The organism is Pseudoalteromonas sp. DY56-GL79, assembly GCF_041414765.1.
Lineage (GTDB): Bacteria > Pseudomonadota > Gammaproteobacteria > Enterobacterales > Alteromonadaceae > Pseudoalteromonas > Pseudoalteromonas piscicida.
This window is the reverse complement of record NZ_JANHZS010000008.1, coordinates 115344-173014: the sequence shown is the minus strand read 5'-3', so window position 1 is coordinate 173014 and position 57671 is coordinate 115344. Positions and strand designations below refer to the sequence as shown.

38 protein-coding genes (2 of these 38 cut by a window edge) are annotated in these 57671 nt (G+C 43.7%); 16 read left to right on the top strand and 22 right to left on the bottom strand.

What is annotated here, in order from left to right; genetic code table 11:
• Window positions 1–127, top strand: partial view of a hypothetical protein gene (locus NO992_RS07795; protein WP_017218234.1) — the end only. It extends 671 nt beyond the left edge of the window; 127 of the gene's 798 nt are visible here — the last part of the coding sequence; the start codon falls outside the window, past its left edge; it ends in the stop codon at window positions 125–127.
• Between the two features lie 152 nt (window positions 128–279).
• On the opposite strand, the gene NO992_RS07790 is transcribed toward NO992_RS07795, so the two are convergent.
• From NO992_RS07790 to nudB, 16 genes are all read right to left on the bottom strand, one after another.
• Complete coding sequence (locus NO992_RS07790; protein ID WP_017218233.1) at window positions 280–1416, bottom strand: hypothetical protein; 1137 nt, start codon at window positions 1414–1416, stop codon at window positions 280–282.
• A gap of 122 nt (window positions 1417–1538) precedes the next feature.
• Window positions 1539–3047, bottom strand: a complete 1509-nt coding sequence (locus tag NO992_RS07785; RefSeq protein ID WP_045963290.1) for a hypothetical protein — start codon at window positions 3045–3047, stop codon at window positions 1539–1541.
• 11 nt (window positions 3048–3058) lie between these two features.
• On the bottom strand, window positions 3059–3898 hold the full coding sequence (locus tag NO992_RS07780; protein ID WP_010377893.1) for a GEVED domain-containing protein: 840 nt from the start codon (window positions 3896–3898) through the stop codon (window positions 3059–3061).
• An 11-nt stretch (window positions 3899–3909) separates the two neighbouring features.
• Entirely contained in the window at window positions 3910–5157 is a 1248-nt protein-coding gene (locus NO992_RS07775; RefSeq protein WP_010377895.1) for a hypothetical protein, read from the bottom strand.
• 56 nt (window positions 5158–5213) lie between these two features.
• Window positions 5214–7160, bottom strand: a complete 1947-nt coding sequence (locus NO992_RS07770) for a Hint domain-containing protein (RefSeq protein WP_371375850.1) — start codon at window positions 7158–7160, stop codon at window positions 5214–5216.
• Between the two features lie 10 nt (window positions 7161–7170).
• Window positions 7171–10848 (bottom strand): PKD domain-containing protein, encoded by a 3678-nt coding sequence (locus tag NO992_RS07765; RefSeq protein ID WP_371375846.1) that lies wholly within the window; start codon window positions 10846–10848, stop codon window positions 7171–7173.
• A gap of 506 nt (window positions 10849–11354) precedes the next feature.
• Complete coding sequence (locus tag NO992_RS07760) at window positions 11355–11891, bottom strand: hypothetical protein (RefSeq protein ID WP_010377903.1); 537 nt, start codon at window positions 11889–11891, stop codon at window positions 11355–11357.
• 506 nt (window positions 11892–12397) lie between these two features.
• Complete coding sequence (locus NO992_RS07755; protein ID WP_010377904.1) at window positions 12398–13633, bottom strand: ABC transporter permease; 1236 nt, start codon at window positions 13631–13633, stop codon at window positions 12398–12400.
• Window positions 13633–14823 (bottom strand): efflux RND transporter periplasmic adaptor subunit, encoded by a 1191-nt coding sequence (locus NO992_RS07750; protein WP_371375843.1) that lies wholly within the window; start codon window positions 14821–14823, stop codon window positions 13633–13635. Before NO992_RS07750 ends, NO992_RS07755 begins: the two co-directional genes overlap by 1 nt.
• A complete protein-coding gene (locus NO992_RS07745) occupies window positions 14820–15974 on the bottom strand; it encodes an efflux RND transporter periplasmic adaptor subunit (protein ID WP_371375840.1) in 1155 nt (384 codons plus the stop codon). The genes NO992_RS07750 and NO992_RS07745 overlap by 4 nt, the downstream gene beginning before the upstream one ends.
• Window positions 15964–16914: an HlyD family secretion protein gene (locus NO992_RS07740; RefSeq protein ID WP_371375837.1), complete on the bottom strand. Its 951-nt coding sequence runs from the start codon at window positions 16912–16914 to the stop codon at window positions 15964–15966. Before NO992_RS07740 ends, NO992_RS07745 begins: the two co-directional genes overlap by 11 nt.
• Window positions 16896–17582: an ABC transporter ATP-binding protein gene (locus tag NO992_RS07735; protein ID WP_010377912.1), complete on the bottom strand. Its 687-nt coding sequence runs from the start codon at window positions 17580–17582 to the stop codon at window positions 16896–16898. Before NO992_RS07735 ends, NO992_RS07740 begins: the two co-directional genes overlap by 19 nt.
• Before the next feature lie 227 nt (window positions 17583–17809).
• Window positions 17810–18262: an NfeD family protein gene (locus tag NO992_RS07730; RefSeq protein WP_017218224.1), complete on the bottom strand. Its 453-nt coding sequence runs from the start codon at window positions 18260–18262 to the stop codon at window positions 17810–17812.
• A 5-nt stretch (window positions 18263–18267) separates the two neighbouring features.
• Window positions 18268–19218, bottom strand: a complete 951-nt coding sequence (locus tag NO992_RS07725; protein ID WP_010377916.1) for an SPFH domain-containing protein — start codon at window positions 19216–19218, stop codon at window positions 18268–18270.
• Window positions 19219–19360: 142 nt separating this feature from the next.
• Window positions 19361–20482 (bottom strand): alanine racemase, encoded by a 1122-nt coding sequence (locus NO992_RS07720; RefSeq protein WP_371375832.1) that lies wholly within the window; start codon window positions 20480–20482, stop codon window positions 19361–19363.
• A gap of 7 nt (window positions 20483–20489) precedes the next feature.
• A complete protein-coding gene (nudB, locus tag NO992_RS07715; RefSeq protein ID WP_017218220.1) occupies window positions 20490–20930 on the bottom strand; it encodes a dihydroneopterin triphosphate diphosphatase in 441 nt (146 codons plus the stop codon).
• A 508-nt stretch (window positions 20931–21438) separates the two neighbouring features.
• Here nudB and NO992_RS07710 point away from each other — a divergent pair.
• Window positions 21439–23346, top strand: a complete 1908-nt coding sequence (locus tag NO992_RS07710; protein WP_371375829.1) for a M6 family metalloprotease domain-containing protein — start codon at window positions 21439–21441, stop codon at window positions 23344–23346.
• A 191-nt stretch (window positions 23347–23537) separates the two neighbouring features.
• The gene (locus NO992_RS07705) at window positions 23538–24836 is read left to right on the top strand and encodes a methyl-accepting chemotaxis protein (RefSeq protein WP_371375826.1); all 1299 of its coding nucleotides are present in this window, start codon (window positions 23538–23540) and stop codon (window positions 24834–24836) included.
• Window positions 24837–25514: 678 nt separating this feature from the next.
• Here the strand turns inward: NO992_RS07705 and NO992_RS07700 are convergent.
• Complete coding sequence (locus tag NO992_RS07700) at window positions 25515–27362, bottom strand: choice-of-anchor I family protein (RefSeq protein ID WP_371375823.1); 1848 nt, start codon at window positions 27360–27362, stop codon at window positions 25515–25517.
• A 318-nt stretch (window positions 27363–27680) separates the two neighbouring features.
• Between NO992_RS07700 and NO992_RS07695 the strand changes: the two genes are divergently transcribed.
• From NO992_RS07695 to NO992_RS07680, 4 genes are all read left to right on the top strand, one after another.
• Window positions 27681–29960, top strand: coding sequence for a CHRD domain-containing protein (locus NO992_RS07695; protein ID WP_371375821.1), 2280 nt, complete (start codon window positions 27681–27683; stop codon window positions 29958–29960).
• 446 nt (window positions 29961–30406) lie between these two features.
• Window positions 30407–31783 carry a glycerophosphodiester phosphodiesterase family protein gene (locus NO992_RS07690; protein ID WP_371375818.1) on the top strand — a complete coding sequence of 459 codons (1377 nt, stop codon included), beginning with the start codon at window positions 30407–30409 and terminating at the stop codon, window positions 31781–31783.
• 236 nt (window positions 31784–32019) lie between these two features.
• Window positions 32020–33765 carry a methyl-accepting chemotaxis protein gene (locus NO992_RS07685; RefSeq protein WP_010377936.1) on the top strand — a complete coding sequence of 582 codons (1746 nt, stop codon included), beginning with the start codon at window positions 32020–32022 and terminating at the stop codon, window positions 33763–33765.
• A gap of 385 nt (window positions 33766–34150) precedes the next feature.
• Window positions 34151–36532, top strand: coding sequence for a TonB-dependent receptor domain-containing protein (locus NO992_RS07680; protein ID WP_371375815.1), 2382 nt, complete (start codon window positions 34151–34153; stop codon window positions 36530–36532).
• Window positions 36533–36892: 360 nt separating this feature from the next.
• On the opposite strand, the gene dgt is transcribed toward NO992_RS07680, so the two are convergent.
• Window positions 36893–38416, bottom strand: coding sequence for a dGTPase (gene dgt / locus NO992_RS07675; protein ID WP_371375812.1), 1524 nt, complete (start codon window positions 38414–38416; stop codon window positions 36893–36895).
• Between the two features lie 607 nt (window positions 38417–39023).
• Here dgt and NO992_RS07670 point away from each other — a divergent pair.
• The 6 genes from NO992_RS07670 (at window position 39024) to NO992_RS07645 (ending at window position 47030) form a co-directional block, all read left to right on the top strand.
• Window positions 39024–39626, top strand: a complete 603-nt coding sequence (locus tag NO992_RS07670) for a class I SAM-dependent methyltransferase (RefSeq protein WP_371375809.1) — start codon at window positions 39024–39026, stop codon at window positions 39624–39626.
• A 4-nt stretch (window positions 39627–39630) separates the two neighbouring features.
• Window positions 39631–42624 (top strand): DEAD/DEAH box helicase family protein, encoded by a 2994-nt coding sequence (locus NO992_RS07665; protein ID WP_371375806.1) that lies wholly within the window; start codon window positions 39631–39633, stop codon window positions 42622–42624.
• 189 nt (window positions 42625–42813) lie between these two features.
• The gene (locus tag NO992_RS07660; RefSeq protein WP_371375803.1) at window positions 42814–43584 is read left to right on the top strand and encodes a hypothetical protein; all 771 of its coding nucleotides are present in this window, start codon (window positions 42814–42816) and stop codon (window positions 43582–43584) included.
• A gap of 24 nt (window positions 43585–43608) precedes the next feature.
• Entirely contained in the window at window positions 43609–43983 is a 375-nt protein-coding gene (locus tag NO992_RS07655) for a hypothetical protein (protein WP_371375800.1), read from the top strand.
• Window positions 43984–44166: 183 nt separating this feature from the next.
• On the top strand, window positions 44167–45306 hold the full coding sequence (locus tag NO992_RS07650) for a DUF1570 domain-containing protein (RefSeq protein WP_371375797.1): 1140 nt from the start codon (window positions 44167–44169) through the stop codon (window positions 45304–45306).
• 482 nt (window positions 45307–45788) lie between these two features.
• A complete protein-coding gene (locus NO992_RS07645; protein WP_371375794.1) occupies window positions 45789–47030 on the top strand; it encodes a hypothetical protein in 1242 nt (413 codons plus the stop codon).
• An 88-nt stretch (window positions 47031–47118) separates the two neighbouring features.
• On the opposite strand, the gene NO992_RS07640 is transcribed toward NO992_RS07645, so the two are convergent.
• On the bottom strand, window positions 47119–48810 hold the full coding sequence (locus NO992_RS07640) for a hemolysin D (protein ID WP_371375791.1): 1692 nt from the start codon (window positions 48808–48810) through the stop codon (window positions 47119–47121).
• A 387-nt stretch (window positions 48811–49197) separates the two neighbouring features.
• Between NO992_RS07640 and lodA the strand changes: the two genes are divergently transcribed.
• Window positions 49198–51282, top strand: a complete 2085-nt coding sequence (gene lodA, locus NO992_RS07635; protein ID WP_010375342.1) for a CTQ-dependent lysine 6-oxidase LodA — start codon at window positions 49198–49200, stop codon at window positions 51280–51282.
• Between the two features lie 5 nt (window positions 51283–51287).
• Window positions 51288–52418, top strand: coding sequence for a lysine-epsilon-oxidase maturase LodB (lodB, locus tag NO992_RS07630; protein WP_371375788.1), 1131 nt, complete (start codon window positions 51288–51290; stop codon window positions 52416–52418).
• A 68-nt stretch (window positions 52419–52486) separates the two neighbouring features.
• Here the strand turns inward: lodB and NO992_RS07625 are convergent, their stop codons facing one another.
• Window positions 52487–52792 carry a hypothetical protein gene (locus NO992_RS07625; protein ID WP_371375785.1) on the bottom strand — a complete coding sequence of 102 codons (306 nt, stop codon included), beginning with the start codon at window positions 52790–52792 and terminating at the stop codon, window positions 52487–52489.
• Window positions 52793–52904: 112 nt separating this feature from the next.
• Here NO992_RS07625 and NO992_RS07620 point away from each other — a divergent pair, with 112 nt between their 5' ends.
• Window positions 52905–53786, top strand: a complete 882-nt coding sequence (locus tag NO992_RS07620) for a LysR substrate-binding domain-containing protein (RefSeq protein WP_371375782.1) — start codon at window positions 52905–52907, stop codon at window positions 53784–53786.
• Between the two features lie 159 nt (window positions 53787–53945).
• Here NO992_RS07620 and NO992_RS07615 read toward each other — a convergent pair whose 3' ends face one another.
• On the bottom strand, window positions 53946–55856 hold the full coding sequence (locus NO992_RS07615; protein WP_371375779.1) for an alpha/beta fold hydrolase: 1911 nt from the start codon (window positions 55854–55856) through the stop codon (window positions 53946–53948).
• A 170-nt stretch (window positions 55857–56026) separates the two neighbouring features.
• Window positions 56027–57671: the 3' portion of a catalase/peroxidase HPI gene (gene katG / locus NO992_RS07610; RefSeq protein ID WP_371375775.1), read on the bottom strand. It continues 542 nt past the right edge of the window; the window shows 1645 of its 2187 coding nt (coding positions 543–2187); its start codon lies beyond the right edge, outside the window; it ends in the stop codon at window positions 56027–56029.

Below are 57671 nucleotides of genomic sequence, written 5' to 3'. Positions count from 1 at the left end.
GGCCTACGCGCACGGGCCAAAAAATTTCGTCATGCGATATGAAGATCCGAGTGTGGTGGGTGCTGAACTCTTAGGCACTAATGCATGGATTGATTTTACGTCGGAGACGCCAACATTATTAGATTAAGAATACCTCAGCGGTTCCACAGCGCTTTTTGAGGTGACGCTTAATTGCGCCATAAAAGAAGCGAGGCTATATAGCCTCATTGGTTGGAGAATAGAGTGGTAAGGACAACGGGTTAAGGGCGTGTGCTAGCGCGCTCCTTTTCCTGAAGTCGCCTAGTCAACGTTTGCGATTGCGGATTCTATACGATTTTCACAAAGGGTAGTACCGGGCAGTGTCGCACAGTATTCGCCAGCTTGCTCGAGTCCGATGCGCTGCGTATTACGGGCGGAAATACGAGCTGTAAGCTGTTCGATTTCAAGCGGGTCTTCAGACACAGCTTTAAATGCACTCAACCTTTCTATTTCGTCATAAACTAAATCTTGATAACTTCTGAGTCTGGCAGACAGTGCAATATAGCGGTTAGATAGTGCGGTGTGACCAGCATAGGCGAGGTCATAATGGCCAGAGTCTTCATAGCTTTCGACTTCGTACTTTAAAACGTTTAAATGTTCGTCTTTAAGGTCGTCGACATACTCTCCACCGTCTAGTAAATAGCTAAATAAATTGTCGGCGTATGTAATACAGGGAGTTAGATTATCGGTTTTGCAGTGCATGGTGCCATTTTTACTGAGTCTAGCGAGTTCTGGCGTCATACCCCCATCGGTATTCACCTGAATCGTATAGACGGCATCTTTGGTTGCCTCTTGAAATACTTTGGTTTTAGTAAAAGTTTTACTGAAAAAAAGAAATTTCACTTTGATTTTGGTCTGAAACCATTCGTATTTTGTGCGATCTTTAAAATGGAGTTTGGCGGTAACATAGATACGAGAACCAAGTTTGATATTGTGGATGAAGCTGTCACCACAGCGGTTTCTTACCTGAGTCGGATCTGTACTGAGCAGCTCGACAAAAGCGGGTTTGGTGGTTCGATTTTCAAAGTTATAACTTCCTTTTTCATAGGTTAACTCGACCGCCGAGGCAGCTGAATTTCTATTTTTGGTTACTTTCCTGCGCATGGAAAATTTGGCTGAACCACCAAAAATAACTAAATTGATACCAGCCTTTACACTACCTGTAATGGTATTGATCATGGTGTCGGAGTCAAAATCGCCACGATAAGCCAAGTCGCCCATGCTACCACCCTGAAATTGCCACTGACCATCGAGGCACGATTCAAGCGGTATGCCTAATTCCTGTTCAAATCCCTGCCCGAGTTGTTCATGCTCAGTATTTAAAGAGTAATAGGTATGTGCATTTGCATAAAAGCTTAACAGGCCACAGAGCACTATTAATATGGTTCTTAAGTGCATACATAAATTCCTGTAGATGGTTTACTGTGGGAGAGGCGAAGAAGTAATAATTCAATGTGCGACTGTTTATTACTTGCCACGCCTCAATTGGACTAATTGAGTCTTAGCGTTTTTACTACTCACTAATTTTCAAAAGCGGTTCCATAGGTTGGTAGGGCTGATTTACATGGTAGCCAAACCATCACGCCCGCAGCTGGGTCATTTGCATCAACAAAGGAAGGCGCCCAGCCCAACTGTCTAAACCCAAGTGATACATGATTTTCTTCAACACCAAAGTTTGCTGTTGCTTCTCGGGCATTTTCACATTTGAAGTATTGCGTCATGTTATCAGCTGGTATATTCAGATCGGCAAGCGTGTAGTTTTGTATGCAGCCGACACCACTACCACTACAGGTATTTAGATAATCGTTCCACGCATCTGTACAAGCTGTACCATAAGGATTATCGCGACAAACTCGAGCATATTGCTCATAAATCCATGCATTGTTGTAAGCGGCTTCTTGTACGCCTTCTGCTTTTTGACGTTGTACATCCGTCATCCAACTAGCGTATTGCGCAAGTACACCACGCGCACGGTGTTCATGATTAACCGACTTTTTGAATTGATCTTCAAGCCATAAAGTACGGTAAGTGGTTTCAAAGCGAATATCTTTATTACCTGAATCTAAACGACGTACATCTTGTGAGCTGATCTCGTAAGGCGTTGCCTTGTAACGCACTACGTTGTAATCAGATAGCGCATTAAACTGATTACCAAAGTCGTTTTTCGCATAGTTCACCGCTTGCTCAAATAAAGTAAAGCAAGGCTCGTAGTTATCGAGTGAACAGGTGATAATATTGTTAGGGATTATGCTGAGAAGCTGTTTAGGATCACCGCCTTTTTGTAAAGCTCTGACGGTAATGCGCACACTTTTCTTAAGGTCTTCGTCGATATAATTAAGCTTACCATCGACGCTAATGCCAATATTACCAGCACCGTAACTTACCCCTAAGTAACCGCCAATTTCACTTTTGTGCTGCTCACTTAAGTATTCAATTTTCATGTTAATGAGTAGCTGTGCACCGTATTCAATCTCACTGATAAATCCATCGCCTGCCATGCTCATTAGTTTACTTTGATATTCATTCGCTAACGTATTACCTGACGGGGTCAAGGTGTAACCAATGTTGGCATCTGCTGGCATAAGTACACGCTTTTTCGGTGTTAATGATGCTTGGAAAGTATAAGTATTAGAAAACTCAGTCGAGGACATTTCTTTGGCTAAGTGGCCGCCAGCTTTGACACGAATGACCGGAAAGCCAACATCAACATCAACATTACCGTTGAGTTGACGGAGCACTTCGTCATAGCTGCCATTGTTTACTAGTTCAAATTGCACACGGGTATTGCCGAGAGTCTCAACAGTTTCCCCTGCGACAGTTTGAACATTCAAAAAGCGCTTTTGGTCGCTGTTATAAGCCGTACCTAGCACAATGTGGTCGTTCATCAATCCGGGAATTTCGCTTTGAAAGGTATTCACATTTTGTGCTTTTTGCATTAATTCCGCTTCGTTCACAAAATTGGAATCTGCGAATGCGAAAGGTGTAGTGCCGGCAATAAGTGCCGCGATAGTCTGTTTGTATAAGTTCATGTTGCCACCTATTACTTCACGTAAAGGAGGTAATCTTCTACCTCTCCAGAGTCTACTTCTTTACATGCGTCATTGCTGCCACCCAAGTAATCCATGGTAACGCGCATTTTCGTCATGCCCTTTTTGGCGCCCGTTGGCGGTGTAATTTCTACCTGAACTGCTTGTTCTGAGACACCTGCAAATAAGGTTTCTTTTGTATCGTTAAAATCACCATCTTGGTTCCAGTCAATAAACACATGCCAAGTTTCCGGATATGTTTCTGCACTACTAAATCCTGGGGTTAACGTTAACTGGTAGCTTCTATCGGCATATATTTTCGCAGTATCACCAACATAGTTACTGTAAAAGGTGTTGCTACTGGTGTTTTCAAGATTAGAAAACTTGACTGATTGGATAAACTCATAGGCACGTTCACGAGACTTAGTGGCGCAGTAGTTCGGCATTGCAGGTGTAACCATCACCGCGCTTATGCGATAATCTGATGGGATCTGCAAACAAGAAGTCGTTGGTGATTTACCCGCAAACCAGTTCTTTGGATTCGCATTGTCTTCATCTCCAAAGGTAAGGTATTTTGCATCAGTCCTGAGGGTACTATTTTTGTATAGCATTACTTTTTTAAGATTTGCTATTTTCTCATCATTTGGAATGGGAGTTGTGGGATCAAAGATATTATCAGAGACTTCAACCAACAACCCTGGGTAGCACTTTTCCAACCATTGAAAGCGTCCTAACGCTTGCTGTGGCGTAAGTACATCTCGAGATTCAAATAAAGTCGTATTTGCCTGCGCTGATGGTGCTACTGTCGCAGCGAATGAGGCAATTAATGTGCTGGTTAGCATGACTTTTAACATAGTCTTATTCCTTATAATTCTAGCCATTTACGGTCATACTGATGAACGCGGCCACGAGTCTGTAGCTCTCTATCGCGACAGTAATTACCAATTGGATTACGCTTACAATAATCAACGGCGTCTGCCAGAATAAATGAGTTAAAGAGCGCATTATCGCGAATGGTTTCTAATGCAGTTCGATGTGAGTTATTCAGCTCACTGGCGTAGTAATTGAGTAGGTTATCGGCACGACGATTGTCGAGAATTGCCTGTACCCAATCATCACTCATGTTTTTCAAAGCCAACTTAGTCAAGATGCTCTTGGCAGGATAGACATCATCAGGTACTAAGGGAGATAGGCTTGGTCCAGAGTCGGTATAACTTTGTGTTAAGACTCGACCAACGTTGTATTTATCTAATGTATCAAACTGAGTAACGTAGTTAGTTTTGATGTAATCGATACTGTTTTTAAACACATCAAAGCATGGTGTTGGGTTTTCCATCGTACAGTTGACGAGCTGATTGGGGATCACCTTCAATAGTTCAGTTGGATCACCACCAAGCTGTAGCGCAGAAACGGTAATTTTGATGTTACGCTTCACATTTTCGTCTACTTTTTGCAGTTTACCACTGACACTGACTTTACCCGCCCAGTCCACACCAAGCTGACCCCCCCATTTGACTTTGTCTTCGTCATTTTTATATTGGAACTTGAGGTTGATCATAACTTGAGAGCCGTACTCAATCGCTGATACAAACTCATTACCAATATTATTGAATTTATCTCCAGGGTTAGCATTGACCAAATCAAGCGCAGCTTGTGTAGGTTTAAACCCGGTTTGAGGATCCGCAACTAACAGCCGTTTTTTTGGTTTTAAGGAGAGAAATAGGGTGTAAGTGCCAGTGTAGTTATCTGCGGCGTTTTGTTTTGCGTAGCTTGCGCCAACGCCAACTTTTATGACTGGAACATCAAGTGCAGCGCCTAAATTACCATCTAGCATACTAGATAGTTGGCTATAGCTCATATCTACACCGACGACAAAATCCATTTCGGTATTGCCATAGGTTTCATCAACTCGGCCAAGCACACTTTGCAGTGCATAAAAACCTTCTTTTTCACTATGGTAAGCAGTACCGAGTGTCACTGAGTCTAAATCAGAGTTATTTGCTTGGGTAGTGAACTCTGGATTAGCAATTTGATCAGCAGTAGCTGAAAAACTGCAGGCAAAAAGTCCCATTACCCCCATGGCACGTGCCAATGGAGAATATATAAATTTCATGTTGAATTCCTTACTGAGAAGTATGGCCCCTCAATAGGAGAGGCCAGATGCAGCGATTAGTTCAGGCTGTTGATGTAGTCTGTTTTCCACTTTTCAGGAAGACGTTGGAGGATCTCTTCTTCTGACATGCGTACGTCCTGATCTTTGTAGTTAAACTCATCTTGTGTAGCAAGATCGCCTACCGCCATACCATTGGCAAACATGGCAAAGTTACGTGACTCAGCTAGTTTAGAATCTGCTGTTGGAGCAAGTTTTAGGTTATAAATCTTGTCGCGATACTTCTCTTTAGTCACGCTTGTTACCAGCACCGATCCATTCTCAGTTAAGATACGATCGCCAACTTTTAGCTCTTTCGCCCAAATAATTCCTTTATTTGAGGTCGAAATTGGGTGAGTCTCGGTAGTTAAGATATCAGAGCCATCTGCGCCTTTTACACGATACATCTTGATAGCTTCAATCCCAACCGACACATCAATAACTTGCATTGGTTCTTTAACTTGGGTATTCGAAGCAAGTGCGCCTAATACCAAATCGCCTTTCGCAATGTCTTCAATAGCAAGTTGTTTGCCATCGGCCATGGTGATCATTGTGCCTGTAGCTAGACAGCTATAACCTAACTTCATCATAGGTAATACTTCACTATAGAAGTTACCAAAACGCGTTGATGTTTCTGACGTTAGTGAAACTTGGAATGCAACGGCACCACCACGTCCTTTCTTAAAGTACGGATAACCTTTAACAGCAAAGGTCATATACCAGTTTGCTTCAGCGATGTTTGAGAACAGTTTGGCATTACCAAAACGGCCCTCTGAACGTGGAATATTCCAACGGATAATCGACTCTTGGTTTACTGTATCAACTTCAAACTCCAAGTAATCGGAAAATTGCTTAACCGCGTTTTCGAGCCCTTTATAGCTTTGCTTTGTCGCGCCGCCATAGATACCTTCTTGTAGATAGATATTCGTTGGTTCATCTATACCGTTTGGCAAATCGCCTACAGTTGGATAGATTTCAGTGATTTCGTGAGGAACACGTAACTCGCCGTTGAATGGGATATTTACATCGGTAATTTCATTCGGTTCACGGTATTGATCTGCTGCGTAATCACAGTCAGTGTGACTACGGTTTAAACAGATTTTAATAACCGCGTCGTTGTTTTTATCGATAGGCGCAGTCGCATTATATTTCGGACGTGTATCCAAAGATGAGCTGATCCCTACGTTAAGTGCAGAATCCTCACCTTTTGCAGCTGGTGCAGCAGAGCCATACAGCGCTTCAAAGTGCTCCCATGAGAATGGGTATTCAGTGTACTTCATCGTCGTACTGATAGTGCCATCTTCTTGCTCTAGTTCAACGTATGAACTTGCGTAAATGGTATCTAGGTTGGGAAAGTTTGCTTTCAATGACTTCAGGGAAATAGTCGAAGTTGCAAGTGTGTCTTTACCATCTAAGACATTAAATGTAGAGCCTAAAGGCGCAAGCTGATTACCATTTGCATCTTCTAACAACAAGTCGATGTAGGTCGCTTTTGTACCACCAAAGCGTGAGCTTTTTGCACGTACAATGAGATAAGGCTCGTTTGTATCAGACGAAATAGCTAAGTTCATATCCAAGAAGAAATGTGCTTCTTTAATGATATCCACTTCAGTTTCACTAACTGGCGGCACTTCAGAGGTGGTCATTTTCATCTTGGCTGATAAGTGCTGCCCTTTTGCTACATCTAGCGTTTTGTGTAGCTGTGGGAACTCGCTCTCAATACGGTTTGCTTTGATTAAGCGTGACTTAGCCAATTGATAGTGCTGCGGATTGGACATATCGAGTTTACGGATCCCGAATTGGTCTGGCTGAGTTACTGCGATCCCCTGGGTTGCAGCAGGTCCAGACTTCTGTTTCGACGCCGTGGTAGTTGGTTGTTCATTAACACTGTTGCTAGCAGCTACCGCATTGCTGACTGCTAACGCGATTGCAAGCGGCATGAGCACCTTTTTGTTTAGTTTTTTCATTTTATTTTCCTTAATTCTTATAGATTTCTACAAGGTAGTCTTCAATTTCTCCGCTCCCCGAGGTCGCGGCACTGCTATAGTCAGAGCAAGGATCGATACTATTCACTCTGCTAAATCCGTAATACTGTAAAATTCTCATTCGAGTCGTTGTGACAGGTTGTGACAGCTTATTGCTTGGAATGCTAAATTCACCCTCAACATAGCCTTTACCGTAGTCTTGGTTAGTTTGGTCAAAATCCATAACCAGCAACTCTGATTTGTTGTTTCTCCAATCACCATCGCCAAATTGACCGTCGCCGTTTAAATCTATCCAGATGTGGTAGTTTTCAGCGAAGGCTTCATTGCCTGCATAACCTGCCTCAATACGATAAGTATTATTCTGTGTGGTATAGAGCTTAATTGGATTGTTAGGATTAACGACACCAAGTTGCTGTGCATTGCTAAATGGACCATCTTGATTGAAAGTCACGTTACTGATGTGTTCATAATCGGTCAGACCTACAGCCGTGCAATATTCAACAGGTTGTGTTGATTTAAGCTCTAGCAGCATATTTTTGGTACCTGTAACTCGGCTTCCCCAATCATCCCAAATAGGTTTGTTGTAACTAATAGTTAGGCTTGCGCTAAAGTTACCTGCGGCTTGATAGGTGTGTTCGGTGTCTTGGCCAAAATTACCAGTTTGCGTAAGTGTTGAGCCATCTCCAAAGTTCCATTCCAATGTTACATCTGGGTATCTTGCAGCATTATCAGGTTTTGTGGTGGTATTACTAAAGCTGACCTTAAACGTACCGTCTGCTTGTTCGCTTACCGTGTAGCTCACTTCAGGAGTAAAGCTCGTTTCGCCAATTTTCACTGTTTCAGTGGTAGATTGTGTACCATCAGCATGATTAATTGTGAGTGTGATCGTGTACTCGCCATCGGCTTGATAGGTGTGCTGAGTGTCTCTTACTGAAGACGTGACACCATCTCCAAATTGCCACTGTATCGTGCTACCTTTAGGGGTAACACTCTGATTTGTATCTACATATACTGTGCTACCGGATTTACGAGGTGTGAATCTTGCCGTGATAGTGGTGTTAAACTGAACTTGTTTGTTCCAGCTTCCAATTACCTTGTTGAATCTGTCATATGCTTTTAGCTCAACCGCATAGTTGCCAGATTGCGCATATTGGTGAATAGGCGACTTTTCACTACTGGTTGTGCCATCGCCAAATTTCCAATGCCAACGTTTAACACGTGCATCGACAGTATTGTTTTCAAAGCTAATCTGATTGACACCTTGGCTTGTGCTGATCCTTAAATCAACAGGATCTGTGTTTTCAATGAGCTTCACTGTGTAGTCTTCAACTTCGCCCCAAGACATGTCGCCACACGCGGATTTCACTAGACCAAATGACACCATAGTTCGAAGGCGGTAGCTTTGGTTTAGCTCACCACTCAATGAGATCTCGCCAGTCAATTGCGTTTTACTGCTGCCAAAAAGTACGAGTTCTTCCGTCTTATGGAATAAGCCATCATTATCTTTGTCTAACCAGACATAAAAGTTCTTTGTCTTGTCTTGAGTATCTGGATGGGGTGCTGCGGTTAGCGTTACATTGAGTGCTTTACCATCCTTAACTTCGACTACATCATATGAGTAGTCGCTATAATTACTTGATGTAGAATCGTTTTTGTAGCTGTTCAACGAAACTGATGATAAGTAGTACTTGCTATGATTGATGCCTTGCGCGGGGCAATAGTCTTCAAAAACTTCAATAGGCAGCATAAAAGTATCAGACTGGCCAGAGGGGGCGATGGCGGTCAGTTCAACATTGTATTCGCCCGCAGTAGTATAGTTATGTGTGGGCTCAAAGGCGCTACTTTGTGCACTTCCATCACCAAAATTCCACTGCCATTGCCAGCCTTCGCTGCTACTAGCCGAAACTTGCTGGCCGTCACGACGGGTTAAGTTCTTAAAATCAAAAGCTAAGAATTGACGATCAAAGCCAAGTTCGCTCTCGAGTCCACGGTCTACCTTCAAACCTATACCGACTTGTGCAAATGCCTTACGTACGTGGTTTTGTAATTCAGTAGCTTGCCAGTGGCTACCATCTTGCTTTTTAACCCCATCTTGAGTCAGTTGATCAGTTACCGTGTGAGTTTGTCTCATTACACAATCAGCACCAGTAAGATAAGTACTATTGCTGGTCCAGCAGTTTTTATTTGCGTTAGCAAACAAGATAAAGGCGTACTTTGTATTCCACGGTGAGGTTTCGTTGTCTAGATCAGCAGTAGTGAGGTAATAAAAAGCTTTGTTAAATACGCCTGCGCCATGGTGAGAAGTGACTGAGTCGTCATAGTCCTCAACATGATCAATTGAATTTCCATCTAGCGTAGGAGTTTTGAAATAACGTAGTGCATCATCAAGGCGGAACGTTTCGTGATTACTTTTCCAATCATTCGTGCCAGAGTAGAAGAATTCAGCTGCTTCACCCGCCATATCAGAAAAGGCTTCATTGATGGCACGAGCTTGGCCTGTCAGCATTGATTTTGGCGTATTTGAGCCATACTCTTCGGTAAAACCGTGAGCGATTTCATGGGCAACTACATCCAAGGAAACCATAGGGTAGAAGAGGTAGTCACCATCACCAAAATAGACCTCGCCATTTTCATAAAATGCCTGATCCATGTTTAGTCCGTAATGGACATTTTGAATTATCTTTTTATTAAAGTAGGGTTTATGTCCAAGATACGCCTCGAACATCAAGCTTGCTGTTTGTCCATGATGATGAGCATCATTTAAGGCAGAGCGAGCGCCGTGATATTCTTTATAGTCATTGCGAGTTGAATCTGAGCAGTTATAGCTATAAGGCGTATTAACTTGGGCTGTACCGTGATTGTAGTTTCTGGTCTCAACGTTTTTTGCATCAAATAAGCAGTTGGTTTGCTGAGCATCAGTTTCCATGGCGACAACAAAGGTCTTTGGTGGGTAAGAAACATAATCAGCTTGTTGATAATCTGGACGTGAAACCTTGTCATTACCAGATGGTCCACTTCCGCCTTCATAAACAACGCGCTGCAATACATCAGATTGGCTGATAAGCTCGTTTGTTGTTAAATCTACAAAAGCAAGGATCCTTTGTGGCTTAAAAGGACCAGACTTAAAGTCGGTGAAAAAAGCAAGCTTGGCAGCATGTCGGGCTTTGCCCTGAGCATCTATATAAATTACTTCTTCTACTGATGAACGTCTAAAAATTCTAGGGCGTTCACTGTTAAACTGAGAAATGACTGAGTCTAAAGCTGCGCTAAGTTGTGCTTCAGAAACAGGAGTGAGCGTGGGTATATCTTTAGCGACGTTAACAATGAGATCACCATAAACTTGCTCAACAGTTCCGTTCTCGTCTGTCAGCACAACAAGGTCATGATTCCAGATTGGAATATTCTGGTATTTTTGAGTTATGGTATGGCTTTGCTTCGTTTGACCTACTTGGCTTTTATGAAACGTAAGCGTGTGACCTGCGTATTGCGCTGCAAATGTTTTCAGCGTGAGTAGATAGTTTTGATTAGAATCATCACCAAATGTGGATTGTTTTTGTTGTAAAGTTGGCGCAATTTTCTGCGTGTCATTGAATAAAGAGACGCGTTCAGCGCCGTGACAATACATACTTATCGCTGATGCTAAAACGCACAGAGACTTTAACCCTTGCATGTTAACTCCATAATTATTTTGAAGATTCCTTCCCACTAAAACGCAACTACTCAGTACATGAGATAAAAGAGCGAATGAGTGCGGCTGATTATTAGTGCTATTACTTTGAGCACAAACTCTAAGGTAATAAAGAATTTCAAATAAATAAATAACAAAAAATAAACAAAATAATAACTTTATGTTTTCGTTGGGAATTTAGGGGGAGGTTTTATTTTTGTTATTTTTATCTAACTAATTATTATTGTTGAATAAATCTAAATTTTTTTAGAGCTTATAAAAAACTAAGAGCAGCTCATACGCTAGGGGAGGTAGTCATCATTTTGTAATGTAAGGTAAATTTTAATGCTGGCAGATTTACTGTTCGTTCCTTTATTAGGAGCTTTTGCGCAATATTGATGAAATAAAATGAATAAGAAGCGTTGTTTGGGGTTGCTTGATTAAAGAGGAAATTGGTCTGGTAAAAAGTACCTAGCTGCTATACAAGTACTAGGTACTTTTTGTGATCTTTATTGAACGGTTACATTAATGTAGTTAGTAACAAAGGGCGATATCTCAATAGTTCCTGTCGCATAGACTTTTTTACCTACATCTTCACCTTTTATCTTTATATAGTATTGGCCAGCTGGAATAACAATGTCAGAGTAATGGCGTGTGCCAAAGTGAATAGTATCACCTTTGACCAACCAGCCCTCTGGTGAAACTTCGTATAGATAGCCTTCACACCTTATTTTTCCAATTCGCGGATGTTTGCATTCATTAAACTTAAGTCTGGTTTTACCACTTGGATTCTTTGCCGTTTTCACAAATGCCAATGAGCCATAGTCTCGAGCCGTTTTCGTTGCTTGATGAGGCCATACGTCTTCTTTTTCGACTGAATAATCGTTACTTGAGCCACTACCAGTTGCTGAAACGACGGTCCCTGAACTGCCAAAAATACCATTAATGGCGCCGTCTACACCGTCGTTAACTACACGATTGATATCATTACTTTTACATGCGGTAAGAGAGATAAGTGAAAGTGCGATAAGTGTTACTTTTTTCATTATTTGTCCTTGAAGTTCCATTCGCATCAGCATTTTTACTTAATGTTAGCTGCTTTCTTCAATGCTTAGTAAGTAACATATTCAAAGACTTACTAAGCTGTAAAACTAACACAAAGCAATACGAGCATTCTTTGCTCATACAATGCTTCCAGTTATTTTTGATTTAAATCGCATAAAAGTTTACCTTGTGGCGAAAAAAAGTCCAACAAAAAGCATGCTAGTTAACCTGAATTCGGGATAAGAAGTAAGTTAATCCACTAAAATCACTAAGTTCAAAAGCATAATATCACTCTAGCCAGGAGTTATTTCTTAATACAAGGCAAATTTGTGCGTCAATAGCTGGCCTATTGCAAGCAAATTTAACGCAGTAGTAAGGGATAACGGCTGCTAGAGAACAAGTTGTTATCCCGAGTTCTGGTTAGTTAATGACTCTAGTCATTGAACAGCATGCGAAAAAGTATATTAGATTTGAAATACAAAGAAGGCGTTAGTGCCTCTTTTATTGGTTAGTCACTTTGCAGCGCTTCGATTGGGTCTAGCTTTGAAGCCTTAATGGCTGGATATACCCCAAATGTTAAACCGACTAAAGCACAAATACTAAAAGATAGGAAAATAGCACTTAGAGACCAAGACACCGCCCAATTTGAGTAAAATGCAATTATCTCTGAAAGTAAAATACCAAACACCACACCGAGTAGTCCGCCTAATATCGAGATGGTAAAGCTCTCTGTAATAAACTGGACTTGAATATTTTTCCGAGTGGCGCCTATTGCGCGTAATAAGCCAATTTCTTTGGTTCGTTCAAGTACGGTTGCGAGCATGATATTCATAATACCAATACCACCAACAAGGAGCGATATACCAGCAACGCAAGACATGACCATATTAAAAATAGCCTGTGTTTGTTTTTGCTGAGCAAGCAAAGCTGCGGGAATGGTTAGCCTATAGTCATCAATATCGCTATGGCGATTGGTTAATATGTTAGTGATAGCTTGAGATGCCAAAATTGGACTCTGAGATTTGTCGATGGCAAGTTTTAGTTCGGTAACCTCTGGCTCAAGTAGTCCTTTATTAAAGCGATGGATGGCGGTTGTTAGCGGAACAAAAATACGGCTTTGTTCACCACCTAGAGCAACGCCTTGAAACTCCTTTTTGTTCAGGTGCGGTGCTTGCAAAATGCCAACAACCTCAAACCATAAATGGTTAATTTTTACTTGTTGCCCAACAGCGCTCCCGAGGGGAAAGAGGGTTTTTGCGGTATTTGCGCCGAGTAATGCAACCTGCCTATATTCCTTGCTATCTTCAGTATTTAGTAGGCGACCAGCCGCGAGTTCATAATGCGCTAGGCTAAAATAGTTTGCTGTTACGCCTGCGGCTTCGCCTTCAAAGCTGCCGAATTCGCTAAATATCTGGTAGGTATCCACCAGTCGCTCAGCCGAAAAGTCGGTCACAAATGGCAGGGCGTCGACAATCACTTGGCCGTCTAATAGATTAAGACCTTGCGAGTGTTTTCGTTGTTCTTTTAGGTCATTCTCTTCAATGTCTTTGGCGCTGACAATAACATTATTGATCCCCATAGAATCGATCATTTTGAGCGCTTCGCGTTCTGCACCTTCACCGATGTTTAACATAGCAATAACGGCACCCACACCAAAAATCATCCCGAGCAAGGTCAATAGTGTTCTGAGCTTATGTTGCTTTAATTGCACAATGGCGTCGGTAAATAAATCTAAATATTTCATTACAGTTCCTTATTCGCGACGAGTGCAATTTGTTGCTTGGGAGACAAGCCTGCCAATACTTCAGTATGGCTTAGGTTGCTTTGGCCTAATTCCACTTTTACGCGTTTAAACTGGCTACCGTCTTTAACTTGAACAAAAAATGCGTTGTTATCATTGATCACGCTATGTTTAGGCACGAGTAACGCTTGTTTATTTTCTTGGACAAATACCGTAGCGAGTACTTTGTTGCCCGGCTTGAAATGGGCTGGAGTCTCATCAAGGCTCGCAATGATCTCATAGTATTTTTGTGGATCTCCACGACGAATAGATTGTGGGTAAGGTGATACTTTTGTGATTTTACCATCAAAGCGCTCATCGCTATTGGAGAGCAGGGTAAACTCAACCTTTTGGCCAATCGCAAGGCCAAGCGCTTCTTTTTCATGAACGAAAAGCTTAGCTTGCAGGGATGAAATATCTGGTAACCCCCCGATCTTTTGCCCAGGCCATAGCGCTTGGCCTGATTTGGGTTTTTCGCCACGCCAATCGGCACTGAGGGTAAGTAAGCCATCGTGTGGCGCGATGACTTCAAGACCTTCTAAGTTTGCGTTGTACATCGCAATTTTGCTTTCATGCTGTTTTGATTGCAGTTTTAACAGTTCCATTTCTCCAAGAGCTGAAGATGAAAACTGCTCTGTCTGCCAGCCAAAATAAGCCTCTTTTGCATTGAGATACTCAACATTTTGCATCTGATCTAAAATGTCGAGTTTTGAGCGGATCCGTTCATCGTCAACTGAAAAGGTTTCGGCAAAGTGTTTCTCTTCACTGACGATAACCTTGTCGCTGTCCAAATGGGACTTTCTCGTGGTTAAATCACTATCGGTGACTGTGATATCTTGTGCGACTTTGCCTTTGTCGAATTCACTAAAGCGTTTTCGTCTTTCTAATTGGCTGCCATCGAATCGTGCAATAACATCGCCTTTTTTCACCTGAGTGTACTCAGGCATGATCCATGCGAGCGTCTGAGCCCCTCTTGCTGAGGTTGGGGCGGATATGACAGTTTCACTTGCGGCTTGTAATTCTCCCTCTGCATCCACAGTAATCGAAAATGGCTTTGACTCTACGGTATATAGGAGTTGCGCTGGCTGCTCAGGTGCTTCTTGGCAGCCAAGTAACCATAGTGAGACAATAACTGCGAGTAATGTTTTTCTCATAGCTTTACCTCCACGCCTTGACTAATTCCAGAAGAAATCACGGCAAGTGTCGGTGTGGTATAAGAGACGGTGACTTCTTTCTCTCCGCTGTTTGTGTTTACAAGCACTTTACCCGCACTTTGTTTTAAGGCGCTCAATGGCACAGTTAAAGCGTTATCAAGTTGTGCTGTCATTATTTCTACACGAGCGCTCAAGCCTGGCCGCAGCTTTTCGGGATCGACTTTGTCCAGCTCAATAATAGCATCAACAATGCGGCTTTTATCTTGATGCGACTTTTCTCTAAAAGCTTTTCCTATTTCAACGAGTGTTCCGCCGATAACATAACCGTCGGCGCTGTCTATGGTAACTTTGACCTTTTGCCCCAATGTAATCCGTCCAAAATCGGCTTCTTTAATTTGTGCTTTTACTTGCATTTGCTCAATAACTGATAGCTCAACAACAGGTTGACCAAATTGCATGGACTCGCCAACACTGGGCTTTTCACCTTCCCAGTTTGCTCGATATGCAACTAACCCATCCATTGGCGCTTTTACTTGTAAACGCTCTATATCACGTTTTAGCTCTTTTACTTCAGCATCCGTTCGTGCAACCTTGCTTCTTGCCATTTGGATACTCAGCTCTTTGTTGTTTAGGTGAAAGGCGAGTTTACTGCGGGCAAGCTCTAAATCATTGGTTGCAATGATGAAATCGATTTGCGCCTTTTTTCGGTCGTTGTCTGAGCGTGAGTTATCTATGATCTCTGCGCGGCGTTTTGCCTTATCGAAGTTCATTTGCGCTTCAGCGAGTGCGAGTTTGTATTCTTCTTCTTGCTTCTCGACTTGAGCTTGTTTATTTTCTAGCTCTTTTTGCGCTTGACTTAGCTTCGAATTATATTCCATCAAGCGATCTCTAACGGTTTGATCGTCAAATGAAACAACAATTTGGCCTTTTTGAACCGTGGTATTTTCAGGCATTAACTGTTTTATTTTGTATTGCCACATACGCTTGATTGAAGGAGGGGCTATCAACGCTCGGCTTTTTGATTCCAATTCACCATTCGCTTCTACTGTGATAGTGATTGGCTGTGCCTTAACGATATGTATATCGCTGGGGGCCTGACTGCAGCCTAGTAAATAGAGTGGAATGATGACTGCCAGTAACTTAACTTTCATTTTTCTCTCCTGGCAAAGTTATGCTTCCGCTCATGCCCGGTAGTAGTGGCAAATCGGTGTTGAATGTGAACTTAGCTCGGTAATACATGCCTTGGCCCCAGTCTTGGCGCTTTTCTGGTTGTGTTGATAGCTCAGTGAGCGTACTAGGCGTTGATGAGGAGCGAAAGGCGTCAAATTTTAAATCGGCAGTTTGACCCTCCTTAATACCAATAGCATCTACTTCATGGATCCATGCTTCTAAATACAGACCTGCTGTAGAAGGGATTTCTGCTACTTTCCAACCCGGTTGTACTGTTGCACCAGCAAACAACTTGTTGCCATTCCAAGGGTGATCCGTATACAGAATTGGGCCGCTGTTACTAGCCGTTAGACTCATTTTTTCCAGTTGTTCTTGGTTGTGCGTGAGACTCGCTTCTAACCGCCTTATCTCCAGTTGCTGTTTCCGAGTATTTGCTTTTGCTTCAGTCTCAGCCTTGCTTAAACTGATTTCAGCTTTATGGTTTTCGATAATCGCTTTTTCTAATGTCAGCTGGTGTTGCTCGTAGTCGTAGGTGCTGATATTGGCTTTTGGCACGCTTGCATCTATTTTGGCTCTTTCGACGAGCAAAATGGTTTTTTTCAACTGAAACTGAGCTTCGAGTATCTTTTGGGCGCCGTCTTGCTCAATTCGTTTGTACTCATCTTTTGCAGCATCGAGCGCCACTTTATCTTGGTCGATTGAGGTCGCGATAGAGCCGGAATCATAGACGACGACGATGTCACCCTCATTAGCAACTTCACCCTCGGGCAGCATCCATTGAATTTGAATTTTCCACGAGTCGCTCATTGGTGCATGAAAGACCTGAGTTTCACCTGCTTTAATAAGACCCGAGACGATAATTGGTTTGGCAAAAGCCTGCAAAGAGGTGAGTAGGGCGATGCTTATAATATAGCTGCGCATTGGCTATCCTCCACTTTCTCACCATCTTTCATTCTGATGATACGCTCGGCATATGCTGCAATATCGTCTTCATGCGTTACCATTACGATGGTGTGGCCTTGTTGGTGTAGCTGACATAGTAATTCCATGATCTCATGCGAGGTTTTACTATCTAAGTTACCAGTTGGTTCATCGGCAAAAATGACTTTTGGCTCATTAATGAGTGCCCGTGCAATGGCAACACGTTGGCGTTGTCCGCCAGACATTTCGAAGGGTTTGTGATGTGCTCTGCTATCAAGACCTACTTTTTTTAGCATGGCAAGTCCGCGACTTTTTGCCTCTGATGGAGAAGTCTCGGTATACCTTAGCGGTAAGATGACATTTTCCAGCGCGGTCAGGCGAGTAAGTAGGTGGAATGTTTGAAAGATAAAGCCAATTTTTTGATTTCTAATTTGTGATAAGGCCTCATCTTCAACGGCCTGAATTTCTTGATTAGCAAGATAGTAAGAGCCGGAGGTTGGAGAGTCTAAGCAGCCAAGTATATTCATTAATGTAGACTTTCCAGAGCCAGAAGACCCCATTACTGCGACAAATTCACCTTCCATTACTTCTAGAGAAACTGATTTTAGTGCATGCACTTGTGTCTCTCCGCTTCCGTATACTCGGCTTAAGTTTTCGACCCGAATCATTGTAGATTATAATCCCTTGTTTTTTATTATATTTTATTTTTGGTTTAGAGGTGTTTAACCTTGTACCTAAATTTGAGTGTAACTGTTGTGCAGGATAGAGTAAACCGAGAAGGTATTAGACGAAAAGCGAATAAGGTAAAAAGTTGTTTCTGAATACTGAGGATTACTGAAAGTGCCTAACAAAATTGGCTGCTAGGCACTTTGTTCGCAAGGTTATACCAATTTGCTTAATTAGGCTCTACCCAAAACGCTCCAACCTCTTTTTTAACCACTTTGACTTGTGTTCCTGCTGTAATAGGTTGTTTACTTTTTAGTTGCCACGCAATACCAGAATAGGTATGAAAAATACGACTATCTGCATTCAAATCCTTTTCTAGCGTAAAGGTAAGCTCAGCAAAATCACTGGTTACTTCTTTATTGTCGGTGACGTCTTGCATGCGTCTTAGTGGCTTCCATAAAAACACAGCCAGTAATGTCGTGACTAACGCATTAAACCAAAGTGCGGTCAGCCAAGTTTGGTCGAGCATACCTGCGTACATTAGGCCGCCGCTGATCACCAGCGACAAACCTAAAAAAAACAGTACAAAGGTCGCAAAACCAAGCACCGCAACCTCAACAATTAGGCAAGCAATTCCTAGTACTACTAAGGTTTGTGCTAAATGCTCAAGTAAAAAGGCCATAGGCGTTACCCTTGCTTTTTATTTAATGTATTAATAATAGACATGCCTTGTGCCACAAGCGAACTTGCATCTGTGCCATTGTCTGGTAGTAATACCACAGAAGATTCTTTGGCTATTGCTTCTTTTGCTGCAATGGCTTTTGTTGCTAAGTCAAGCTGAATAGCTTTTTGACCTTCTTCGGTATTTGCAGCTTCACCGACTTTACGAAGGGCTTCGGCTTGTGCGTCTGCAACGGCAATAATCGCTTTCGCTTCACCTTCAGCTCTTAGGATCTGCTCTGCTTTTTCGGCTTCAGCTGCAAGCACTTGTGCTTGCTTTTTACCTTCCGCGACATTGATTGCGGCTTGACGGTCACCCTCCGACTCTAATATTTGAGCTCGTTTCACACGCTCAGCCTTCATTTGTGCTTCCATTGCTTCCATTACTGAGTTTGGTGGCACAATGTCTTTAATCTCGTAGCGCAGTACTTGAATGCCCCACGGATCAGAAGCTGAGTTGATCGCAGCGACGATGTTGGTATTAAGTAAATCTCGCTCTTCAAAGGTCTTATCCAACTCCATTTTTCCCAGTTCGCTACGCATGGTGGTTTGCGCGAGCTGAGTTACCGCGAAGATATAATCGTCAACACCGTAAGTCGCTTTATACGGATCTAAAACTCTAAAATAAAGTACACCATCAACAATCAATGAAATATTGTCTTTGGTTATGGCTGACTGAGATGGCACATCAACGGCTTGCTCCTTTAAGCTTCTATCGGAGGCTACGCGGTCGATAAATGGCAGAATAAAGTTAAGGCCAGCTTCTTTAGTGGACTGATATTTACCGAAGCGTTCAATAATCCACGCACGGTTCTGCGGGACAAATTTGATACTCCCTTTTAGTACCACAATAACGAAAATCAATAAAAACGCTTGAATGGTAAAAAGGTAATCAAAAATAAGTGTGACTGGATCCATGTTAGCTCTCCTACTACATAAGAATTGTTCGCATCAAATGCATGTTCCCAATATAGATGAATGATTTGTGAATTACCATTGGTAAATTTACTTTATGCTTGAGAGTGTCGGGTTTGTATTGTTGAAGGCTGTAAGGTAAAAACTACCACCCCCCAAATCTTGGCCAAAACTCGATGTCATCATGACTTAACACATGATAGCCCGAGTGCTGAGCGGCTGTTGCACATGCATGATTTGGTAAAATACGTAGTAGGTCACCATGTTTCATGTCTGGTAAGGTAAAGCCCGGTTCACATTCAATAACGCCATGTTCTTGATTTGCTGAGGTTACTTTGAGGCCAGGCAGCAAATTACCCGCTTGGTCACAGACGAGGCCATAGCCGCAATCAAACGCTTGACTCGCGGTACCTCTGTCTCTTGAAAGCGCCATCCAGCCTGCATCTATAAAGAGCTTATTTTCACTACGTTTGATACCAGTGACACGCGTTAGCACGCTTAGTGCAATATCTTCGATGTCACATATGCCGACACCAGCCATCACAAGGTCGAAGAATGTATAGACCCCAGCTCGCACTTCAGTGATCCCATCGAGGTTTTGCGTTGACAGTGCCGTTGGGGTAGAGCCAATACTCAGCACTGTTGTGGTGATCCCAGCCTCTTCCAGCATGGATGCAGCAGTCACAACGGCTAAGCGCTCTTTCTCAGCAAACTGTATTAGTTGCTCAGCTGTGCTACACGCGTATGAGCCACCGGCATGCGTTAGTAAACCCCGATATAAACCACTGCTTTCCAGTATGGTTGCGATGGTCACGATTTCTTTGTTTTTAGGGTGCAGTCCTGCGCGATGTCCGTCGCAGTCTATTTCTATCAAGCAAGGAATCGTGCACTCATTTTCCGAGCAAAATTGAGAGACAAGCATGGCTTGTTCCATACTGTCTAGCAGTATGGTTAGATTGACACCTTGGTTGATTAGGGCAAGAACGCGTTGTAGCTTATCTTCTGTGATCCCTACCGCATAGGTGATATTGGTGTAACCTTGTGCTGCAAATGTTTCTGCCTCTTTTAGAGTGGAAACCGTACATCCCGTTTGTTTGTCGGCCAAAATATAGCTAGCGGCCGCAATGGATTTTACCGTTTTTAAATGTGGGCGAAGGGCCACATTAAAAGCATCAAGATGCTTTTCCATACGCGAAAGGTTATGTAAAAAAGCAATTTTATCAACAACTAAACATGGTGTTTGTAAAGATCCTAATGTCGTAAACATAGCTCAATCATACTCCTATGAGTTCTATTTCCTGTCGATTGCTTGGGGACCAGACGCGTTCACAAGCGTGTGTTTTGTTAAGCCAAATAAAGTCTGTATGTTCATCATCAGCAAGTACCACACTGATCCCTGACGGTACTTGGATACTAAAAACATGTTCAGTGTTTATGGTAACACCCGGCTCATACCGATGGCGCCACTGCGGTCTTATAGTGTATTGATTCGTTTTATTATGCGAGTGGATGGTGATCCCAAGCGCCGCGGCGTCAATACCGGTCTCTTCTTTTAACTCTCGATACGCGGTAGTGATTGGAGTTTCACCGAGCTCTACTCCCCCAGTGACTGATTGCCAAAAGTGTTTATCGTCTGCTCTTTGCAATAGCAAAAACTCATTATGCTCGTTGTATATTACGACCAATACCGAAACGGGTTTACGTAGTGCCGACATGGATTACATCAAATCAGGAACATGTGCTTTGAGTTTAACCAGTTGAGTTGCACTCGGCAATTGGTATAAAGCGTAGATGGCGAATTTTGGACAAAAAAAAGCAGGCCATCTGGCCTGCATAAAAACTCCAATAGCAACAAGCTGTGCCAAGGAAATCCCAATAATGCCAACATCCCAGTCGGCAAGCTCTACTTCTCGGGAGTTCAATTGTGACTTTAGGCACGCCTAGATACGCAGGTAAAAAGGTGCAGCCCCAAAGGAACGAGACTAATGCTAATGTAATGTTTAGTACTTGTAAACTAAAAATTGAAAAAAATAGTTTAAACGGATTTTTTTTGCTCACTGTGAAATATAAAGCTTCTAAAATGATGGAATTACAACCGGTGTAACTATTTGTTATTTATCTGGTTGATAAGTTTTGTACCTTTAATGGTCTGGTGGTTGTTGCAATTTTGTATCCATTCTGTATGTTAATGAGTTGTACAACATGTAACCTAGGAAAGGAAAAATGAAATTAACATCAGCAATTATCGCAACGTCATTATTGGCAACCAGTGTCGCAGTAAACGCGGCTATACCTTATAAAAATGAACAGTATCAATTTACTCAACCAAGTGGTGAGGTGATCACTCTTATTCTTAATGGTAATACGTACTTTGCACAGCAGCGTACCCCTGACGGCGATCTTGTGGTGTATGATGCCTCGCTCAAAGGCATGGCTTACGCACAGGTGTCAGTCGATGGGGAGCAGCTTATATCAACAGGTAAGCTTGTGACCAAACGCAGTAAGCGGGGCATGCAACGTCACTCAGTAGATGCTATGCAGCAAGGGTTATCCTCTACTGCTATTGCAAAAAAGGTAAAAGCAGCGCAGCAGGTAATGCTGGGTCAAAACCAAACACCAGTCGACTTGATACATACGCATCAGTTTGAGCGTAGTGATAATGCAATGGCGTTGAATGCTGAGATCAGCGGTCAAGTAAAAGGGTTAACTATCATCATTGATTTCCCTGATGAGCGCGGCACTATCACAAAAGCGCAAGTTGAGCGTTTTTTAAATGACCAAAATTACACTGAATTTGGTAACGCGCAGTCAGTAAGAGGGTATTTTTCGTCGGTCTCTGGAGGCAAGCTTGATTATACCAATACAGTAACGGCTTATTACACCGCAAAGAAAAACAAAGCGTATTATGCGGATAGCGCATTAAGCTCAACAGTACGCTCGCAAGAACTCATAAAAGAAGCGCTAAATTGGCTTGAATTTCAACAGGGATTTGATTTTAGTTCGCTTACTACAAATAGTAGTGGGCAGATCCGTGGGTTAAATATTTTTTATGCTGGCAACTCTGATAGTGCATGGTCTAAAGGTCTGTGGCCACATATGGCAAGACTCAGTCCTCGTTTTTGTGCTGACAGCGTGTGTACCGATCGCTATCAAATCACTGATATGGGAAATAGCCTTGCAATTGGCACCTTTGTACATGAGTCTGGTCACTTAATCACAAATTGGCCTGATCTTTATGATTATGACGGAAGCTCAGAGGGCTCAGTCGCAAGTTTTGGCGTTATGGGGTTTGGCGCGATTGGTGCTTCCAACCGTTTTAAGCCGACGCCACCTGTCGCACACTTCAGGGCCATAGCTGGTTGGGATACGGTAACTGAACTTAATCCAGCCGTAAATGCCAATGCCCCAACGGGAAGGCTCAGTCATATTTCGGGCGCTAATAGCTCATATAAATGGACCAACCCAAGCAATACAAATGAAGCATTTTACATTGAGGCTATTCATCAATCGGGACAAAACTCAGAGCAACTCGATTCAGGTTTGGCTATTTGGCACGTTGATTCTGCTGGCAATAACTCGAATGAATGGTATCCATATATCCAAATGGAGCATGGTGATGCCAAACGAGATCCTGAAAATGGTCGCAACCGTGGGGATAATGGCGATTTATTTGATGTGGCAGGAGAGTTTAGTGCCACACTGCCGAATGCGTTGAGTAGCAAAGGGACGAATGCCCTATGGTGGAATGGAAGCGACTCAGGTTTGTCCATCAGCAATATTTCTGATCCCGCTGCAGAGATCCAATTTACCGTAAGCGGTAGTACAACCCCACCACCAGCGGGAGATGTTTACACAGGATACTTAGCAGCCAAGCAACAAGCCATACAACCTGACGGCAGTTGGTTTCAGTACAGCGGTGGCACAATAGCACTTACTTTAGAGGGACCAGCGAACGCAGACTTCGACTTGAAACTCGAAGCTTGGCAAGGTGGTACATGGCAACAAGTTGCTATTTCGGAGACGCCAACCTCACAAGAGTCAATTAACTATACGGCAAATTCAGGTTATTACCGCATTTTGGTTTACTCATATAGCGGTGCGGGTGACTACCGTCTAACGTTACAGAAGTAGTTATCCAAAGCACTGGTTAGTCAATATAATTGATATAATGCCAAGTCGCGTTGCTTGTGTGGTAGGCGCGCGGCTTGTTTTGGTGCGTATGTTAGAACGCCAAACTCCACTTTCTTATCTATAATTCATACTTTATTACCAAAACTATGATAATAATGCAGTCATGCATATTGTTTGTTACGGAATAGCTTATGAACTTTTTTCGAAAGCCAAATCAAGAAGTTGAAAATTTGACCGCTGAACTCAACCGTGCGCGGGCATTACTTTCTGCGATTGATGAAGCGGTCGCAAAAATTGAATTTACACCCGATGGTCAAATAGCAGCAGTCAATCGACATTTTCTTGCTGTTGTGGGTTACACCGAGGCTGAAGTGATAGGACAGCACCATCGTATTTTTTGCCACAAGGACTACGTAAATTCTTCGGAATATCGAAGTTTCTGGGCAAGCCTTCAACGTGGCCAAGCTCAGTTTGGTAATTTTGAGCGCTTTACCAAAAAAGGTGACGTGGTTTGGCTTGACGCTACCTATTTTCCGGTTGAAGAAAATGGCAAAGTCACCCGTATTGTTAAAATTGCGAATGACATCACAGCAGAAAAACTCACCATAACGGCACAAGAAGCGATAGCTAACGCACTCAATAAATCCATGGCAACCATAGAGTTTACACCTGAGGGCGTTATTTTAGATGCGAATCCAAATTTCACCGCAACTGTGGGCTATAAACTCAGTGAGATTAAAGGTCAGCATCATCGAATTTTCTGTGACGATAGCTTTTATAAAGAGCAGCCACATTTTTGGCAAGAGCTGGCAAAAGGCCAGCATAAAAGTGGTCGCTTTCATCGCTTAGGTAAACATGGCGAAGATATTTGGATTGAAGCAACGTATAACCCTATTTTTGATGAACATGGCAAAGTCGTTAAAGTGATAAAGTTTGCAACAAATATCACGGCGCGGGTGCAAAAAGCGCATCGAGTCGCACAAGCTGCCGAAGTTGCGCAGGTGACATCTGAGCAAACCGAGCAAATAGCGGCCCGTGCGAGTTTGCTGTTGCAAGAGTCTGTTAGTACCTCAGGGCTTATTTCTAATCAAGTGCAAAGTGCAATGGCCGCAATAGCGCAGCTTAATGAACAGTCAAAAGGGATTTCGGCAATTGTGTCTACCATCAGCGCGATTGCGGAGCAGACCAATTTGTTAGCTCTTAATGCAGCGATAGAAGCCGCCAGAGCGGGCGAGCAAGGAAGAGGGTTTGCGGTGGTAGCCGATGAAGTAAGAAGCTTAGCAGCACGTACTTCGCAGTCGACTAACGAAATCAATGATGTGGTCAATCAGAACGAAGTGTTAACTAAAGAAGCCACCGCACTGATGAATACAGTGTCTGAAAGCACTGAGCTTGGTCTTGCACAAATCGATGAGGTGAATAAAGTGATGAATGAAATAAAGCAAGGCGCAGAAAACCTCACAAATACGGTTAAAGGATTGTCAGAATAACCTAAAGATCGCCGCGTAAAGCGGCTCCCACCAAGAGCTTGAATGTGGTGTAGGAGTGGGTTCACCCCGCGCTCTTTTCTCTACTGATCGCCGCGTAAAGCGGCTCCCACCAAGAGCTTGAATGTGGTGTAGGAGCGGGTTCACCCCGCGAGCTTTTCCCCCATAATCGCGCGTAAAGCACCCCCCACCAAGAGCTTGAATGTGGTGTAGGAGCGGGTTCACCCCGCGAGCTTTTCCCTAATAATCGGCTCGTAAAGCACCTCTCACCGAGGGCTCGAATGTGGTGTAGGAGCGGATTCACCCCGCGATCATTTCATCAAAATCGCCGCATAAAGCGGCTCCCACCCAGAGCTTGAATATGGTGTAAGAGCGGATTCACCCCGCGATCATTTCATCAAAATCGCCGCGTCAAGCACCTCCCACCAAGAGCCTGAATATGTTGTGGGAGCGGGTTCGCCCTGCGAGCTTTTCCCCAATAACCGCCGCATAAAGTGACTCCCACCAAAGGCTTGAATATGGTGTAGGAGCGGGTTCACCCCGCGATCTTTTCCCCATTAATCGCCGAGTAAAGTGGCTCACACCAAGGGCTTGAATATGGTGTAGGAGCGGGTTCACCCCGCGATCTTTTCATCAAGATCGGCGCATAGAGCGCCTCCCACAGCGACTAATGTGAATGCTTTATTTTTCAGCGATTTGCCATACCGCAACTGAACCGGAAATTTCATTACCGATCACCAATAAGGCTTCGCCAGTTGCACTTTTGTCGGCAGGAATAAATGCCATGCCCTCTGGGGCTAAGTCGCCACTGATTTCGGCATCTTCAACTAATCCGCGGTTGTAAAAATAATCTTCAAACTTAACATCGTAAGGGTTGGTGATATCGTAAACCATGATACTACCCATACGCTCTAAGCCAACGAATGCAAAAGTGCGTTCACCAATTTGACCTAGCGCTAGTGCTTCCGGCTCTGGGCCTTTTGCATCGGAGCGCGTATCGCCTTCATTGGTGTCTTCATCATTGTTAAATTGTGCGCCATGCACGGAGGCTGTGATCCGCTCGATTTGATCGCCTGAGTCGAACACCACAAGGCCGTTGCTATCCCAAATAGTGAATGAACGTGCACCATAGGTGTACAGCGCTTCATATTGACCGTCATTATTTTCATCGCCTTTCACCGTTGTAACTTTAAGGCGACCAATGTCGTCATCGTCATTATTGAGATAAGCAAAGTTGCTTGCTAAGGTAAGATCTTCGGCACGGCTCTCATCAATGTACGCTAAACAACCATCGTCTTTATCGTAATCTAGGCCACCTTTCGCGGTACAGTCGGCTTCATCCGCAGCATCAAAAAAGTATTCTCTACCATCACCTTCATTGGCAGAGACAATAAAGTTCGCGCCTTTCCACGTGTAGCTAGAGATAGTGTCTGGCTGATACATGCCGTAAAGACCGGGATACTTTTTAAAATTGATCTTTTTATCTTTATCCGAGGCATCCATGGTGTAATTAGACCAGTCTTTGAATCCCAAACCGACTAAATTAAGGCTATTGTCACTGAGATCTACGATAGCGAGTGCGTTGTTTTCTTGGATTGAAACATAGGCGAAGCGGTTGTCTTTAGAGATGGTGACATATTCCGGTTCCAAATCCATCGCAACTGTCGTATTAATAAGTTTGCCATTGATAGTGCGACCAGTTGGATTGGCGAAGACAATGCCTTGTGCTTCTAGCTCTGCTTGCTTGGTGTTAAATGCGCTAAAGTCTAATTGTGTTGCTGTATTTGCAACTACGCCATTTTTAATGTTGATAATGCTGATGCTACCTTCAGGATCAACGCTGTAGTCACCTGCGGGTTCCCCTTCATTTGCGACCACGACTTTGCTGCCATCATGAGTAAAGGTAACCATATCAGGTAGTGCACCCGCCGTTACATTTTTAACAAAGGCCGGAGTTGCACCTGAGATATCATAAAAAGCGATTTGTCCTGCATCACCCGTCGTCTTGGCAGCCATTGCAACCGCCAATAGTTGGTTGTTTTCGTCAACTGCAATACTGTTTGCGTCGCCGGGGGTATTGTCGTTTAAGTTGATTGTCATGGCTGATGTTAAATTTGTAGCGGTAATAACACCTTCATTATTTTTGACCAGAGCGGCCGTATCAAAGCTGGTTGCTGGAATAACTTCAACCACAGCGGCACTGCCTGAACTATTAATGGCATATATCCATTTTTTGGACGCTTGGTAAGCGACAATTTCAGCGGCGCCTTCAGGGCTTTCTGCATTAAGCACTGCGCGTCCTACAAGACTTATTTCAAGCATGCTATTGGCGTTAGTGCCATTGGTTCCGTCTTGTCCGTTTGCTCCATCTTGGCCGTCAGAGCCATTTGTACCATTTTCTCCATCGTTACCATCTTGTCCGGCAACGCCTTGTTGCCCTTGCGAACCCGTGGCGCCATCGTCACCATCAAGTGAACAGCCAGTGAGAAGAGAAAGCAAAGAGAGCGCGATAAGTGAGTGCTTAAACATAAAATATCCTGATTATTATTGTTAAAGCTGCTACTTAATCACAAAAAGATGACTCTTATATGGCAATGAGGTTTCACAATTATTGTGAGAAATTCATTGATATCACTGAGCTGGATGTAATGCCATTCAAGCGTTAGTACCATCGATATCAAAGGATGATTAGGCAAAAGTTGGTATTGCGGCTGGTGCAATTAGGTACAGACAAAAAATATACAATAATTTTGCAAATTTGATGAACTTTTATTCAAACCTGTTCGTAAGGGTTAGCTATGGGTGACAAAAGTCATTCTTTTTAACCGAGTCTACAGGATGAGTATAATGAAAAAGTTTATAGTAAGTGCCTGCCTCATGCTTCTTATGGCATGTAGCGATAACGACGATAACGATACGGTTACACCTCCGCCACCGCCGCCAGTCCAAGAGTTTTCAGCGACTAAGACCTTTGAATTGATGTTATCAGGAAAGCAAGAAGTACCGATGAATACGTCAATGCAAACCGCTTTTGCAACAGTTGAGCTTGATGAAAATCTGATGCAATTTAGAGCAACACTCGACTACAGCAATGTCGAAGGTTTTAGTGCTGCACATATTCACGATGGCGATTTAGGTGCGAATGGCGATGTGGCATTCGCCTTTGAAGCATCGGATGACAATAAGGTGAGTATTCCAATCACAGATCTGTCTGAGGATCTAATTGAGGATATGCTGGACGGTGATTGGTATATTAATCTACACACCGAAGCCTTTCCAAGCGGCGAGTTACGCGCTCAGATTGTGCCTGACACGGTAAGCGTGATCACGTTCAAATTAGATGGCTCACAACAGGTGCCAATGAATGAAAGTAGTGCTATGGGGTATGGTTATGCGTCATACGACAGCACCGATGGCGAGCTCTACCTTCGCGCGGTCACTATGGGCGTTGATGATGCCACTGCTGCACATATTCACACTGGCCGCATTGGCATGAACGGCGATGTACTTGTGGTGTTAGAGCAGGACGACGAAGTAATGACAGACTGGGTAACGCCTGATGACACGATGATAGACGAAGCGACGTTGAATGTTTTGCTCTCGGGCGGACACTACGTCAATGTACACACGCCAGAGATGCCAAACGGTGAGATCCGCGGCCAAATCCTGACGGACAATTACACAGTTGCGACATTTGACTTATCCGGCAAACAGGAAGTGCCAGCAGTAGCAACAATGGCGTCAGGGGACGGCTATGCATTGGTTAACACAAACGATTATGAAGTTGAACTTCGTGTAGTGACAATGGGTGTTGAGGATGCAACGGCGGCACATATTCATACTGGCCGGATCGGCATGAATGGCGATGTTTTAGTTGGCCTTGAGCAAAGCACCGATGATATGAATGTATGGATGACGCCAGACAACACCATGATCAATGCTGAGATTTTTGCAGTGCTCGCATCGGGTGGTCACTATGTTAACGTCCATACTCCTAGCAATCCCAGTGGTGAACTACGTGGCCAAATTCTTACCAGCAATTATGCGCTCGCTACATTTGCGCTATCAGGACAGCAAGAGGTTCCTGCAGTATCGACCATGGCGTCAGGGGACGGCTATGCACTGGTTAACACAAACGACTATGAAGTTGAACTTCGCATTGTGACAATGGGTGTTGAAGATGCAACGGCGGCACATATTCATACCGGTCGGATCGGCATGAATGGTGATGTTTTAGTCGGCCTTGAGCAAAGCACCGATGATATGAATGTGTGGATGACCCCAGACAACACCATGATCAATGCTGAGATTTTTGCGGTGCTCGCATCAGGTGGTCACTATGTTAACGTCCATACTCCTAGCAATCCCAGTGGTGAGCTACGTGGCCAAATTCTTACCAGCAATTATGCGCTCGCTACATTTGCGCTATCAGGACAGCAAGAGGTTCCTGCGGTATCGACCATGGCGTCAGGGGACGGCTACGCACTGGTTAACACAAACGATTATGAAGTTGAACTTCGTGTAGTGACAATGGGTGTTGAAGATGCAACGGCGGCACATATTCATACCGGCCGGATCGGCATGAATGGTGATGTTTTAGTGGGCCTTGAGCAAAGCACCGATGATATGAATGTATGGATGACGCCAGACAACACCATGATCAATGCTGAGATTTTTGCAGTGCTCGCATCGGGTGGTCACTATGTGAATGTGCATACACCAGCAAATGCGAGTGGTGAACTACGTGGCCAGATCCTCACTGACAACTACACTTTGGTAGCGTTTCCATTGAGTGGCGAGCAAGAAGTCCCAGCCGTTACAACCACAGCGACTGGTAGTGGATATGCTTTGGTAAATCGAAACGGCTTCGACCTTGAATTACAAGTCCTTACCTCAGGTGTTGCCGATGCAACGGCTGCACATATACATACTGGTATTGCTGGTGAAAACGGCCCTGTTTTACTAACGTTAATGCAAGATGGTAGTGATGCCAATCGCTGGATGGCTCCGGCCAATGCAGCATTGACAGCGGAAATATTTGCGATTCTGGCTGGCGGTGGTCACTACGTGAATGTGCATACACCAGCAAATCCAAGTGGTGAGTTAAGAGGCCAAATAGTTAATTAACCTGAGGTTTGGATAAGGAATGTTCCAACTCATTGTTTCTAAAGAACAGCTTAGTTTTTTCCTTCTCTAGCCAGAGAGTTTTAGGGAAAACACCGCTTCCGCGTCCTGCTCTCGCTAAGGTACCTACATCCTGTAGGCAAGGCGAATTTACGCACCAATAGCTGGCTATTGGAAGTGAATTCAACGCAGTTAGCGCTAAAACTGGCTGCTAGAAAGGCATTAATTATCCGCAGCTCAGGTTAATTAATCGCTTAGGTAATTATCTCGCATCTAAGAGTCTGTTAACTGCAGGCTCTTTTTCTTTATATTCAAATTACACAACCATTATCCAGTCAGGGGAGTTATATTTAGTTAAAAATATGTAACTAAAAAATCATGATTTGTTCCCGTAATCGTAATACAAAGCGTCTAGCGTAAGCCTTCTTTAAAATAATAATGGTATTACAATGAATAAGATAAGCGTTTGTTCTGCGATCGTAGCTGCATTATTACTGAGTGCATGTGATGATGATTCTGTGGAGGTTGTGCAGGTTGAAAAGCCGGTGATCACAACGGAGACTGAAATAAAAGTCGTTGAAGTTCCGGTAATTGTGGAAGTGCCAGCAGGTAGCGCAAGTGCCATGCAAGTGGGCACACGGCCTGATTTCTTGATTCAAGATATGGAAGACAGTGCACTCAAAACTAAGCTTGAGCAGTGTGCTAACGGACCTTTTTATAAAACAGACTTTTCAATTGGACACCGTGGTGCGCCAATGCAGTTTCCTGAACACACCAAAGAATCTTATATTGCGGCAGCTAAAATGGGTGCTGGGATTTTAGAGTGTGACGTCGCTTTTACCAAAGACAAAGAGCTGGTTTGTCGCCATTCACAATGTGATTTACACACTACAACAAATATTTTAGCAACGGATTTAGGCCAAAAATGTACAACACCATTTGTGCCAGGCGATCCTGAAAATGGAATTGCAGCCCAAGCTATGTGTTGTACCAGCGACATTACTTTGGCTGAGTTTAAGACATTAAAAGGTAAAATGGATGCCGCGAACTCAATGGCTACAACTGTAGCGGAATATATGGATGGCACGGCAAATTGGCGCACCGATTTATATTCGAGCCGTGGCACTTTAATGACCCATGCCCAGAGTATTGAGTTATTTAAAAGTTTAGGCGTGAAAATGACGCCAGAGCTGAAGACTCCCTCTGTCGCCATGCCTTTTGACGGTTTTACACAAGAAGCCTACGCACAAAAAATGATCGACGAATATAAAGCCGCAAATGTAGATCCAAAAAATGTCTGGGCGCAGTCATTTAATCGTGACGATGTCGTCTATTGGATAAAAGAAAATCCAGAGTTTGGTGCACAGGCAGTGTATTTGGACGACAGGTACGAAGCGCAAGTAGCTGACAATGAAACCATGGTATCAGCAGAGCAAATCGTGCATAACCCTGAGTTAATGTCGCCAACAATGGAGGAGCTTGCAGCGGATGGTGTTAACATTATCGCACCGCCTCTTTGGATGTTATTAACCGAAGAAGGGGGGGAAATCGTACCTTCACCTTATGCCAAAGCTGCAAAAGCAGCAGGGCTTGGGATCATCACTTGGACATTAGAGCGCTCTGGTCACTTAGCCAGCGGTGGTGGTTGGTACTATCAAAGCATCAACGGCAGTCTGTCTGGTGCGGCGATGATAGATAATGATGGCGATACCTTTAAAGTGCTAGATGTATTGGCCAAAGAGGTTGGCGTAATCGGCGTATTCTCTGATTGGCCAGCAACGACCACTTACTATGCAAGCTGCATGGGTATGCCTGCCAGTATTTAAGCGGTGTTAATTGTGGTAGGAGCGGATTTACTCCGCGATCTTGTCTTTAATGATCGCCGCATAAAGCGGCTCCTACCACGAGTTTGAGTATATGGTAGGAGCGGGTTCACCCCGCGATCTTTTGATTTGGTTTTCACTGTTATTATGTCAACTCCGTTTGTTCCTAATTCTATGCTAGAAGAATCTCACCCTCTGCACTAGTCTTTATTGTGAACGCTTTAATAAAGGCTAGAATCATGAAGTTAAACTCTATCCGTATCCTCATGACCACTATCTTTGGTGGCATTATTGTTTTTGTCGTCATCGTTACATTATTGGTTGTTAACATGTACAACGCTTTGCTTGATTTTGAACAAATGGCGGACAACCGTTATAAGGCCTATCAACTGGCCGATGAATTAAGACAAAGCTCCGATGATTTAACGCGATTGGGAAGAACCTATGCGGTAACTGGGAACGATAAATACGAAAAGATGTATATGGATGTATTAGCAATTCGTAATGGTGAAAAGCCAAGACCTGAAGGTTACCATAAAATTTATTGGGATCTGGTGCTTAACTATGGTGAGAAACCTAAACCAGACGGTCAGCGAGAAGTATTACTCGATGCCATGAAAGCGGCGGGCTTTAGCCAAAAGGAGCTCAACTATTTAAGTGAGGCGCAAGCCAATTCCGATGGCCTCGTCGCATTAGAAGTCGAAGCCATGAATGCCGTAAAAGGTAAGTTTAAAGATAGTTCAGGTAATTACACCATCCAAGGCGAGCCTGATTTGAACAAAGCGGTTAAGCTTACTCACAGTGATGATTATCATCGCTATAAAGCCAACATCATGAAACCAGTTGAATCGTTTTTTACGGAACTTGAAAGTCGTACCAAACAAAATGTTGTGCAAGCTCACAGTGCTGTAGAGTCTTATGTTTTGTGGGCGATGGTGATGTTAGTCATAACCGTATGTTTTAGTTTATTCGGTGTGTATTTAGTTCGTCGTCGTATCGTGAAACCGATAGAGTTACTTGGTAGAACTTTTGAAGAGATAGGCAGTTCAAACGATCTTAGAAAAACGGTAGACGAAAGCGGCGCAACTGAGATTAAAGCGGTGGCCAATATCGTAAACCGTATGCTCAATAGCTTTAAAAATACAGTCACGAATATCGGCTCAGCGGGTGGCGCGATGTCACAATCTTCCAAAGAAGTGGCGCACTTTATTCGCAGTAATAAGGAGATAAGCGAAGAACAAAATGCCCGTCTTGAAACCATCGCTACGGCTGCGGAAGAAATGACCGCAACACTCAATGAGGTCACGTCCAGTACCGTGAGTACCGCAGATTATGCAAATCAGGTTGAACTTGAAGCACAGCGGGGGATGGAAGTGATGTCGCAAACCAGCCAGCAATTTAGTGATTTGTCAGTGCGCTTTGACGAAACCGCGAATATTATCTCTGAATTGACTGAGCAAAGTGATCAAGTGTCAAATGTAGTGAGCGTGATCCAGGCGATTGCAGAGCAAACTAATCTGCTTGCATTAAATGCTGCCATCGAAGCGGCAAGGGCTGGAGAGCAAGGCCGCGGTTTTGCTGTTGTTGCAGATGAAGTAAGGACCCTTGCACAAAGAACCCAAAAATCCACCGAAGAAATTCGCGATATCATCAACCAGCTGCAAACCAAAGCGGGGAGTGCGAATACCGCCATTCAGCAAAGTCAGCACCAAGTGCAAGCGACGGAAGAGCAGGTGATGGTATCTTCCGAAGTGCTTGATAGCATCTTTGAAGCGGTGAGCAAAATCAAAGACTTGACTCAAGGTGTTGCCACCGCTTCACAGGAGCAGTTATCGGTGACAGAAGACATTAACACCAATATCAATGGCCTGAGTGATATCTCTAAAGAAGCGATTAAGCGGATGAATGAGTTTATGGCCATTGTTGAGCAGTTAGAGCAAACCAGTCATCGCCTCAACGACAATGCAAGGGAGTTTACTGTTTAGCTTGTAGCAAGCGCTTTACGCGGTGGTCTCTTCTTTACTGATCGCCGCGTAAAGCGGCTCCTACTAAGGGGTAGAGTATGTTGTAGGAGCGGATTTACTCCGCGATCTTATCTCAAATGATCGCCGCATAAAGCAGCTCCTACCAAGGGGGGATTTGGTAGGTGTGGGTTTACCCGCACTTCTATCTCTAATGACCGCCGCTTTACGCGGCGATCTCTCCATGAGTAGAACCAAGAAAAATCAATAAATCTACAACTTCCCTTAAATATCACTTAGATCAAAATACAAATGAGATTAATTATCAATATTTTTGACTTTTGTTCAGTTTCCATTTAGAGTACGCGCCAAAATTTACTTTAATGCAATAAATTTTGGGATATTAACAATGACAAACACGCCTTTTAAACGTGGTGTACTTTCTGCTTTGGTGCTTTCTGCCCTTAGTCCAGTTGCTTTTGCTGACTCGGTAAAAGCGCAGCCAGACATGGAGCGCATCGTGGTAACTGCGACCGGCTTTGAGCAAAAAATACCAGAAGCACCAGCGAGTATTTCAGTGATCACGGCTGAAGACATTCAAGCTCAGTCCTATACGACTTTGCTTGATGCCGTGAAGTACCAAGAAGGCGTGGACATTGGTACAACTCGAGATAAAACCGGCCAAGGCAGCGTGAGCATGCGTGGTTTAACAGGCGAATATACGCTGCTACTTATTGACGGTAAGCGTCAAAACAACCACGGTGATATCTACCCAAATAACTTTGGTGGTAACGCGTTTAACCATATTCCACCTAAAAGTGCCATTGAGCGAATTGAAGTCATTAGGGGGCCAGCTTCTACACTTTACGGCGCAGATGCGATGGGCGGCGTAATCAACATTATTACTAAAAAGTCAGTAGATGAATGGACTGGCAGCATCGATTTTGGCCGAAGTCTACAAACAAACGACCAGTTTGGCGATGACATTACCACAGACTTCAGTATCTATGGGCCTTTAGTTAAAGGTTTACTCAATTTTTCTGCTCGCGGTAGCATTTATGAGCGTCAAGCTTCAAGCCCTGAGTTTTCACCTGCAATCGATCCAAATGGTGAGCAGCATCATCGTGAACTTGGTTTTGGTAGTGGTGGTAGAACGGTTGATAACACTAATACGCAACTTGGTGCGACGTTTGTATTTACGCCAAACGACAACCACACTGTTACTTTTGACTACGATATCTCAAATCAAGAGTACGATAATACACCAAACTACGACGTTGAGTCGGGCAAAATTACCTATCCGCTTGGCACCAAAGACAACATTGAATCAATCTGGCAAGACCGTCGCGGTGTGGTAAATCCACGCGCAGGTTATGCGGCGGATCAAGAATTTGACCGAAGCTGGTGGTCACTAACGCATCAAGGTACGTTTGGTGATATTGAAACCTTTGTGTCATTGGCGTTTGTTGATACCGATAACAATGGCCGTACTATGCCGCTTTCTGTTGCGGAGCGTAAACTACTACAAGCGATGTACGATGGCAGTGGTAAATATGCTGATATGGAAGAAGCAGAGCGTAAAGCGCTTGCTGAAAGCACATTCTTACCACGTCCAAAGCGTACACTGAACAGTAACCAATATACGTTAGACGCGAGAGTGGATATTCCAGTTGACGATTTATTTGGCGATCACGTGTTTGTTGTGGGCGGCCAGTGGGTTGACGGTGAATTACAAGATGGCGTATTTGGTATGGAGTCTGGCGTTGATCAAGGCGTTCAGGAACACCAAATGTACTCGCTATTTGTAGAAGATAACTGGAGCCTGAGCGATCCGCTAACCGTTACTGTGGGTGTCCGTCACGATAACCACGATGTATTTGGTAGCCAACTTTCTCCGCGTCTATACGGTGTATACGAGCTGTCTGACGATTGGACAGTAAAAGGCGGGATCAGCACGGGTTATAAAACGCCACAAACGACTGACTTATACAACGGTATCACCGGCTTTGGTGGTCAGGGTACGTCACCGTTTGCAGGTAACCCAGATCTTGAACCAGAAACCAGTGTAAACAACGAAGTTGCATTGTATTGGACGCACCCAACTGAGAACCACAATTTTAATATCACTTACTTCTCAACGGAGTTTGACGATAAAATCGCCCGTGGTGACACCATCAAGAGCTGCTCTGCAACCAATGGCGCAAAACCATGCGTGAATTTGGGTGTATACGACGAGCTTGGTTACGATACTTACAGCCAAAAAATCAATATCGACAAAGTTGAGATCCAAGGTATTGAGCTTGCAGGTCGTTACCAGTTCACTGATGCAGTTTCACTATACGCAAACTACACCTGGACCGACAGCGAGCAAAAGAGCGGCCCTCAAGAAGGTCAACCACTAACCAATACCGCTGAGCACATGGCAAATGCCACTGTAAACTGGCAAGTAACGGACGAGTTTTCACTAACGCTAAATGCTGAAATGCGCTCTGATCGTTACCGTGGCTGGGACAACAACCTAGACAAAGCCATGTACTACAAAAACTACAACCTATTGCACTTAGGTGCTAAATACACCTTTAACGACAATGTTACTGTGTTTGCGCGTATCAATAACTTATTGGATGAAGACTTTACGTCTTATAGCACAGATTACAACGACTTAAACGGTGATGGTAAATACGAATACCTAAGCGGCCGTGGTGTGGTAAGTGAAGTCGTATTTAGCGACGACTACAACGTAAAAGACAAAGCCCGCAATATTTGGTTTGGTGTAAACGTGACGTTTTAATATCCATGTAAAGCATTACTAGATTACAAAACTCAAAGGAGGTGCAATTTGCACCTCCTTCTTTATTGCCACTTGTGCAGGACGCAGCGATCATTTCTCTACTTTTACCTCGCTCGTAGCAGCGGCTTTACGCCGCGACAGTCATCTGTTTTAACAGAATAAATCCGCTTGCTACCTTGTGTAGGAGCCGCTTCACGCGGCGATCATTTCTCTACCTTTTAGCTCGCTCGTAGCAGCGGCTTTACGCCGCGACAGGCATCTGTTTTAGCAGAATAAATCCGCTTGCTACCTTGCGTAGGAGCCGCTTCACGCGGCGATCTTTTCAAAAAGATCGCGCGCTCACTCTCTCAACCATTAACCTCAATCCAACGCGGTCAAGGCACGATAGGTATCATAGGCAAACTGGTCTGTCATACCGCTAATAAAATCCTGAATAAGGCGGCAGCGATAATAAAACTCAAAAATCGGCTCTGCTTGCTCAGGCTCACTAAGCTTCGCCAAGGTCTCGCGGTATACCGCAACATACTTTTTGGAAATTCGATTAATCAATCGCGACTCTATCGCAAAGTCATGGTCGCCATTTAATGCTGCGTTAAACTCGTCGGCGTCTAAATCAAGCACCCGTTGATATTCATTCAATATGCTGCTGGTGATCTTGTAGCCTTGAAGCTCCAACTGCTCGACTTCTTTATTCGAAAATACCTTGTTGGCCGCCACAGTTTTCAACGACTTTACAATGGCATGAAGGTGGCTGTTATCCTCCAGTAACGAAGCGTTAAAACTCCCTTCGTAGATTGCATCAATATTGTCGATAAAACGTGTTTTGGCATGTTCAGCAAGCGGGTGCAACAACCCCACGCGGAGCCAAATAAAAAATTCATTATCAAAATTCGCCATATGCTTGCTGGCTTTGTCATTGGCATAATGCAGTTTTTTACTCATAAGCTCTAATAGCTTGTCATCGGTGATCCCAAATCCTGCTGCGATATTTTGATATTCCTCTATTAAACAGCCCGTTAACTCATCTACACTAATAATGCCTTTTTCTACAGCGTCTTCCATATCAGCAAGGCAATAAGCAATATCGTCAGCTGCTTCCATGATATAAGTCACCGGGTGGCGATTACCCACTTGGATCTGTAACTTGTCGCACAGCTCACTGACAAGCCCACTTTCACTAAAATAGTATCCCGCTTTCTTTTGCAAATAAGACTTATCAATGGCTACGGTTGATTTAGGCGTGGTTGCGCAGCGGGTATATTTCATCACAGTGGCACATTGTGAATAGGTAAGATTGAGTCGAGAAAGTGTATGAATAACACGAATGGCTTGGGCGTTACCCTCAAAACTACAAATATCGAGCAGTAACTCCATTTCTTGATTCAGCACCGCCAGATCCGACGCTTTGCTCTCCTTTGAGCCATACCTAAGCGCCGCTCGAGCACTTTTTGCAAACTGTTGATGCTGGCTCAAATAGCGTTTAAACCAATCATTGATAGCGGCCTCGCCAAAGTGACCAAATGCAGGGTTACCAATATCGTGCATCAAACAGGCCATTTCAGACAGGGTGACCAAACACTCAGACAAATCCACCTGCTGGCTGTTTTTATCCTCATATTGCAGCAAATCTTGCCTACCTTGCTGTACCAGCGCATCAACAATTTTTTTAGCAATGTAACGGCCGTTTTGTTGCACCTCCAGAGAGTGCGTTAAGCGCGAACGCACCGCCGCATTACGCTCAAGCGGAAACACCTGGGTTTTTTGTTGCAGCCGTCTAAGCGCAGCACTGTTGATAATACGCCCACGGTCGCTTTCAAGACTACTCGCCTCACTGCCACCGGTATTGTAAGAGCGTTCGTTTGTTATTTTATTCTTGAAGTGCATGCCACTTTCCTGTTGAGACCCAAGCTACATTTCCAATGTAGGTGAATGTGGAAAAGTTGTAAACCGAATCGACACCTCGCATAGCCAGCCTACAAGCAAACCTTTATATAAGGTAAGGTAGCGCAGTACCTCAGTACCGAACTAACAACAGGCAAAACACCGACTAAGCCAGTAAAGTGATAAAAATAGCTGTAATACGTTGTAATGGGCTAGCCCATCTATATTTGTTACTTTTAACAGTTTGAGTTAACCCTAGTTTTAACGGTCTGGCAAAAAATATCTAGCACTTTGGTGGTAAAAACACCTGGATTTGACGTAAATCACTACAAAACGCACGGATTTTCGGGTTTAATACTCTCAGCATTCGTTTACATCTAATTTCAAATGAATATATACAGCGGTTAAGGATGAAGTAACCGCTCACGAACAGGATCTTTATGTGTTTGAGCGTTTATCTAACCATTTAGATTAGTAAGATCAGCTTTACTGTGGCATCACATTGGCGACGGACAGCAAATGTGAGTTTGCAGAGTTTCAATGGTGACATGGAAATCATACTTTTCGTCATTTACACTGCGCCACTAAATGAAGTTATGTTAGGTAAAAGATGTCCGAAATTACGCTCGCTTATTACGACCAACATGCAGATGAATTTGCAAACTCAACATTCAATGTGGACATGCAACCGCTTTATCAGGAGTTTCTTCCTGAATTACCAAAGCGTGAGAAAAGTCACATTCACATCTTTGACGCGGGTTGTGGCAGTGGCCGCGACGCGGTAGCGTTCAAACAACTAGGCTATGAAGTTAGCGCAATGGATGCGTGCGAAAAGCTAGTGAAGATTGCCGCTACACAACTAGGCCAACCAGTGAGACACCAATTCTTTGAAGATATACAAGATATTGCTGCTTTTGATGGTATTTGGGCTTGTGCCAGCCTTTTACATGTTGCATTGAAAGACCTGTCCAATGTTTTTGTGAAGTTACAAGATGCGCTTAAACCTCATGGTGTGTTGTATGTTTCGTTCAAATATGGTGCGGGTGAACGGGAGCACAATGGCCGTAGATTTACAGATCTTAATGAAGACGGATTATCAAAAGTTATCACAGCATGTCCAAATCTCAACGTCATTAAGCAATGGGTGACGGAAGATAGAAGGCCTAACCGCGATAATGAACTTTGGTTAAACGCTCTACTTAGGAAGGATTAATCAAGTGAGCAGTAAGAACCAAGGAGGAAAACTTGCGCTGTGCACCAATAAGCAACTTTATATAGGGGGCGATGATCCCTTATTGCCTGCACTGCTCCATGCCATCGAGCAAGCTGACGAGATTGAAATTACCGTTTCATTTATTCAGCGATCTGGTCTTGATTTACTTTTTGATGCTTTGTACGACGCTCTAGTAAACGGCACTACCTTAAAGCTACTTACGTCGGATTACCTAGACTTTACTTGCCCGTTCGCACTAAAAGAATTGATGACACTACAGACTTTAGGGGCTGTTCTACGAGTATATGAAACTCGCGGAAATGAGAGTTTCCATATGAAGTCATACATTTTTACCAAAACCAAAGGTGAAGATAGTCAAATTTACGAGGGGAGTGCGTTTATTGGTTCAAACAATATAAGTGCAGTGGCATTAACTCAAGGGTTAGAATGGTGTTTTCGCCATGATTTTATAGCCAGTCAGAGTGGTAATAACAAGGCAACGTTTTTGCAGTTTAAGGCTGCGTTTGCCCGTTTATTTAATCACCCTCAAACAACATGTTTAAGCTACCTGTGGATACAGCACTATCAAAAACGTCGTAAGAAGCCACAATTCAAAACTGTTAGTAAGGTCGATGACGACATAGATATTGAGCCGATTGGCCCTAGACCTGAGCAGCAAGAAGCCCTAGAAAAACTAAATAACGCAAGAGCACAAAGCTATAAAAGAGGCTTAGTGGTATTAGCGACGGGAATGGGCAAAACGTGGCTTGCTGCTTTTGATGTTCAACAAGTAGGCGCTAAAAAAGTCCTATTTGTGGCACATAGAGAAGAAATTCTCAAGCAAGCGGCCAAGACGTTTACGCGATTAATTGATTGTACTGCAGGGTTTTATACAGGTAAGCAAAAACAAAGTGATGCCGACTTTTTGTTTGCCTCTGTACAGAGCATTGGTAAAACAGAGAGTTTGAGGCAGTTCACTGTCGATTATTTTGACTACATTATTGTTGATGAATTTCATCATGCGAGCAGTAAATTATACCGAAATTTGCTGTCTTACTTTGAGCCGCAATTCTTACTTGGTTTAACAGCTACACCAGAGCGAACGGACCAAGCCGATATTTTAAGCCTGTGTGACAACAACCTCGTTTATGAGCGGAATATGGTGCAGGGGATTGACGCCAAAACGCTCGCGCCGTTTCACTATTATGGTATTTGGGATGAAAGCGTTGACTATACCGCAATTCCTTGGCGTAACGGCAAGTTTGATCCAACCAGTCTAAACAATCAATTTGCGACAGAGCACAGAGCAAAACATGCTTTACAGCACTGGAAACAGTTAGCGCAAACACGCACGCTGGCTTTTTGTATTTCGACCACACACGCCGACTACATGGCAAACTACTTCAATAAAGCGGGAATTAAAGCGGCTTCAGTACATGGAAAGTCAAGCATAAAACGCAGTGAAGCACTCGCGCATTTAGCATCTGGAAAACTACAAATTATTTTTAGTGTTGACCTGTTTAATGAGGGCACTGACTTACCCAGTATCGACACTGTGATGATGCTGAGGCCCAGTGAATCAAAGGTTTTATTCTTACAGCAATTAGGTCGTGGACTGAGAATCCATCAACAGAAAACGCATTTGGTGGTATTAGATTTTATTGGTAACCACCACAGTTTTCTGAACAAGCCTTATGCACTTTTTGGTACACATTCGCCTAGAGACTTAGTTGCTAAGTTCAGTAAAGACAACCAAGTAGTTCTGCTACCTGAAGGGTGTTTTGTAAATTACGACCTAGAAATTACTGACTTTTGGCAGCTACTCGCTAAAGAACAGCGAACCACGGCTCTTGATGATTATCAAAATCTAGCAGATCAGTTAGGTCATGCGCCTGATGCTTGTGAGTTTTTCCATGAGTATGGTGAGTTTAAGAAGATAAAACCCTATGGAAGTTGGTTTGAGCTCGTTGTAAAAGCAAAGAGCGTTAGTAGTATTTCAGCTAAGTGGCTTGCGCCCTACAAGGTGTTTTTAAAAGAGGCTGTCGAAGTGACCAGCATGACAAAATGCTTTAAAGCCATTTTGCTTGAAGCCTTTGTTCAGCTCGATGGTATAGCTTATCCTCCCACATTAAGAGCGCTGGCAGATAAGAGTTATGATGTGCTATTGCACTATCCTCAGTTAAGAAAGCTAGACATATCAGAAAAGGACAGAAGCAAAAGCAAAGGCAGTAAAGCTTGGTTCAATTATTGGTTCGATAATCCGATTAACGCTTTCACGGAAGCAAAAAAACCTGTGCATAAGCGAAAAGCACACCACTGGTTTTCAATTGAACAAGCACCAAATCAATCCATTGAAGAAGCACAGTTCAAACTAAACCTTGAAGTTAAAACGCAAGATATTGAACAACTGACCGATTGTATATTGGAGTTAAGCCGCTATCGCCTTGCTAGATATCTTCATACCAAACGTGACAGGCTAGCCGAACTCGAAAGTACACAGACGGTAACAGATGATGCGATACCAAACCAACTTCAAAGCACAGATGTTGGGGAAAACGTAGTACAGCTGCCATATTTTCCTAACTTACAAATTGCTTGTGGTCACTTTAAAACAGGTGATAGTAGCGAAATGTCCTTCGTGCCTGCACCACCAGGGTGTGGGAAAGTCGACCCTGAAAAACACTTCTTAGCTCATGCTAGTGGCAATTCTATGAATGGTGGGAAATACCCGATCTTCGATGGGGATTTATTGTTACTAGAGCGGATCACATCGAACAATGCAGGATCAATTACAAATACCACTATCGCCATCGAGCGCTTTGACGCAGCTGGCGACGAACAATTTTTACTACGAGATGTAAGAAAACAGATTGATGCGCAAGGTGAAGTAACCTACTTACTTGTGGCAAGAAACCCAGAGTATGCAGTAATGGAAGCCAACGATGAGTTTGTGACGTTTGCGCGGTTGAGAGAAGTTTTGAAACTCCCTGTGAACTAACGCAAGGTGGGTATGAGCTGTCAGCGTCAAAGAGGAGCTGATATTGATTTAACAACCAGATAGGTTTCTCTATCAACATAACGGATGATAGATTACAGCTTGAACTCTATGTAGATGGATTGTAAATTTATTTATCGATAAAAACTTTGATTGTATTTCAAAACTTTAGCAACTAGGACACGCAAACAAATGGATGGCTCAGCGTCACAACAACACAACACAGTAAAAAAAGCGGCTTTATTTTCATTTAATAAATTGATTGCTTTTACCGTTTTTATAACCAGTATCGTCATTGGCGCATATGCAACTGATCTTGTTGAGATAGTGAAGGCCTACGTGCTTTATTCTGGTAGTAGCTTGATTCGCTTTATACCAATTTTGGTGCTTAGTGTGGTGATGATAAGTTATTTATATTATCAATTTGAGAGAGCCGGACTAAGCACTTTTAGGAGATTCATAAAGTCAATTTTAACTGTGTTTGTATGTGCAGCATTTTTTTCAGCAGGGATGTTTCTAAAAGATCCTTGGATATCACTTTCCATGTTCAACGATGAATACGATGGCCCCGTCAAAACTTTTCAACACTACGCGGGGTTTGAAGTAAAGAAGGATAGATGTGAAAAGCGCGGTAAAAATCTTACTTGCTCCTTTTACGCTATTAATCTGCTTCCTCGTGATAATGCTTTTAGGATTAGAAATAAAAGCTATGCGATTGATCATAAAGATAGTCAAGCTAGATTACTCGCATACTATGTAGGTGAAAAGCGATATGGTAGTTATAACTCTGATTACTTTACTGTTCCTGTGGGCAGTAAGCGAATGTTTAAAATGGAGTTTGAGCTTTCATCGGATGAAAAAATGGTATTTGCTCCGTACTTGTCAGTAGTGCTGGATGCAGAACATCATGAAGAAAAGCATCTCAATTTTAGATCGATGAAGGTTGTAGACTATATTCAGTAGTCTGAGGTTTTGCAAAGGTGAATTATGAACCATGCCCTTAAATTTTTACTGTCTATCATAATTGTCATCGTGACTTTTATCGTGTCAGCAACCTTGGCTGGGATATTAGCGGAGTATGCGGGCTGGTGGAAGAAGCCGGTGATAGGTGGTGTTGCAGCGGCTTGTGTGGTGTTGTCGGGTTATATAAGTGCGCCAGTGTATAAGCTTTATTCTGCGGCGGTATGGCTGTTGATTGGTGCAGTTGCAGCTTGGGTGATGTCGAGCGTGTTTATGTATGCTGAGGATGCCGACACCTCAGTGCCTTTGTACGTGACCTACGCAAGTGGTGTGGTTGCTTTAGTGCTTTGTTGGGGTTGGCAGCGCCGAAAGGTTGCGAGAGGGATTGGTTTTCTGGAATAGGATGCAAGAGAGCGCCGCATAAAGCAGCTCCTACCAGCGGGTGCTAGTGTGGTGGGAGCGGATTTATTCCGCGATGTTTTATGTAGAGATCGCCGTGTAAAGCGGTTTCTAACTGCGGGATTATAGCTTGGTTATTCTCACTATCACGAAATTTCAATAAAAAATAGGATTGAGGGTCAAGGAATGAAGGGCGCTTGGAGCGAGTGGAAGGAGGCTATTTTTAAGGCCTGTTTGGTTGTGTTTTCTGTGTTGTTGTTTCTCTTTTTTGATGGCCGTGAGTTTTGGTTTACTCAAATACAGCCTCAGTTAACCAATATGCTAAGCAACCAAAAAACGGAATTAAATAATGCGCCTGTGGTTTCAGAGCAAAAGTTCAAACAACCAAGTTCAGTTCAGTCACCAAACGGAGATATTTTTGACCATCAAACGAGTTTAAGACAGTTTGGTCGTTGTGCTTCTCAGCAAGCTGAGGGGATTAAATACCGTGTTGAGAATGGGATATACACTTGGGTTGATGAAAGAGGCATTACGAATTACTCGGATAAAAAACCGAACTTTGCGGCTAAGCATTATCAGCCAGAGCGTAATCGTGCTCTTGATTTCTTTGACCTCAATATCTCCGGTCCAAATATCACGGATCAGTTTAAAAACACCTTAAGCGCTAAACTGAATGCCGTATTTAGAGGGTATACCAGTATTGTTGGCTTGGACGCGATGCAAAAGGTGACGCTCAGGATCAAGGTGCTACCTAATCGGCGCGAATATGAGCGAGTGGTTAAATCCTATGGTGGCAATCCAAAGGGTAATGTTGGTCTCTACTTGGGTAGATACAACCTTGCTTTGGTTGAGCAGAGAAATCATCATGCGACGATGCAAACTGCCGTTCATGAAGCGGTGCACGCTATTAATCAGGCTGTGATTGGATATACGCCGCGTTGGTTAAATGAGGGACTTGCAGGCTATTTTCAAACCGTAAAAGTGACGATGCAGGTCGGCACTGTTGCACCAAATCAAGCTAGATTACATCGCGGTTATATTACAGGGCGAGTGTTATCGCCTTATGAGCTTATCAATGCAGAATCCAAATGGAAGTCTTACAATTCTGAGCTGATGTATAAAAGTAGTTGGGCGACCATCCATTTTTTGATGTCTACCACGACTGGGAGATTGAGTTTGAAGAAATTGATGCTGCAAGAGCAAACTGAGCGATGTCGTGCTTTGAGTAACCGAGAGTCACAAGCTCTGCTACGTGCGCATTATCCAAACATAGTTGATAAATTCGCCGCCTTTATACAGAGCCCAGTAGAACCGCAAAGGTTGTGATCCTGAATTTGATGCAAAGATCGCCGCGTAAAGCGGCTCCCACCAGCGGGGCCAGTGCGGTGGGAGCAGATTGGCTCCGCGATATTTTATGTAGAGATCGCCGCGTAAAGCGGCTCCTACCAGTGGGAATCTAGTGTGGTGGGAGCCGATTGGCTCCGCTATGTTTTATGTAGAGATCGCCGCGTAAAGCGGCTCCTACCAGTGGGAGTCTAGTGTGGTGGGAGCGGATTTATTCCGCGATATTTTATGTAGAGATCGCCGCGTAAAGCGGCTCCTACCAGTGGGAGTCTAGTGTGGTGGGAGCGGATTGGCTCCGTGATGTTTTTTGTAGAGATCGCCGCGTAAAGCGCCCCCACCTGCGTGAAGTGGTTTTTACCAGTGGGATCTAGTATGGTATGAGGGGATTTATTCCGCGATGTTTTATGTAGAGATCGCCGTGTAAAGCGGCCCCTACTTACCCAATTATTAAAGGAATGTTCTATATGACTCCAAGTGTGTTACGCAAAGCAGTTAATGCCTTTTCTAAAGATACTCAGCATCAACCGGATTATTATTTTGTTGAAGGCTATTTGATTGGCAAAGTTGCCATTAATGATATTGCTGAAATACACGAGTGGTTGCCTGAACTCTTTGGTGATTACACGGTTATTTACCGTGCTCAGTTAGAAGCCTTAATGGATTTGCATGAGCAGTGCGTTTCAAGCTTGGATGGAAAAACTTATAAGTTGCCAAAAGAGTGTGCGCTCTCTAAGCAAGACTTTGCTGCATCATTAGCAAAGGGGGCTCCGTTACCGAGCTTTTGTCTTGGTCTGCTTAAGGCGTTGGATAAAGTATCTTTTGAGAACTTGTCACTAGAGCAGAAAGGTGCGGTAAGTGAATTACAACAACAGCTCACCGGGTTTACTAGCTTAGATGCAGCAAAGGCGGCGTTTTCACACGCTGAGCCTATGATGCCTTTTGAGCGAGAGGCTCATGAGGTAAAGCGTTATTTGGCAGGCGCGATTATGGAGTTAGGGGATACGTTGATTTGGGATCCTGAGTTAGACAACGAGTTCGGAGCGTTTGAATTTGAAGAAGATTTTGATGAAGAACAAGAAGAAATAAGAAACGCACTGATTGAAAACTTGCTCAAATTGACTCACATTGATTCAATCCCTTTACTTGAACAGTTTATTCACAATGAAGAACAAGACTTTATTACGCCTGACTATATTGAAGAAAATCAAGGCAATTTTTGGCTTATCCACGAAACCAGACCGTATATGTTTATTCGTTACCATAAAGCGTGGATTTACTTTTGGGCAGACAAAGTACAAGAGGCGGTTGATGAGCTAGAAGTGTTGCTTCGACTTAATCCCAACGATAATCAGGCCTGTCGATACCTGTATGTGAATGGTTTAGTCATCTTAAAGCAGTGGGATAAACTACAAGCTTGCCTTGATGAATATGAAGAAGAGAGTATTTTTATGCTATCTGCAGAGGCGTTGATGCGTTTTGCGCAGGATGGCGAGAGCAAAGCTTTGAATGAGCTAAAAGCGACAATCAAAGGGTACAATAAGCACTTTATCAAGATGCTTACAGGTCAAGAAAAGACCAAACAAAAAGAGATATATGGCTACACATTGGGCTCAAAAGAAGAAGTCTTAAGTTATATAGATTGTGGTGGTAAAAAAGCCTGGTTAAGCGTTGAAGGAAGCCTCTTTTGGCTGCGCAAGAAAAGTTAATAGTACTTTGTATCAGGCACGCTGAGTGAGTCTATTTAGGGAAAGGCCCTCAATTAGATAGGGCCTGCTGGTTGGGGGTTGTGTTAAGTTATATGCCTTCAATCATCCACTTTGCGGATAACTGGTCCGGCTCGCCATGGCGATTTAACTCAGGTTGGTTTTGCGCTTGGTTAAACCAAATATATTGCTGCCAAAATTGATTTTTGATATTCCACACACCACCTTGATAGATCAACGAGTAGAGTGCTTGTTTAGGGGAGTCTACGAGTTTGAGATAGCCTGCGCTTTTGCTGCTGTAACTTAAAAACAGTGAAGGGGCTTGAGTGGCTCTAAAATAGTGCTGACCCTGTGCATTGGTTACCTGAATTAAATTGAGAGGCTCAGTTGGGCTAAAGGTAATTCGGGTATTATTGCTCAGGGTCTGTGCTGCTAAATACTGGTTATTTACTGGCGACTTTATCGTGATTTGTGTACCCGTATCTGCACTTAACTGCGGATATGTCCAGCCGCTTGGTGGCGTTTGCCAGGTTAGAGATTTCCAACGCCAGTTGTAGGGTATATCTAAGTGTGGGTCGTTAAGATCTTCAAAACCAGGTTCGGCTTCGATATTAAAAAGACATTGGTTTCGCTCTGCATCTAGCTGTGCAACACGCTCGGCTTGGCTAGTTGTACCTACATTTAGCTCTGCCATACAGGCTTCAAGCGACTTCCCTTTTCCCGACTCATTAGGGGCCAGTACATAAGTATGGTCACGTTTACTTTCGTCCTCATACCAAGCCAGCATAGCTGCCTCGTCAAACGACAACCAGTTTTGTACTAGTCGCTGTGCTTCTTGCTCGGCTACGCTACGTCTTTGTGCTTTTGGTATTGCCATTGTGCGAATAAACGCAGCCCAGAGATCTTTACTGGCCTCCAGCGCGACAATCGCAACCGGTTTCATGCTACTAATACGATAAGACTGCCAACCAGATTCTAAGCGTGTATTCGCTCGCCAAATTACATCGCCACTGGCGAAGTTGAGCACATCTTTGGTATCGTGCGAATGCTGCTCGGCACCTTCTGAGCAAAGATAAGCTTTTACTTGCCAAACCTTTTCGTAGTTATCTTTTGGGAGCCTTACCGTATGTTCTGGACTAAACGAGTCTTGAAATAGGTGAACAGCACGGCCAAACAAAAAGTAATTATGATCTACTTCCGCAAGGGCGGCGTGGCCACCACCATCCCATACCTTGAGGCGCTTTTCCTCAGCCATAGCCGCATCAATAAAATGTTGAACAAAGCGTTTTTGCGCGCGATAAGCTGCATCTACACCACCTTGGCCTGCAATATCATCATAGCGGCGCATAAAGTGATCTAGCTGAATGTCAGCCGGCTCTTGCGAGACTGCGCTAAAGCAGTTTGGGCCGGTAGGATCGGTACTGGCGTTGGTGACGTTAAATCCAGCAATATCAACCCAGCGCTCACCAACGATGGCGGAGTTCACACTGTCGTATCTTGGTTCATAGAGCGGGTTGTTGTTTAACTGGGACTGGAGTCGAGTAATTTCATCTTGTGCGGTATGTAGCGCGATGTTCTTTGCCAAACCATAGCGCCAAGCGTGTCTGGGGTCGTTGGGATCTGGTTCGATAATGTGTTCGGCATCCAGCACTTCAAGTGCTGCGGTGCGGGTTAACCATTCATGTCCCATGGGCATGATCCCTTGTCCACCAAATTGGGTGAATGCTTGAACTGTGCTGCTTAATGCAAGTCCTAGTGCAAATGTGAGAGGCTTTATTTTCATATCTACTCCTTGAAAACTAAAAGCAAAAAATAACGTTTTTACTCAACTGAGGGACAAGGATTATAGTTTGTGAAATAAATGTTTCAATTAATTTTTGTTTGTAACGAATAAGTTTTCTAATCACCTGATTTGTTCTTTGAGTGTTAGGCTCTTACATGGTTTAAAAAAGATAAAAATATTTCTCAATTAATATCATATGGTTGTTGATTATTTTGTTCGTGTCGTATGTTCTGTAATGAAGTGAAATATGCACATTTTATTGCTGGTGCTACAGTTACTCTACTTAGCTGTGACTCAATTTAAGCGAAAGTTAGCGCACACTTGAGTATGTTTTGTTAACAAGTGTGTTGTTTTGTGCCGTGGTTACTATATCTAAAGGATATAAATATGAACTATTCACTTCACCCCTCTGTCGGTGTCGCAAGACTCGGTAATAGCGATGGTCAGTTTTATTTAGCACCAGACAAAATAGGTGGTTTACCGTTTGAATCCGATGAATGGGGCAATCAGATAGACAGCCCTGTCAGTCAGTTTAAAGATGCAGAAGGCCGGATCCGCAGACAGGGCCAACCCTTTAAAATCATTGACGAAAATAACAATGAACTAACGTTATCGAGCGATAACGTGAAATCCATTAGTTGGACCGTACACGTCGCGAATAAAAAGGCGGCATGGTATGAGTTTAATGAATTACAAGGCAACTTACTCTATGGTCAAGATAATAGTTATAGCAATCGCAACACGCCTTGGCGTAATGCAGATGCAACGGATCGTCGAAGCCTAATTATTGACCCAGGTCCAAGAACGATATCTGGCGCAAATGCAAAAGCTGAATTTGACGCCGCCAGTGCCCCTGCAGGATATCCGGTTAGTTTCCCTCCCAAACCGTGCCAAGGCACTGAAATAAAGTCGCTCGGAGATATTTTAACCGATAACGAAGGCCGCTTAGTAGTACTTGGCGGTAAAGGGAATGCGGGTGGTAACCAGCCTCTTGAATCTTACGGTGGCGCGGACACGTGGCATGATGATATTGCGGATGGGACTGTGTATTGCACGGTTACGTTTGACGATGGTAAAACCTTGCAGCTCTCAGCTTGGGTAATTGTTGGCTCTCCGGACTTTGCACCGGAAATCGTCAATATCTCCAACCTCAGTGATACTATGTTTGACGTTGCGGTACGTGAACAAAACTTATGTCCTGAGCTTTACAGCAATGGTGAGTATCAGTCTTCTTATCAGGCAAATTATTACCAAGATATTGAGCCGATTATCCAGCGTATCAGTCGGTATCAGTGGGTATCAAATGTCCAATCTATGTCGGCATTTGTTTCCAATATTTTTGATTTTAAAGACAGCTCTGAAGATAACAAAGCGAATCGTCAGGCTTACTTTAAGTATTTTAGACAGCCAGTTGACCCAGCCACAGTGCAGCAAACTCCGCCAAACGATCAAACCAATCAGCAACTCTTCGAGTATGGTATTGAGGGTAATTTACCACTGATGCCAATGAACTCTGGCAGTAACTCGGTGAGCAACGCTGAAGACAATATTGTCGATAAGTTTTTAACGTTAACGCAGACTCAATACTTCTTACTGAGTCAGTGGGCCGCTGGTAACTTTTCAAGTGCTAAACCTTCAGCGCCACAGAGTGCAGTCGATGAGTTTGGCGTATTTTATGCGGATCAAGGTAGCGTGGGTAACTGCGTTGGCTTACCTATGTGCCCAGGGATTGAGGTAACGTGGAGTTTACAAAATCCAGCAGTGTACGCGGCGCCTTATATCATCAAAGATCAAAGTATGGGTAATGGCTTTCCAAGTGGCTTGGATGCTGAGCGTGATGAGTGCGAAGGTGGTGGTTGTCAGCCTGGAGATTTAACCAAGCGCATGGCATGCCCATGGCAAGCTGACTTTTTCAATTGTACTATTCAAAATGTGAACTTTACCGAGCCAACGGTGAATAAAGTGAACGTCGGCACGGAAGACGATCCGCAAATGGTGCCAGCAGCCCCAACTTACTATAGTTACTGGTGGCCACCGCAAAGCCCTTGGGATGTATTGACGAATCAATTTGATGATCAATCACTTACTCACCTTCCAGCTGGCCAGCAAGTCAACTATGCACGGGGTATTAATAGCTTTGTGCAAATGGTTGAGCATTGGTCGGCACTTGGTTTTATCCGCAATCAAAATAGTGATGAACCTAATTTCCCGTATTTTACGGAAATCGAACGTAATCACCAATTGTTTGCGTATAAGGATGTGCCTGTCTCCGATATTACTGGGAATTGCCAAGACGACGGAACCGATATTCCGGTGTTTTACATTCCTGATGACCTTAAAGATCACCTGTCTTGCGGGTGCTCTAAGGCCAAAGCAATACTAAAAGGGCTTGAAGAAAAAATGGCTAAGCCAATTACGCAAAAACGAGCTGCGAAAAAAGTGCCTCGTAGCGGTACTCGAACAAGACGGTAATGGGTATGAATGGTACTCACGAATGTGATGTGCTAGTAATTGGTGCTGGCCCTGCTGGGGCTAGCACCGCATTAAACTTGCTCAATCACACAGACCTATCAGTCATTTTAATCGAGCAGTCTGATTTACAAAAATTAAGAATTGGCGAAAGTGTATCTGCAAGTGTGTTTTCGGTATTGGACTATTTGCAGATAGACAGAGCGGATTTCGGTCCGCACTGTTTTACTCCAACTCAAGGTAATAGTGCGTTTTGGGGAAGTGAGCAATCCGCTAATCGTCACGCGATTTTTGCACCAGATAGAGCAACCTATCAAATTAATCGTGAGATATTCGATCTAACCTTGCTCGAAAGCACTATCCAGCGTGGTGGTACGGTATTCCCGCGCACTAAAAGCAAAGCAATTACTCAGTTACAAGACGGCCGTTACTCAGTGGTCGTGAGTCATCCTGACTATGGTCAGTTTACCATTGTTTGCGAGTATCTTGTGGATGCGTCTGGGCGTAATTCGCTGATTGGCAAATCTCTAGGAGCGGCTGTTCAGCAATATGACAGACTTACAGGGGTTGGTGCCTTCTTTAAAGTAAAGCGAGGGGCGCTTGAGCAACTGCAACTAATTGAAAGTGACGAATTTGGCTGGTGGTACAGTGCGGCACTTTCTAACGATATGTTAGTTGTAACGTATTTCAGTGATTTTGAATTGCTATCAAAGCAGCGCTTAAATCGTTTGGCACAGTGGCAAGCTCACTTAGGTAGCAGTAAATATATGTCACGGCGGGTTGAGGGGGCAAAGATGGTCGACGAAAACCTATGGATCCGACCTGCTGGGAGTCATTTTAACCGTTTTTCTCATCTCAAAAATTATTTACCTGTGGGGGATGCAGCTTGTGCGTTTGACCCTATTTCCTCTATGGGATTAGGGTTTGCCATGACATCGGGATGCCAAGCGGCAGCCATTATCGGCAATACCAAAACATCTCAAGCGTTTATGCGTAGCAGCAAGGTATATCAACAAGACTTAGCGCGTCAGTTTGATCAGTACTTAGCGCTAAAGCAGCAGTTTTATAATAAGGAAAAACGTTGGTGTGATGCGCCTTTTTGGTTCAAGCGGCAGCAGCTTATCAATCAGGTTGCTTAACTTAAGCTAACCGAAGAATAACAACTGCTAGCGCACAAGTTGTTATTCTGATTTCGGGTTAGCTTATATTAAAGCAAACTTAAAATGTGTTTGGCATTTTGCCGGGCAAGGCAGCCCTTGACGGGATCGGTTGAAAACGTTTTAGCCGATATCTCCATAGGCTCCCCTTCATGAAGTACATCACCGCTATAGACTTTAACTCGACAGGTCGTTTTGTTTTGCTCTTCTAAATAAACAAGCTCCACTTTTTCGGCCTTCATAATTAAGTTTTTGTATGGGTATCCCGCATCAGTAAATACTTTTTCAGTTTGTACCTGCTCGGATGTTGATGCGAGTGCTGCTAGAGGAAATGCAAGAATAATTGCGTATTTCATGATAAAGACTCCTTCCGTCTCTGATTTCACCGTTAAGTATTGTGTGCATTCATAAAACTGACAAACTAGAAATTCTGACCTATAGTTAAGTTTTAATTAAGTAAGATGGCGAATGAAATCACCTCCACTCAAAGGACTTTGGTATTTTAAAACGGCGGCAGAATTAGGCAGTTTTAAGCAGGCGGCGGAAGCCTTATTCGTGACTCAAGCTGCCGTGAGCCAACAGATAAGAACTCTTGAGCAACAGCTTGGTTGTATGTTATTTGAGCGGCAAACAAGAAAGGTATTGCTAACTCAGCAAGGACAAGACTTGTTGCCTTACTTACACAAGGCCTTTGGGCAAATGGAAATGGGTCTATCGACGTTAAAATCAGATCCTAACCCAAACACCATTAACCTGTCGGTTTTGCCTTCATTTGCTACTTGTTGGCTTTTGCCTAGATTGGCGAGCTTCAACAAAGCATTGCCAAACTTCCAGCTACGTATTGATCCTACCGAGCAACTCGCCGATTTTAACCACGACGATATCGATATTGGGATCCGTTTTGGATTTGGTAACTATCCGGGACTGAAAAGCGAGCTCATCGCGGAGGATGAGCTGGTTCTTGCCTACCGCCCTGGATTAATTGACCCAAACAAACCGCTGCGAGAGCAGCTATCAAAGCTCAATTTTATTTATGACGAAGGTCGAGATAATGAACATGCGTGGCTTGAGCTAAACAAGCAGCTGGGTTTAAGTGGTCATACATTCAGTAATCTCAAAATTGATAATGCGGCATTGGTGCAGCAGGCAACGGTGGCAGGGCAGGGGTTTTCTTTGTTACGTCGACGTTTAGTGAATCAATCTTTAGAGCTTGGCCAGTTAGAAATCTATCCCGACTTTGCATGGCTATGTGAATATCGTTATTTCTTGGTCGCACCTGAGCGTCACTTTGAGTGGCCTAAATTAAAGGCGTTTAGGGATTGGATAGTTGCCGAGCTTAGTGCGTGTTGAATTATCTGAAGCCCAGGTTTTCTCGCTTCAAAATAGATTTCGTAATTAAGCTAATTGGTATAATTTTGGTCAAAGTATAGTCATAAGCAAGCAGTGTGAGTAGTTCGGATCCGAGCTAAATAACCTGAAGTTAGATACTCGGATCCGGCAGCCTATTTGTTAAAGGTGCTTTTTAAGAAAGTCGAGATAGGCTTGAGAGGCCTCAATACGGTTTTCCTTTTTAGAGAACCCATGCCCTTCATCGTCAAATAGTACATATTTGACAGGCACATTGTTTGAGCGAACGGCTTCGACCAATTCATCACTCTCTACTTGAAGTACACGAGGATCGTTTGCACCTTGCACAACCATCAATGGCTTAGTGATATTTTTGGCATGGAAAAGTGGTGAGATACGATGCAAACGCTCCTTATCGGTAGCCGGATCGCCTAACTCATCATATAGAGACTTCCTATATGCTTCCCACCATGGTGGAATAGACTCAAGAGTTCTTACCCAGTTAGTCACACCAAAGATATTGATCCCTAATTTGAACTCTTCAGGTTCAAATGCCAGTGCCGCTGCAGTCATATAGCCACCGTAGCTTCCGCCCATTATGCCGATACGATCAGCATCGACCCAGTCTAGCTGTTGTAGATATTTTTTACTCCAAACGATGTCTTGTAAATCATCCTCACCATGACGTTTGTCATCTAAGTGGAAGAATGTTTTACCATAGCCAGAGCTGCCTCGGTTGTTTACGGCGAAAATCGCATACCCTTGATTAACCAAATGCTGAGTAAGAGCACTATAACCCGTCATGCTTTGGCCTCCGGGACCTCCGTGAACAAATACGAGCGCGGGCACTTTATTTGTCGAACTAGCAAGTTTTGGCTTGTAGAGTACGCCTGGCACCTCCAAACCATCAAAACTGTTAAAGCGAGCGATGGTGCTCTCGACCAAATGTTCGGTATTGATTTTGTCGCTCAAGGTTGAGGTCAACTGCTTAACTTCATCACTGCCAACACGCCATACGTACAAGTTATTTGGCGAGGTGTCCGAATTTAAATAAAAAGCCATCAGCTTTTCGTCATCGGAGAAGTTAACGCTGTTGATACTACCCGCAGGGAGCTTAGGGAGTTTGATGTCCTTTCCTGTTTTAAGATCGGTGATCGTGACTTTTACGCTAGAGTCTTCGTTCACTCCTACAACACGATAGCGGTTGGAATTGGAGAAATATAAGAACCTCACGTCCCAATTTTTTTCTATATAAGGCGTGTGTTTACCTGTCGCGATTTCATAGCGCCAATTTTGATAAAATTCACCATGGGCATCGGTCCCATAGTATAAATATTTGTCGTCTTTAGAAAATGCTGAAGCGGAAAAGTTTGCCTCGTGCGCCACGTTTGAAATCTCAACGAGAGGGGCGCCGGGGTTATGTAAGTCGAGTAAGAATAAGTCGCTGTCTTTATTACCTTGCGCATTGATAAGTGCAAGGTAGCGATCGGTTTCACTCACCTGTTGGACATTTAAATTGTTGTCATTTTTATAAATAAGTTCACTTTCGTAGGTGGCAGCATCAAATCGATATAGATCCATAAAGCGCTCGTCACGCTGATTGCTTAACACGTAAAAGGCGTTGTTATCGTTAGTAAAACCGATAAAACCGGCTCTCACTTTTTCTCCTGGCGTGAGATCTTTAACGTGGCCATTTTCGTCACGGACAAAAACATGAAAGCGCTCATTTCCACCGTTGTCTCGCGTGAATAAGATGCGGGGATCATTTGGAAAATATCCGATTGGGTAGGTTGAATCGGTGGCATCCGTTATTTGTGATCTTTCGCCGGTTTTGACGTCAACTTCATAGAGGTTATATATTCCCGACTCGTCAGAAGTGACCAAAATTTTCTGTGCATCAGGGCGAAACGCGCTGCCTTGAATATTTGTGGTATCAAAAAAAGTCTCTGCTGAATAGGTTTTAAAATCAGCGGCAACTTGGTTAGTTTGCGGCTTATCAACTTGTTGAGTTGTTTGGTTACATGCACTGAGCGTGGCGAGCAAGGTGCACGCAATGAGTGATTTTTTAAACATAATTTCCCTGCATTCATTTTTATTATTGATTTCTAGCATATAACGATAGGAAACAATGGCAAGCATCTGGCTAGGGTTTTGTGTAAACCAATGTAGTGGTTAGGATGTGATTGTCTTTGCTGCTGAAAGCCAGCGTAAAGGATAATCACATCCCAGGTTTTTTTAAGTGGTTATTTTAGGTCAAATCGGTCTGCATTCATTACTTTGGTCCATACCTCAACAAAGTCACGGACAAACTTCTCTTTGCTATCATCTTGTGCGTACACTTCGGCGTAAGCGCGCAAAATAGAGTTAGAACCAAAGACGAGATCAACGCGAGTCGCGGTCCATTTTACCGTGTTCGTGTCGCGTGTTTTTATCTCATATAAGTTTTCTCCACTTGGCTCCCAACGATATGCCATATCGGTCAAGTTGACGAAAAAGTCATTACTCAAGGTGCCAACGTTATCGGTAAATACGCCATGCGATGTTTGCCCATGATTGGTGCCTAGCACGCGCATTCCACCGATCAGTACGGTCATTTCCTTGGCTGTGAGTCCCATCAGTTGGGCTCTATCAAGTAGCATTTCTTCTGGTTTTACGCTGTAGTGCTGTTTTTGCCAATTGCGAAAACCGTCATGTACAGGCTCTAATACATCAAATGACTCAATGTCGGTTTGCTCGTCTGTGGCATCGCCTCGCCCAGCGGCAAAAGGCACTTGGATTGATACACCGGCATTTTTAGCCGCTTGTTCAACGGCAGCGCAGCCACCCAATACGATTAAATCAGCCATGCTTACGGTAGGCGTAAAATTACTTTGTACGGCTTCCAATGCCGCAAGTACTTTCGCTAGACGCTCCGGCTCATTTCCAAGCCAATCTTTTTGCGGGGCTAGGCGGATCCTTGCACCATTTGCACCCCCTCTAAAATCGGAATATCTAAACGTTCTCGCACTATCCCACGCGGTGGCTACTAATTCTGAAAGCGTCACATTGGTTGCTAGAATTTGTTGCTTGAGTGCGCTAATTTCACTGTCGTTTAGGGTGTAGTTAACGCTGGGGACGGGGTCTTGCCAAAGTAGATCTTCGTTAGGGACTTCAGGGCCTAGATAACGACTTTTTGGGCCAAGGTCGCGATGGGTAAGCTTAAACCACGCTCTTGCAAAAACATCGTTAAAATAGTCGGGGTCGGCATAAAACTTCTCTGAAATTTTACGATAAGCAGGGTCCATTTTCAGTGCCATATCGGCATCTGTCATCATCGGCATGCAGCGTTTAGATGCGTCTTCAGCATCAACTGGTTTATCTTCTTCTTTTATATTGATAGGCTGCCATTGCCATGCACCCGCAGGGCTTTTGGTTTGCTCCCATTCGTATGTGAACAGCAAGTAGAAGTAGCCATTGTCCCATTGAGTTGGGTTCGTCGTCCAAGCGCCTTCAATACCACTGGTTACCGCATCAGAGCCAATGCCACGCGAGCTGTGATTCATCCAACCAAAACCTTGTTCATGCAAGTCCGCGCCTTCTGGTGCCGGGCCTAATTCATCGGCATTGCCATTTCCGTGCGCTTTACCCACAGTGTGTCCGCCAGCGGTTAGCGCAACCGTTTCTTCATCGTTCATTGCCATTCGAGCGAAGGTAACACGCATATCTTCAGCTGTTTTTAACGGATCGGGATTACCATCTACGCCCTCAGGATTAACGTAGATAAGACCCATCATCACAGCGGCAAGCGGGTTTTCTAAATCGCGTTCGCCGCTATAACGGCTGTTTTGGTTATTTGAGGGAGCCAGCCACTCTTTTTCGCTGCCCCAGTAGGTGTCTTTTTCCGGATGC

What these genes read in the sequence shown, in the direction of transcription:
- NO992_RS07700 (WP_371375823.1), bottom strand. Translation starts at nt 27,362, where the DNA reads ATGTTTAAGCACTCACTTATCGCGCTCTCTTTGCTTTCTCTTCTCACT.
- NO992_RS07690 (WP_371375818.1), top strand. Translation starts at nt 30,407, where the DNA reads ATGAATAAGATAAGCGTTTGTTCTGCGATCGTAGCTGCATTATTACTG.
- NO992_RS07645 (WP_371375794.1), top strand. Translation starts at nt 45,789, where the DNA reads ATGACTCCAAGTGTGTTACGCAAAGCAGTTAATGCCTTTTCTAAAGAT.
- NO992_RS07760 (WP_010377903.1), bottom strand. Translation starts at nt 11,891, where the DNA reads ATGAAAAAAGTAACACTTATCGCACTTTCACTTATCTCTCTTACCGCA.
- NO992_RS07750 (WP_371375843.1), bottom strand. Translation starts at nt 14,823, where the DNA reads ATGAGAAAAACATTACTCGCAGTTATTGTCTCACTATGGTTACTTGGC.
- NO992_RS07780 (WP_010377893.1), bottom strand. Translation starts at nt 3,898, where the DNA reads ATGTTAAAAGTCATGCTAACCAGCACATTAATTGCCTCATTCGCTGCG.
- NO992_RS07710 (WP_371375829.1), top strand. Translation starts at nt 21,439, where the DNA reads ATGAAATTAACATCAGCAATTATCGCAACGTCATTATTGGCAACCAGT.
- NO992_RS07740 (WP_371375837.1), bottom strand. Translation starts at nt 16,914, where the DNA reads ATGCGCAGCTATATTATAAGCATCGCCCTACTCACCTCTTTGCAGGCT.
- NO992_RS07640 (WP_371375791.1), bottom strand. Translation starts at nt 48,810, where the DNA reads ATGAAAATAAAGCCTCTCACATTTGCACTAGGACTTGCATTAAGCAGC.
- dgt (WP_371375812.1), bottom strand. Translation starts at nt 38,416, where the DNA reads ATGCACTTCAAGAATAAAATAACAAACGAACGCTCTTACAATACCGGT.
- NO992_RS07705 (WP_371375826.1), top strand. Translation starts at nt 23,538, where the DNA reads ATGAACTTTTTTCGAAAGCCAAATCAAGAAGTTGAAAATTTGACCGCT.
- lodB (WP_371375788.1), top strand. Translation starts at nt 51,288, where the DNA reads ATGAATGGTACTCACGAATGTGATGTGCTAGTAATTGGTGCTGGCCCT.
- NO992_RS07660 (WP_371375803.1), top strand. Translation starts at nt 42,814, where the DNA reads ATGGATGGCTCAGCGTCACAACAACACAACACAGTAAAAAAAGCGGCT.
- NO992_RS07720 (WP_371375832.1), bottom strand. Translation starts at nt 20,482, where the DNA reads ATGTTTACGACATTAGGATCTTTACAAACACCATGTTTAGTTGTTGAT.
- NO992_RS07650 (WP_371375797.1), top strand. Translation starts at nt 44,167, where the DNA reads ATGAAGGGCGCTTGGAGCGAGTGGAAGGAGGCTATTTTTAAGGCCTGT.
- NO992_RS07790 (WP_017218233.1), bottom strand. Translation starts at nt 1,416, where the DNA reads ATGCACTTAAGAACCATATTAATAGTGCTCTGTGGCCTGTTAAGCTTT.
- NO992_RS07765 (WP_371375846.1), bottom strand. Translation starts at nt 10,848, where the DNA reads ATGCAAGGGTTAAAGTCTCTGTGCGTTTTAGCATCAGCGATAAGTATG.
- NO992_RS07625 (WP_371375785.1), bottom strand. Translation starts at nt 52,792, where the DNA reads ATGAAATACGCAATTATTCTTGCATTTCCTCTAGCAGCACTCGCATCA.
- NO992_RS07785 (WP_045963290.1), bottom strand. Translation starts at nt 3,047, where the DNA reads ATGAACTTATACAAACAGACTATCGCGGCACTTATTGCCGGCACTACA.
- NO992_RS07655 (WP_371375800.1), top strand. Translation starts at nt 43,609, where the DNA reads ATGAACCATGCCCTTAAATTTTTACTGTCTATCATAATTGTCATCGTG.
- NO992_RS07730 (WP_017218224.1), bottom strand. Translation starts at nt 18,262, where the DNA reads ATGGCCTTTTTACTTGAGCATTTAGCACAAACCTTAGTAGTACTAGGA.
- NO992_RS07685 (WP_010377936.1), top strand. Translation starts at nt 32,020, where the DNA reads ATGAAGTTAAACTCTATCCGTATCCTCATGACCACTATCTTTGGTGGC.
- NO992_RS07735 (WP_010377912.1), bottom strand. Translation starts at nt 17,582, where the DNA reads ATGATTCGGGTCGAAAACTTAAGCCGAGTATACGGAAGCGGAGAGACA.
- NO992_RS07775 (WP_010377895.1), bottom strand. Translation starts at nt 5,157, where the DNA reads ATGAAATTTATATATTCTCCATTGGCACGTGCCATGGGGGTAATGGGA.
- NO992_RS07770 (WP_371375850.1), bottom strand. Translation starts at nt 7,160, where the DNA reads ATGAAAAAACTAAACAAAAAGGTGCTCATGCCGCTTGCAATCGCGTTA.
- NO992_RS07725 (WP_010377916.1), bottom strand. Translation starts at nt 19,218, where the DNA reads ATGGATCCAGTCACACTTATTTTTGATTACCTTTTTACCATTCAAGCG.
- lodA (WP_010375342.1), top strand. Translation starts at nt 49,198, where the DNA reads ATGAACTATTCACTTCACCCCTCTGTCGGTGTCGCAAGACTCGGTAAT.
- NO992_RS07680 (WP_371375815.1), top strand. Translation starts at nt 34,151, where the DNA reads ATGACAAACACGCCTTTTAAACGTGGTGTACTTTCTGCTTTGGTGCTT.
- NO992_RS07620 (WP_371375782.1), top strand. Translation starts at nt 52,905, where the DNA reads ATGAAATCACCTCCACTCAAAGGACTTTGGTATTTTAAAACGGCGGCA.
- NO992_RS07670 (WP_371375809.1), top strand. Translation starts at nt 39,024, where the DNA reads ATGTCCGAAATTACGCTCGCTTATTACGACCAACATGCAGATGAATTT.
- NO992_RS07755 (WP_010377904.1), bottom strand. Translation starts at nt 13,633, where the DNA reads ATGAAATATTTAGATTTATTTACCGACGCCATTGTGCAATTAAAGCAA.
- NO992_RS07695 (WP_371375821.1), top strand. Translation starts at nt 27,681, where the DNA reads ATGAAAAAGTTTATAGTAAGTGCCTGCCTCATGCTTCTTATGGCATGT.
- NO992_RS07615 (WP_371375779.1), bottom strand. Translation starts at nt 55,856, where the DNA reads ATGTTTAAAAAATCACTCATTGCGTGCACCTTGCTCGCCACGCTCAGT.
- nudB (WP_017218220.1), bottom strand. Translation starts at nt 20,930, where the DNA reads ATGTCGGCACTACGTAAACCCGTTTCGGTATTGGTCGTAATATACAAC.
- NO992_RS07745 (WP_371375840.1), bottom strand. Translation starts at nt 15,974, where the DNA reads ATGAAAGTTAAGTTACTGGCAGTCATCATTCCACTCTATTTACTAGGC.